General features: G+C 49.7%; 45 protein-coding genes and 1 pseudogene. 37 read left to right on the forward strand and 9 right to left on the reverse strand.

The features are described 5' to 3' along the window. Window positions 1-160: 160 nt before the first annotated feature. Complete coding sequence (locus EV209_RS15225) at window positions 161-625, reverse strand: signal peptidase II (protein WP_130436328.1); 465 nt, start codon at window positions 623-625, stop codon at window positions 161-163. A gap of 197 nt (window positions 626-822) precedes the next feature. On the opposite strand from EV209_RS15225, the gene EV209_RS15230 reads away from it, so the two are divergent. The 9 genes and pseudogenes from EV209_RS15230 (at window position 823) to cas6 (ending at window position 9,495) form a co-directional block, all read left to right on the forward strand. Then, window positions 823-1,506, forward strand: coding sequence for a PspA/IM30 family protein (locus EV209_RS15230; RefSeq protein WP_130436329.1), 684 nt, complete (start codon window positions 823-825; stop codon window positions 1,504-1,506). A 15-nt stretch (window positions 1,507-1,521) separates the two neighbouring features. Further along, on the forward strand, window positions 1,522-2,484 hold the full coding sequence (locus EV209_RS15235) for an SPFH domain-containing protein (RefSeq protein ID WP_130436330.1): 963 nt from the start codon (window positions 1,522-1,524) through the stop codon (window positions 2,482-2,484). A 51-nt stretch (window positions 2,485-2,535) separates the two neighbouring features. Beyond that, window positions 2,536-4,887, forward strand: a complete 2,352-nt coding sequence (gene pcrA / locus EV209_RS15240; protein ID WP_130436331.1) for a DNA helicase PcrA — start codon at window positions 2,536-2,538, stop codon at window positions 4,885-4,887. Between the two features lie 87 nt (window positions 4,888-4,974). Then, entirely contained in the window at window positions 4,975-5,238 is a 264-nt protein-coding gene (locus EV209_RS15245; protein WP_330521467.1) for a hypothetical protein, read from the forward strand. A gap of 222 nt (window positions 5,239-5,460) precedes the next feature. Then, window positions 5,461-6,813: pseudogene (gene rlmD / locus EV209_RS15250) on the forward strand (23S rRNA (uracil(1939)-C(5))-methyltransferase RlmD); the annotation flags it as partial. Next, a complete protein-coding gene (locus EV209_RS17005) occupies window positions 6,793-7,170 on the forward strand; it encodes a nucleotidyltransferase family protein (protein ID WP_243647612.1) in 378 nt (125 codons plus the stop codon). The pseudogene rlmD and the gene EV209_RS17005, both read left to right, overlap by 21 nt. After that, window positions 7,157-7,564: an HI0074 family nucleotidyltransferase substrate-binding subunit gene (locus EV209_RS15255; protein ID WP_130436333.1), complete on the forward strand. Its 408-nt coding sequence runs from the start codon at window positions 7,157-7,159 to the stop codon at window positions 7,562-7,564. Before EV209_RS17005 ends, EV209_RS15255 begins: the two co-directional genes overlap by 14 nt. A gap of 85 nt (window positions 7,565-7,649) precedes the next feature. Continuing rightward, window positions 7,650-8,231: a methyltransferase family protein gene (locus tag EV209_RS15260; protein ID WP_130436334.1), complete on the forward strand. Its 582-nt coding sequence runs from the start codon at window positions 7,650-7,652 to the stop codon at window positions 8,229-8,231. A gap of 367 nt (window positions 8,232-8,598) precedes the next feature. Next, window positions 8,599-9,495 carry a CRISPR system precrRNA processing endoribonuclease RAMP protein Cas6 gene (cas6, locus tag EV209_RS15265; RefSeq protein ID WP_243647609.1) on the forward strand — a complete coding sequence of 299 codons (897 nt, stop codon included), beginning with the start codon at window positions 8,599-8,601 and terminating at the stop codon, window positions 9,493-9,495. Window positions 9,496-9,549: 54 nt separating this feature from the next. Here the strand turns inward: cas6 and EV209_RS15270 are convergent, their stop codons facing one another. Further along, a complete protein-coding gene (locus EV209_RS15270) occupies window positions 9,550-10,263 on the reverse strand; it encodes an SDR family oxidoreductase (RefSeq protein WP_130436336.1) in 714 nt (237 codons plus the stop codon). A 207-nt stretch (window positions 10,264-10,470) separates the two neighbouring features. On the opposite strand from EV209_RS15270, the gene EV209_RS15275 reads away from it, so the two are divergent. The 7 genes from EV209_RS15275 (at window position 10,471) to EV209_RS15305 (ending at window position 17,076) form a co-directional block, all read left to right on the forward strand. Further along, window positions 10,471-11,217, forward strand: coding sequence for an alpha/beta fold hydrolase (locus EV209_RS15275; protein WP_130436337.1), 747 nt, complete (start codon window positions 10,471-10,473; stop codon window positions 11,215-11,217). 14 nt (window positions 11,218-11,231) lie between these two features. Then, window positions 11,232-11,765 (forward strand): methyltransferase family protein, encoded by a 534-nt coding sequence (locus tag EV209_RS15280; RefSeq protein ID WP_130436338.1) that lies wholly within the window; start codon window positions 11,232-11,234, stop codon window positions 11,763-11,765. A gap of 169 nt (window positions 11,766-11,934) precedes the next feature. Beyond that, complete coding sequence (locus EV209_RS15285; RefSeq protein ID WP_130436339.1) at window positions 11,935-13,353, forward strand: arabinose isomerase; 1,419 nt, start codon at window positions 11,935-11,937, stop codon at window positions 13,351-13,353. 429 nt (window positions 13,354-13,782) lie between these two features. Then, complete coding sequence (locus EV209_RS15290) at window positions 13,783-14,604, forward strand: MerR family transcriptional regulator (RefSeq protein WP_130436340.1); 822 nt, start codon at window positions 13,783-13,785, stop codon at window positions 14,602-14,604. A 154-nt stretch (window positions 14,605-14,758) separates the two neighbouring features. Further along, entirely contained in the window at window positions 14,759-15,646 is an 888-nt protein-coding gene (locus tag EV209_RS16900; protein WP_330521477.1) for a GNAT family N-acetyltransferase, read from the forward strand. Further along, window positions 15,618-16,649, forward strand: a complete 1,032-nt coding sequence (locus EV209_RS16905) for a GNAT family N-acetyltransferase (protein WP_330521479.1) — start codon at window positions 15,618-15,620, stop codon at window positions 16,647-16,649. Before EV209_RS16900 ends, EV209_RS16905 begins: the two co-directional genes overlap by 29 nt. 52 nt (window positions 16,650-16,701) lie before the next feature. Next, window positions 16,702-17,076, forward strand: a complete 375-nt coding sequence (locus EV209_RS15305) for a DUF3795 domain-containing protein (protein ID WP_130436341.1) — start codon at window positions 16,702-16,704, stop codon at window positions 17,074-17,076. 51 nt (window positions 17,077-17,127) lie between these two features. On the opposite strand, the gene EV209_RS15310 is transcribed toward EV209_RS15305, so the two are convergent. Together EV209_RS15310 and EV209_RS15315 are read right to left on the reverse strand one after the other, a co-directional pair. Beyond that, window positions 17,128-18,381, reverse strand: a complete 1,254-nt coding sequence (locus EV209_RS15310) for a hypothetical protein (RefSeq protein WP_130436342.1) — start codon at window positions 18,379-18,381, stop codon at window positions 17,128-17,130. Then, window positions 18,378-18,953, reverse strand: coding sequence for a TetR/AcrR family transcriptional regulator (locus EV209_RS15315; protein ID WP_130436343.1), 576 nt, complete (start codon window positions 18,951-18,953; stop codon window positions 18,378-18,380). The genes EV209_RS15310 and EV209_RS15315 overlap by 4 nt, the downstream gene beginning before the upstream one ends. 111 nt (window positions 18,954-19,064) lie before the next feature. On the opposite strand from EV209_RS15315, the gene EV209_RS15320 reads away from it, so the two are divergent. The 12 genes from EV209_RS15320 to phoU all read left to right on the forward strand — a co-directional run bounded on the left by EV209_RS15320 (window position 19,065) and on the right by phoU (window position 32,354). Beyond that, complete coding sequence (locus tag EV209_RS15320; protein WP_130436344.1) at window positions 19,065-19,808, forward strand: MerR family transcriptional regulator; 744 nt, start codon at window positions 19,065-19,067, stop codon at window positions 19,806-19,808. Window positions 19,809-19,882: 74 nt separating this feature from the next. Beyond that, window positions 19,883-20,608 carry an ABC transporter ATP-binding protein gene (locus EV209_RS15325; protein WP_130436345.1) on the forward strand — a complete coding sequence of 242 codons (726 nt, stop codon included), beginning with the start codon at window positions 19,883-19,885 and terminating at the stop codon, window positions 20,606-20,608. Then, on the forward strand, window positions 20,605-21,348 hold the full coding sequence (locus EV209_RS15330) for an ABC transporter permease (protein WP_130436346.1): 744 nt from the start codon (window positions 20,605-20,607) through the stop codon (window positions 21,346-21,348). Before EV209_RS15325 ends, EV209_RS15330 begins: the two co-directional genes overlap by 4 nt. After that, a complete protein-coding gene (locus tag EV209_RS15335; protein WP_330521483.1) occupies window positions 21,339-22,055 on the forward strand; it encodes a dihydrofolate reductase family protein in 717 nt (238 codons plus the stop codon). Before EV209_RS15330 ends, EV209_RS15335 begins: the two co-directional genes overlap by 10 nt. A gap of 208 nt (window positions 22,056-22,263) precedes the next feature. After that, complete coding sequence (locus EV209_RS15340) at window positions 22,264-25,632, forward strand: ATP-binding protein (protein ID WP_243647610.1); 3,369 nt, start codon at window positions 22,264-22,266, stop codon at window positions 25,630-25,632. 388 nt (window positions 25,633-26,020) lie between these two features. Further along, window positions 26,021-27,352 carry a phosphoadenosine phosphosulfate reductase gene (locus EV209_RS15345; RefSeq protein WP_130436347.1) on the forward strand — a complete coding sequence of 444 codons (1,332 nt, stop codon included), beginning with the start codon at window positions 26,021-26,023 and terminating at the stop codon, window positions 27,350-27,352. After that, window positions 27,342-27,872 carry an IbrB-like domain-containing protein gene (locus tag EV209_RS15350; RefSeq protein WP_130436348.1) on the forward strand — a complete coding sequence of 177 codons (531 nt, stop codon included), beginning with the start codon at window positions 27,342-27,344 and terminating at the stop codon, window positions 27,870-27,872. Before EV209_RS15345 ends, EV209_RS15350 begins: the two co-directional genes overlap by 11 nt. Before the next feature lie 214 nt (window positions 27,873-28,086). Next, window positions 28,087-29,016: a phosphate ABC transporter substrate-binding protein gene (locus EV209_RS15355; RefSeq protein ID WP_130436374.1), complete on the forward strand. Its 930-nt coding sequence runs from the start codon at window positions 28,087-28,089 to the stop codon at window positions 29,014-29,016. A gap of 88 nt (window positions 29,017-29,104) precedes the next feature. Further along, window positions 29,105-30,040 carry a phosphate ABC transporter permease subunit PstC gene (gene pstC, locus EV209_RS15360; protein WP_130436349.1) on the forward strand — a complete coding sequence of 312 codons (936 nt, stop codon included), beginning with the start codon at window positions 29,105-29,107 and terminating at the stop codon, window positions 30,038-30,040. Window positions 30,041-30,068: 28 nt separating this feature from the next. Continuing rightward, window positions 30,069-30,899 carry a phosphate ABC transporter permease PstA gene (pstA, locus tag EV209_RS15365; protein WP_408609018.1) on the forward strand — a complete coding sequence of 277 codons (831 nt, stop codon included), beginning with the start codon at window positions 30,069-30,071 and terminating at the stop codon, window positions 30,897-30,899. Window positions 30,900-30,914: 15 nt separating this feature from the next. Further along, complete coding sequence (pstB, locus tag EV209_RS15370; protein ID WP_130436351.1) at window positions 30,915-31,670, forward strand: phosphate ABC transporter ATP-binding protein PstB; 756 nt, start codon at window positions 30,915-30,917, stop codon at window positions 31,668-31,670. A 21-nt stretch (window positions 31,671-31,691) separates the two neighbouring features. Further along, window positions 31,692-32,354 carry a phosphate signaling complex protein PhoU gene (gene phoU / locus EV209_RS15375; protein ID WP_130436352.1) on the forward strand — a complete coding sequence of 221 codons (663 nt, stop codon included), beginning with the start codon at window positions 31,692-31,694 and terminating at the stop codon, window positions 32,352-32,354. Between the two features lie 14 nt (window positions 32,355-32,368). Here phoU and EV209_RS15380 read toward each other — a convergent pair whose 3' ends face one another. From EV209_RS15380 to EV209_RS15400, 5 genes are read right to left on the reverse strand one after another with little or no spacing between them, the layout of a single operon-like run. Beyond that, window positions 32,369-33,145: an SDR family NAD(P)-dependent oxidoreductase gene (locus tag EV209_RS15380; RefSeq protein WP_130436353.1), complete on the reverse strand. Its 777-nt coding sequence runs from the start codon at window positions 33,143-33,145 to the stop codon at window positions 32,369-32,371. Further along, complete coding sequence (locus EV209_RS15385) at window positions 33,132-34,343, reverse strand: UxaA family hydrolase (RefSeq protein WP_330521488.1); 1,212 nt, start codon at window positions 34,341-34,343, stop codon at window positions 33,132-33,134. The genes EV209_RS15380 and EV209_RS15385 overlap by 14 nt, the downstream gene beginning before the upstream one ends. A gap of 14 nt (window positions 34,344-34,357) precedes the next feature. Then, entirely contained in the window at window positions 34,358-34,687 is a 330-nt protein-coding gene (locus EV209_RS15390) for a UxaA family hydrolase (protein WP_130436355.1), read from the reverse strand. A 12-nt stretch (window positions 34,688-34,699) separates the two neighbouring features. Beyond that, entirely contained in the window at window positions 34,700-35,362 is a 663-nt protein-coding gene (locus EV209_RS15395) for an RraA family protein (RefSeq protein WP_130436356.1), read from the reverse strand. Then, a complete protein-coding gene (locus EV209_RS15400) occupies window positions 35,355-37,130 on the reverse strand; it encodes a glycoside hydrolase (RefSeq protein WP_130436357.1) in 1,776 nt (591 codons plus the stop codon). Before EV209_RS15400 ends, EV209_RS15395 begins: the two co-directional genes overlap by 8 nt. 138 nt (window positions 37,131-37,268) lie before the next feature. Between EV209_RS15400 and EV209_RS15405 the strand changes: the two genes are divergently transcribed. The 9 genes from EV209_RS15405 to EV209_RS15445 all read left to right on the forward strand — a co-directional run bounded on the left by EV209_RS15405 (window position 37,269) and on the right by EV209_RS15445 (window position 47,937). Beyond that, window positions 37,269-38,120 carry an AraC family transcriptional regulator gene (locus tag EV209_RS15405; RefSeq protein WP_130436358.1) on the forward strand — a complete coding sequence of 284 codons (852 nt, stop codon included), beginning with the start codon at window positions 37,269-37,271 and terminating at the stop codon, window positions 38,118-38,120. A gap of 275 nt (window positions 38,121-38,395) precedes the next feature. After that, entirely contained in the window at window positions 38,396-39,592 is a 1,197-nt protein-coding gene (locus EV209_RS15410; protein WP_130436359.1) for a Y-family DNA polymerase, read from the forward strand. Between the two features lies 1 nt (window position 39,593). Further along, window positions 39,594-39,908 (forward strand): hypothetical protein, encoded by a 315-nt coding sequence (locus EV209_RS15415; RefSeq protein ID WP_130436360.1) that lies wholly within the window; start codon window positions 39,594-39,596, stop codon window positions 39,906-39,908. Between the two features lie 68 nt (window positions 39,909-39,976). After that, window positions 39,977-40,702, forward strand: a complete 726-nt coding sequence (locus tag EV209_RS15420) for a pseudouridine synthase (protein WP_130436361.1) — start codon at window positions 39,977-39,979, stop codon at window positions 40,700-40,702. A gap of 52 nt (window positions 40,703-40,754) precedes the next feature. After that, window positions 40,755-42,758: an NAD-dependent DNA ligase LigA gene (ligA, locus tag EV209_RS15425; protein WP_243647611.1), complete on the forward strand. Its 2,004-nt coding sequence runs from the start codon at window positions 40,755-40,757 to the stop codon at window positions 42,756-42,758. Continuing rightward, window positions 42,748-43,662 carry a homoserine O-acetyltransferase MetA gene (gene metA, locus EV209_RS15430; RefSeq protein WP_130436362.1) on the forward strand — a complete coding sequence of 305 codons (915 nt, stop codon included), beginning with the start codon at window positions 42,748-42,750 and terminating at the stop codon, window positions 43,660-43,662. The genes ligA and metA overlap by 11 nt, the downstream gene beginning before the upstream one ends. 3 nt (window positions 43,663-43,665) lie before the next feature. Then, entirely contained in the window at window positions 43,666-45,453 is a 1,788-nt protein-coding gene (locus tag EV209_RS15435) for a glycoside hydrolase family 2 protein (protein ID WP_130436363.1), read from the forward strand. A 54-nt stretch (window positions 45,454-45,507) separates the two neighbouring features. Next, window positions 45,508-46,791 carry a 5-bromo-4-chloroindolyl phosphate hydrolysis family protein gene (locus EV209_RS15440; RefSeq protein WP_165388955.1) on the forward strand — a complete coding sequence of 428 codons (1,284 nt, stop codon included), beginning with the start codon at window positions 45,508-45,510 and terminating at the stop codon, window positions 46,789-46,791. 3 nt (window positions 46,792-46,794) lie between these two features. Next, the gene (locus tag EV209_RS15445; protein ID WP_130436365.1) at window positions 46,795-47,937 is read left to right on the forward strand and encodes a toxic anion resistance protein; all 1,143 of its coding nucleotides are present in this window, start codon (window positions 46,795-46,797) and stop codon (window positions 47,935-47,937) included. Window positions 47,938-48,366: the final 429 nt, after the last annotated feature.

Raw genomic sequence — 48,366 nt, forward strand, 5'->3', positions numbered from 1 at the left:
CAAAAAAACAAGAAACTCTCCCAAACAGCCAGGCCAGAAAGCCCCAGGCAGAGAGACGGCAGAAAAAACGGAGGAGGCTATTTGCCGTAAGGCATCGAGCCTCCGGAGTTTTCTCTGCCGTCTCCCCGCGACTCCCTTCAGAGCCAATATGCAGTAAAAATCACTTCCCCTTCTTTCCATTCCGGAATTCCGTAATAAACAACAAAAAAGTACCAGCAAATATGCAGAGGTCAGACAAGTTAAACACGATCTTTTTCAGCTTTTTCCAACAGACAGTCAAATAATCCACCACATAACCCTGGCGCCAGCGGTCATACACATTGCTGGCGGCTCCCCCCAGCAGAAGGGCTGCGCCCAGCCGGCGGGCTTTTCCCACTTTTTTCCTGAAAAGAGTGGGAAAATAAAAAATCAGGGATATCATAAAAATAATTCCGGAGATCCAGGCAGGAAGTTCCGGATTCTCATCTAAATGGTTCATAACAAGTCCATAATTCCTGGCGGTCTGTACCCGCACCCGTCCGTGAAACAATTCCTTCGGCCCGCTTTTTTTCCAGGGCCGGTCCAACGCGCTTTTGATGAAAAGCTCCCCAACAAAAATAGAAACTGCAATAATCAGAAATCCCATATGAAACCTCCTGTTCCGCAACCAAGTATTAAGATTAATTTTATCACAATATTTACGGAATATCCACCATATACAAAAGAAGTTTGGGGAAATGTTTTAAGGCACATTTATTTTAGGTGACAATCCCTGAGAAATATATTATAATAGACGAAACATGAAGTTGACCATCAACCCACAATTAAAGGAGGATATTTCAAATGGGAATAATTCAGAGATTTGCGGACATTATGTCAGCTAATATTAACGCGCTGCTGGACCGTGCGGAGGACCCGGCAAAAATGATCGACCAGTATCTGCGCAACCTGGAATCCGATCTGGGCAAAGTGAAAGCTGAAACTGCTTCCGTGATGGCGGATGCGACCAGAGCCAAGAGAGAGCTGGACGAATGTTCTGCTGAAGTGGCCAAGATGCAGAGCTATGCGGAAAAGGCGATTGTAGCCGGGAATGAAGCTGATGCGAAACAGTTTTTGATGAAGAAGAACCAGCTGGTTCAGAAACAGGCGGCCTTGCAGCAGGCCAGCGATATTGCACAGGCCAATGCTGTGAAGATGCGCCAGATGCACGATAAACTGGTAAACGATATCTCTTCATTGAATGCCCGCAGGGATACCATTAAGGCAAAAGTGGCCGCGGCAAAAGCACAGGAGAAGATCAACCAGATCGGTTCCAGCGTCAGCGGCGCTGCGGACAGTTTGTCAGCTTTCGACAGAATGGAAGCCAAAGCGGAAAAAATGCTGGATCAGGCCAACGCGATGGCAGAGCTGAATAATTCTTCTTCTGCGGACCCGGTGGAGGATCTGGCAGCGAAATATGACGCAGCGCCGGATTCTGATGTGGATGCGGAGCTGGCGGCATTGAAGGCTAAGATGGGCCTGCAGTAATACGGAGGAAGTAAAATGGGATTATTTGGCGGCCAGCTGTCCAATGTAGTGGAATGGCAGGAACAGCGGGATGACGTGATTTTTTGGAAATGGCATAATGACGAGATCAAGCGGGGCAGCAAGCTGATCATCCGCCCCGGCCAGGACGCGATCTTCATGTTCAATGGAAAGATCGAAGGCGTATTTACCGATGAAGGCAGTTTTGATATCGAATCGGAAATCGTGCCGTTTTTATCTACACTGAAAGGGTTTAAATTTGGTTTTAATTCCGGCATGCGGGCAGAGGTCCTGTTTATCAATACAAGAGAGTTTACTGTAAAATGGGGCACGAAAAATGCCATCAGCCTTCAGGCTCCGGGACTTCCCGGAGGCATGCCTGTGCGCGCTTTCGGCAACTTTCAGTTCAAGGTAGCAGACTATCAGGCTCTGATCGACAAGATTGCCGGGATAAAAGATGATTACCGGGTAGCGGATGTGCAGACCCGGGTGCTTTCTGTAGTGGACCAGTTGCTGATGAAGTGGATTTCCCGGGAAGGAAAGGACATTTTCAACCTGCAGGCAAATGCGGCGGAGATTTCCGGCGGTATCTGTACGGATCTGGATATGCAGATGCAGCTGTTGGGCATTGGGATCACCGGATTCCAGATCCAGAGCGTTTCCTATCCGGAAGAAGTTCAGGAAATGCAGAAGAAAGCGGCCGCACAGTCCATGATGGGCGATTTGGGCCGGTATCAGCAGATGGCTATGGCGGATGCGCTGACAAAGCCCGGCGGAAATGCTGCGGGGCAGACTGCGGCGTCCATGGCCGGAATGCAGATGGGCATGATGATGGGGCACCAGATGGCGGAACAGATGGCCGGACAGACAAAACAGGGACAGAGCGCCGCCGCCGGAGCAGGGCCGAAATTCTGTCCCAACTGCGGTACGCCTGTAAACGGAGCGAAATTCTGTTCCAACTGCGGGCAGAAATTGATTTAAGTGTAGCATTGCCGCAGAATGCGGTAAAAGACAGGAAAACAGGAGAGCAGGATGAGCATTTACGATACCCTGAACCCCGTGCAGCAGGAGGCCGTCTTTCATACAGATGGCCCCCTGCTGATTTTAGCGGGCGCAGGTTCTGGCAAAACCAGAGTGCTGACACACAGAATTGCGTATTTAATTGAGGAAAAGGGTGTAAATCCATGGAATATTATGGCCATCACCTTTACGAATAAAGCTGCGGATGAAATGCGGGAGAGAGTGGATAAACTGGTAGGCTTCGGATCAGAGAGTATCTGGGTGGCCACCTTCCATTCCACCTGTGTGCGTATTTTGCGCAGGCACATTGATTTTCTGGGATATGATACCAATTTTACAATCTATGATTCCGACGATCAAAAGACGCTGATGCGCCAGGTCCTGAAAAAGCTGGACCTGGACCCCAAGATGTATAAAGACCGGGCTATGGTTTCGGCGGTAAGCGCGGCGAAAAATGATATGATCTCACCGGAAGAAATGATGCGCAGGGCGCAGCGGACCGAGGAGTACCGCCAGATCACAGTGGCAAAGATCTATGCGGAATACCAAAAGCAGCTGAAGAGCAATAACGCGCTGGATTTTGATGACCTTCTGGTGAAGACGGTGGAGCTGTTCCGGGAAAACGGAGAGGTGCTGGAATATTACCAGAATCGTTTCCGGTATATCATGGTGGATGAGTACCAGGATACCAATACAGTACAGTTTCAGTTCATCCAGCTTCTTGCGCGCAAATATCAGAATCTCTGTGTGGTCGGAGACGACGATCAGTCCATCTATAAATTCCGGGGAGCGAATATCTCCAATATACTGAACTTTGAACAGGAGTTTCCGGACACCCGGGTGATCAAGCTGGAGCAGAATTACCGCTCCACCCAGAATATTCTGGATGCTGCCAATGAGGTGATCCGGCACAATAAAGGGAGAAAAGAGAAAAAGCTGTGGACGGATCACGGCGCGGGGGAATTGGTTAAGTTCCGCCAGTTCGATAATGGGTATGACGAGGCCGAGGCGGTGGTCATGGATGTGCTGAAGCTGGTGAACGCAGGGGAATGCAGCTATAAGGACTGCGCTGTGCTTTACCGCACAAATGCCCAGTCCCGCGCATTTGAAGAAGCCTGCGTATCCCACAACGTTCCCTACCGGCTGATCGGCGGCGTAAATTTCTATCAGAGACAGGAGATCAAGGATATCCTGGCTTATCTGAAAACCATCGATAACGGTGCGGACGACCTTGCAGTGCAGCGGATTCTGAATGTGCCTAAGCGGGGAATCGGACAAACTTCTGTGGGGCGTGTGACGGCCTATGCGGATGAACATGAACTCAGTTTTTTTGATGCTCTGCAGGCAGCGGAGCAGATCGCATCTTTGGGGAAGGCAGCCGGAAAAATCCGTTCTTTTGTTAATACAATCATGGTGTTCCGGGCGCAGGCAGATTATCTGCCGGTGCATGAGTTGATTGAATCTGTGCTGGAAACCAGCGGCTATCTGGAAGAGCTGGAGGCCAACGAAGAGGAAGAAAAGGCATTGCAGCGCAGGGAGAATCTGGAGGAGCTGATCAGTAAAGCGGCTGATTATGAGGACAGCGCGGAGGCCCCCACTCTCAGCGGTTTTCTGGAAGAAGTGGCTCTGGTGGCAGATATTGACAGCCTGGATCAGAACGCGGACAGGATGATTCTGATGACTTTGCACGGCGCAAAAGGGCTGGAATTCCCCAGGGTATATCTGTGCGGCCTGGAGGACGGACTGTTCCCCAGCTATATGTCCATTGAATCAGACGATGCTTCTGATCTGGAAGAAGAACGGAGACTCTGCTATGTGGGCATCACCAGAGCTATGGAACACCTGACGCTGACAGCGGCCCGGCTGCGGACTGTGCGGGGAGAGACCAGATATAATATGGTTTCCAGATTCTTACAGGAAATTCCGCCATTGCTTCTGGACCAGAAAGAAAACCTTACATACCGGCAGTGGAGCGGATATCAGGACGGAAAAGAGGAGAAGCGCAGAAAGCAGGAATCTTCTGTATCGTCCTTTGGAGTTGGAAAGGCTGCCGGAGCTGGATTTGGAGGAAGCCCTTCCGAAAGCTTCGGGACAAAAACCTATGGAAAGCCCTCTCCTACAGCCTTTGACCTTCCGAAGAAATCTCCCGTTACACCTGCTTCTTCCATTGGGAAAACCTTTACGGTGCAGAAAATGGATAAATTGGACTATCAGGTAGGGGACCGCGTAAAGCACATAAAATTCGGCCCGGGAACAGTTGAAAGAATTGAGGACGCTAAAAAAGACTTTGAAGTGACCGTGAATTTTGACCGCTGCGGTGTGCGAAGCATGTTTGCCAGCTTCGCTAAGTTGAAAAAAATTTAATTTTTAGGAAATTAGGATAGTAAAATCGGGCATTCTATGATATACTAACCCTAGTTAGATGCAATTTCAGAAAGGATGGGCGGATTTATGAATAAGATTGAGGAAATCATTCAGGCCAGCAAGCTGAGTGAGCTGCTGAACAAAAAGAATGAGGACGAAAAGAAGAAAAATGTTCTGGTGTGGGTGCTGGCAATTGTCGGCGCTGTGGCAGCAGTAGCAGCGATCGCTTATGCAGTATACCGTTTCCTGACTCCTGATTATCTGGAGGATTTTGAGGATGATTTCGAAGACGACTTTGACGACGACTTCTTTGAAGATGAGGAAGAATCAGAGCAGAAAGCAGAAAAGTAATCCAGCAAATCAGAGAGAAAATGTAAGAGAGTGCCTGTTCATCACAGGCTGTGACCGGAGCGCCTGAATAAGGCGCTCTTGTGCGTCATGGTATTGTACGTGGATGGCCGTGTGTTTCGGAAACGGATTTTAAATTATTGATTGAAGTCTCCTGCGGGAGAAAGTACGTTAATGTGTTTTGTATACATAAATATATCAGGTTAAATATAATAAGGGAGCGTTATGAAAAAAGGACAGATTTCAGAAGGCTATGTAGAAAATATTCAGTTTCCTAATAAGGGGATTGTGACAATAGAAGGACAGAGAATAATTATTAAGAATGCTTTGCCGGGACAGAAAATCCGGTTTATGCTGACCAAAAAGCGCAGCGGAACCTGCGAAGGCAAACTGCTGGAAGTGCTGGAGCAGTCGCCATCGGAGAAGAAGAGCGGCGTCTGTCCGCATTTTGGCAGCTGCGGCGGATGCCTGTACCAGAGCCTGCCTTATGAGGAACAGCTGAGAATTAAGGAAAGTCAGGTGAAGGAACTGCTGGACAGTGCAGTCTGCCAGCCTTATGAGTGGGAGGGGATTCTGGGAAGCCCCCGGCCCGAAGCATACCGGAACAAGATGGAATTTTCATTTGGAGATGAAATTAAAGATGGGCCTCTGGCCCTGGGCATGCACAAACGGGGGAGTTTTCATGATATCGTGACTGTGACAGAGTGCAGGATTGTGGATGAAGATTTCCGGAAAATCCTCAGTACCGTGCTGGGATTTTTTCAGCAGAAACAGGTTCCATTTTACAGAAAACTGCAGCATACCGGTGTGCTGCGCCATCTTTTGGTGCGGAAAGCCGTTAAAACCGGCCAGATTCTGGTGGCTCTTGTGGCGTCTACCCAGCAGGATCTGAGCCGGGAGATGGAAGAGCTATGCCGGATTTTGCAGGAGCTTCCCCTGGATGGGGAGATCGTCGGAATTTTGAAAATAGATAATGATTCTTTGGCGGATGTGGTGCAGAGCGACAGGACGCATATCTGTTTCGGCAGGGGTTATATTGAGGAAGAACTGCTGGGACTCCGGTTCCAGATCTCGCCCTTTTCATTTTTCCAGACCAATTCTCTGGGAGCGGAAGTCCTGTATGAGAAAGCCCGCAGCTATGTGGGGGAAACGAAGGACAAGCTGATTTTTGACCTGTACAGCGGAACCGGGACCATTGCCCAGCTCATGGCCCCGGTGGCCAAGAAAGTGATTGGCGTGGAGATTGTGGAGGAAGCAGTGGAGGCGGCCAGGCGGAATGCGGAAGCAAATGGTCTGGATAATTGTGAATTTATTGCAGGGGATGTGCTGAAGGTTGTGGACGAAATTGACGACAGGCCGGACCTGATCGTGCTGGACCCGCCCAGAGACGGCATCCATCCCAAGGCTTTGGAGAAGATCATCGGATATGGGGTGGAAAATTTAGTTTATATCTCATGTAAGCCTACCAGCCTGGTACGGGATCTGGGCAGGCTGCAGGAATGCGGGTACCGGGTGGTGAAGGGGTGCTGCGTGGATATGTTTCCTGGGACCGGGAATGTGGAAACGGTTGTCCTGCTGACCAAAGAGGCTCCCAAAAAAGGAAATTTTATAGGGGAAGTAAGTGGTGAAAAGAGGGATATAGATACAGCTTTTGGAATTCAGCAAAAGGTTCTGGAGGAAATAAACACCTTAGCAGAGAAATATAAAATCGATAAGGTAATTCTTTTTGGTTCGAGAGCCAGAGGGGACTATAAAGAGGTCAGCGATATTGACTTAGCGGTGTCCGGCGGTGATGTTAATGAATTTACGCTTGCTGTTGATGCGGAAACCAGTACACTTTTGGAATATGACGTAGTTAATTTGGACGGCAGTGTGCAGGAAGAGTTAAGAAAAAGCATTGAAAGGGAAGGAAAGATGTTGTATGAAAAAATTTGATAATTTTTGTCTGGCCTTAAAAAACCTGGAAGACATTTACCGTTATGAAGAGCCTTATGATAATGTGATTTTAACAGGTTTGGTAGCATTATATGGGATATGTTTTGAGCAATCTTGGAAGGCCATGAAAGAAATCTTAGAATACAATGGTTTTGAAGAAGGTGCCACAGGATCTCCAAGGCAGATTCTGAAAACAGCCTATAAATCAGGGCTTATCAAGGAAGAAAAGCTGTGGCTGGATGCGCTTGTATGCAGAAATAATGTGGCACATGCCTATAATAAGGAAGTTGCGTTGGATATTGTGAGGGCCTCAAGGGACAAATATTTTAAGATGTTTGAAGACTTGAGGAGAGAAGCAGAGGAAAACTGGGGAATTGCAGATATGTTGGATTGAGATAAAGAAACTGGAATATAATTAAATTTATAAGTGAAAGGCAACGGAGAAACAATTGCCTTAACTACAATGAGGAGAACATTGTATGGTATTTCAGATAATAGGTATTTCTGTTCTGCTGATTTTTTATGGATGCTATTTCCTAAAAATGCTGCATCAGCATAAACAGGGAATCATGACCGATCAAATCGGTAAGGGGAAAACAGGGGTTGTTAAAAAAATTGAGATAACAATGAAGATGGTTACGTTTGTGGTCCCTGCCGCGGAATTCATAAGCATTGTATTAAACATATTTGTGGCTATCTTCCCTTTGAGAATTCTTGGCGCGGTGATCAGTATTGTTGGGGTGCTTGCATTTATCCTTTCTGTGCTGACAATGAGAGACAGCTGGCGCGCAGGCGTATCCAAAACAGATCAAACAGAGCTGATCACAGGGGGAATATATCAAATCAGCAGGAATCCGGCGTTTTTAGGCTTTGATCTCGTGTATATCGGAATGGTAATGATGTTTTTTAATTTACCATTGCTTATTCTTTCTGTTGTGGCGATGATTATATTCCACCTGCAGATTGTAAATGTAGAAGAAGACTTTTTACTGGAAACCTTTGGGGACGACTATATTGACTATAAGAAAAAAGTTTGCCGGTATCTAGGCAGGAAACAGTAACCTTCGAATTTAACTTGTGTATGATGAAAAGAAATAGGAATATGCCAGAAAATACGCAGCAGGTTTATAGAACCCTTTGGACTTCTACGGGCGGCGCGCATTGGCTGGCATTTTTTGTTGTATCATAAAGAAATGTGTACTTTTTTTATGCGTCATATAGTGAATCTGATATACACCAAGCATAGAAAAAGATTGGATAAAATACACATAAAATTTCTATTGCATTCGACAAAACACAACATTGCAAACAAAATGACGGCGTGATATGATTTCTTTATCCAGCAACTGTCAAAATTTTCTGACGGAGAGAAGGGTTTGAGGGCCGTAATGAAAATTGATGATGAGGGGGAGAAACATGTTTGAATTCATGAAAACGTTAACACTGCATGTGTGGTATGAATGCCAGAAAGGCGGGAGGCTTCCTGCCTATTTGGGCTCAACGATACGGGGGATTTTGGGACATTGTATCCATGATTTTTATTGCCGCCAAGGAGATAAAAAGTGCTTTTTGTGCGCAGAGAGAGAAGAATGCAAATATGTTCAGTGTTTCAGCAATACCGGCGGCGAAGCGGGGGCAGTGAATCCGTACACCATATATGTATACGGACAGGGGAAAGAAAAATGGGAAAAAGGGGATTGCTGCGTTTTTGATATCACCTTATTCGGCAGTGGAACTGAGCATGCGGGAGTTTATTTAGACGCGCTGATTGCAGCGGAGGACAGGGGCTGGGGGGCAGAGAGAATTCCCTTCAGGCTTTTGCAGGTCACGGACCGGGATTCTGGACGACTGGTTTATGCAGGAGGAAAAAGCTGGATTCGCAACCTCATTCCCAGGCCGGTCTCTGTAAAAAAACGGGAAGCTGCATATGCCTGCCTTGTTTTTGACACGCCGTTGAGAGTGGTTTCAGGCGGAGAACTGTTTCAGAAACTGCCTTTTCAGCTGGTCATACAGTTTCTGACCAGGAGAATTTCTCTGATGACAGAGAAATACACGAATTATAATCTGGAATGGGACGCGGAGGAGATGATGCGCCAGGCGGCAGAAATCAGGACAGTGGAAGAATCCTGGAAGGAGCTCCCTTTTTCCAGATATTCTGTCAATCAGAAGGACCATAAATTGGTACTTGCCTCCAAAATCGGCTGGGTTCTGTATCGGGGGAATTTGTCCCCGTTTGTGCCTGTTCTGGAAATGGGGCGGTACCTCCGGCTGGGAAAAGGCGCAACGATTGGGTTTGGGCACTATGATATTTCTTATGATAAATAAGGTTGGGGGGGGAAGGATATGAATTAGCAGCAGCTTTGAAAGCGGAGCAAGAAATCATCCTTCCGCCTCCAGCCTCCATCCGCAGTCCCCATGATAAATCATCTGTTTTGTCATGCCGCCGTCAATGCAGATATTTTCTCCTGTAATAAATCCTGCCTTATCCGAGCAGAGGTACATCACCATATTGGCGATATCAAGAGGGTTTCCCACCCGTCCGGCAGGCTGCTGCGAGGCGTCTGACCCTTCATATTCTTTAAAAGAAGTATCAATCCAGCCGGGCGAAATAGAATTGACCCGCACCTTTCCGGACAGGCTGACAGCAAGAGCGTGGGTTAAAGCGGATACGCCGCCTTTGGCTGCAGTATAGCTTTCCGTCTGTGGCTGGCTCATCCGGTCGCGGGAGGATGAAATATTCACAATAGAGGCTCCCGGAGCGAAGTGGGGCAAAAACAGCTTTGTTAAATAAAAAGGCGCGGTAATCCCCACACGCAGGGCGTACTCAAAATCTTCATAAGTGCAGTCCTCGATCCCCCGCATCAGCGGCAGGGCGTTATTGATCAGAAAATCAACATGCCCATAGCCCCCGATTACCTTGCGGGAAAACGCTTCCAGAACAGACTGCTCCGCCACATCGCCCACAAAATAATCATTCGGCAGCTTGTCGATGATACAGACAACAGCGCCGTTTTTCTGAAACTCCTCAGCGATTGTTTTTCCAATTCCCTTTGCGCCGCCGGTCACGACAGCGACTTTCTTTTCAAATTCCATATACCCGCCTCCTGTTTGAAACAATATAGCACAAAATCATAGAAAATGCTATATATTTATCCCCATCCTATGGTATACTGAAGAAAATTAAAGGGAGGTTGCGAAATATGGGAATTTGGATGAATAAGCACTGACAGCAGGGCGTTGGTGTTTGCGGGCCTTGCTGATCAGAAGTCGAAGAACAGATCAATGATTAGGAGGCAGAAGATGTCATATTTTTATTATCAGTCCCAAAAGATTTATTACTCAGAAGCAGGCAGCGGAAAGCCAGTGCTATTTTTGCACGGCAACACAGCGTCTTCCAGGATGTTTGAATTCCTGCGGCCGTTATATGAAGAACAATTCCATGTAATTCTCATGAATTTTTTAGGACATGGAAAATCAGACCGGCTGGAGAAGTTTCCGCCGGATCTCTGGATGGAAGAGGCCAGACAGGCGACAGCCTTATTGGAGCATTTGAATTTGGGCAGGGTGAGCCTTGCAGGGACCAGCGGCGGCGCTTGGGTTGCGCTTAATACCGCGCTGGAACGGCCGGATCTGGTAGAAAAGGTGGTGGCTGACAGCTTTGACGGCAGGACCCTGGCAGAGAGTTTTGTGCAAAATCTTCTTCAGGAGCGGACAAACGCGAAGCAGGATGAGATGGGAGTAGGGTTTTACCAATGGTGCCAGGGAGCGGACTGGGAACGTGTGGTAGATCTGGACACAGAAGCGTTGATCCGGTGTGCAGCAGAAAAACTCCCATTATTTTCAAAGCCCCTGCGTGGCCTGCGGGTCCCGCTTCTGTTGATGGGAAGCGAAGAAGACGAGATGGTGCGGGAGGATTTCCGGGAGGAGTACCGCGCCATTGCGGCGGAAACAGGAGCAGAAGTTATTTTATTTCCCACGGGAAAGCATCCTGCAATCCTTTCGAATGCGGAACAGGCCGCGGAAATCATCTGCAGGTTCCTGAAATAGAGGAGTAGAGCAAAATGAGTGCGTTTCTTTTATTAATTCCATTTTTCCTGATCAGATTTGGACTGCTGGCATTTCTGAATAAGGATTCTGTAACGCGCGCCGCAATGTTTGCTCCGGTAAAAGGGGGTGAGATTCCGGCATACTGGGTGTACCAGGTATCAAACGGGTTCATTCTTGTTTCCCTGTGCTTTCAGAAAATTGTGATTGATTTTTCCTGGTTTTTTTATGCGGGAATCATCAGTTATGCGGTGGGGCTGGCTCTTTGTACGGGGGCCGTGATTAACTTTGCCGTGCCCCGCAGTAAAAAATTCCACGATAACGGGCTGTACCGGTATTCCAGAAACCCCATGTATTTGGCTTATTTCATCTTTTTTGCAGGCTGCGCCCTGTTGGTCAGGTCAGCTGTATTGGGCGTTTTTGTCCTGTTGTTCATTGTTTCTTCTCATTGGATTATTCTATCAGAGGAGAGATGGTGTATCATGGAATTTGGAGATGAGTACAGAGAATATATGAAAAAGGTGAGGCGTTACATAGGGATGGTTCCGTGAGGGCCCGGCGTGAAGAAGATGTATCAGATTTAATGCGAAAAGGAATTATTTTTTGTAACATATTGACCGGAAGTTGTGTTAGGTATTATAATAAAAAATACCATGGACAGAAAAAGGATTCAGTAAAAATCAAAAATTATGCGTATGGTAACGAAAGGAGTAAGAAATTATGTTAGTTAACACAAAAGCAAGAATTGGAGTATTTTCCATCGCCCTGGGAGCGTATCTTCCCCAGTTCCCGTCGCTGGTGCCTGAATTTGAAGCGCAGTATGACGCGTTTAAGAAATCGCTGCCGGACACTGTGGAAATTATTGACGGCGGAATGGTGACCACGAAGGAACAGTCCCAGGCAGCCGGAGATTTATTCCGCAGCGCGGACGTGGATCTGGTATTCCTGCAGCTGCTGACCTACGCCACCTCCTATAATATGCTTCCCGCAGTGAAAGACCTGGACGTGCCTGTGGTCCTTGTCAACCTCCAGAAACTGAAAGCTCTGGATTATGACCATACGGATATCGCTTCCTGGCTGGGTGAAGGTTATGCCTGCGGCGCTGTAGGCGAAATGGTTGCGGATCTTGAGCGGTATGGAAAACGGCACGCTGTGATTACCGGGGTGGTGGAAGGCGGAGATCCCGGCGTTCAGACAGAGCTGGAACAGTGGTGCCGTGCAGCCCAGACCAGAAGGAGATTCCGCGATACCAACATTGCCCAGATCGGAAGACCATATCCTGGCATGATGGATCTCTATATCGATGAATCCAATCTTTACAGAAGAATGCATTTGTATACCAAGCAGTTTGACTGGGAGAAGATGTGGGCGATTGCCGACGAGATTACGGACGAGGAAGCGATCCGCGCCAAGGCTCAGGATATTCTGGATACCTTCGAGATTGAGGGCGGCGGCAGCATTGAAGAAGTATGGGAAATGGCAAAGTATGTGGTAGCTTTTGAGAAATGGGTGGAAGATGAAAAGCTTGGCCTGATCGCTTCCCACTATGACGGATTTGCCACAGGCAAGGCCGGCGTTCTTGACAGCATGCTGATTCCCGCGTTTTCAATGCTGATCAAGCAGGGAACTGCCTGCGCGGTAGAAGGCGATATGAAAGTGGCTATGGCGATGAGTATTTTAAAGACTATCTCAGGAACCGGGCAGCTTGCGGAGATGTATTCCATCGACTTCAATGACGATATCGCTATCATCGGCCACAGCGGTTCCGGCGACGCGGATATTTCCGATAAAAAGCCTACCATGAAAATCGTTAAAGTATTCCACGGAAAAACAGGCGGCGGCTATCTGACGCAGTTCTATCCCTATACAGGGCCTGTTACATATCTGGCCATTACCCAGGACGGCGACGGCCACTTTAAGTTCATCGTGGCAGAAGGAGTGAATGAGGAAGGAAAAATCCTTTCCTTCGGGGATACCAATATGAGGACCCGCTTTACCTGCGGTGCAAGGGAGTTTGTGAACCGCTGGAGTGAATGCGGCCCCACCCATCACTTCGCAGCGGCGACGGGAAGGCATATTGACACCATTCTGAAGGTCGCGAAGATTTTCAATGTTCCGGTGGACATTGTAACCAGATAAGTAAGATCATAATGAAATAGATGCGGTAAAACAGCAGGTACCGGGAGTGAACAGAGTATTCTACTCACTTCTTCCCGGTACCTGTTGTAATTTTTGTTGTATAGGAAACTGCGTTCCCTATGCAACAAAACCCTCCGGGGGATCGCACTGCGCGCTAAGGAAATATGGCCGCTAAAGCGACCGCGCTCCGGCGGGAGAGTCCGGCGAGCCGGACTCTTTATTATTGTATAGGAAACTGCGTTCCCTATGCAACAAAACCCTCCGGGGGATCGCACTGCGGCGTAAGGAATCACGTCGCTAAAGCGACACGCCGCAGGCGGGGAATCCCGCCAACGGGATTCTTTTTCAAAACAGGGGTTGACTCTCACACTGTGGTATACTCTAAACTATAGTTGAGCTCAGAAATACACATATATGTGAGGTAGAACAATGTTAAAAATAGGAGATTTTTCAAAGCTGTCCAGAATCAGCATCCGCATGCTGCGCCATTACGATGAGATCGGAATCCTCCGCCCCAAATGTGTGGATGATTTTACGGGATACCGCTATTACAGCGAGGCCCAGCTTCCCCTGGCAGGGAGAATACAGGCATTAAAAAGCCTGGGATTCGGGCTTTCGGTGATTAAGGAGATATTGGGCAAGTATGAGGATGCGGAGAAAATGGAAAAGTTTCTGCTGGTGAAGCGGAAGGAACTGGAAGAGGAAGCCTTCGAAACGCGTCAGAGACTGCTGTTTCTGGACAGCACACTGAAATGGCTGAGAAAGGATGGTAATCTTATGGATTACAATGTAGTGCTGAAAACATTGCCGGAGAGATATGTGGCCAGCGTGCGCCAGGTAATTCCTGCGTATGACTGCGAAGGAATGCTGTGGGAGATAATGTGCCGGGAACTGGAGTCCCAGAAGGTGCAGCAGGCAGAGCCGGGTTATGGTTTGGCTGTTTTCCATGATGACGGGCATAAGGAGCATGATCCGGATGTGGAAATTCAGATCAGCGTGGTTGGGAAGTATCAGGATACAGAGCATGTGGTATTTAAAACAGTGCCGCCGGTTGAGATCGCATCCGCCACTTATAAAGGCAGTTATGAGCAGATTTCCAGAGTGAATGCGGCGGTGGCAAATTGGGTGGTGGAAAACGGATATGATTTTGACGGGAAGTCATTCTGCATTTATCATGTGAGCCCCGGCGAAACCTCAGATCCGGAGGAACTGGTTACAGAAGTCTGCTTTCCGGTAAAAAAGAAAGCGTAACAGATGATATAAGGACAGTCAGGAAGCGTCTCGCAGGAGGCGCTTTCTTTTTGGGCACGGATATTATTTTCATTGCTTGACAGTTTGTTTCCTGATATACTGATTTCAGGCAACGAAAAATCAGTCAGGATCCATGTGTCAGAGGGAGAAACAGATGTTGGGAGATATTGTAACAGTTACGGTGGACAGGCCGCTTGGGAGTTTTCATCCTGAATATAAAAATCTGTATTATCCTGTGAATTATGGATATGTGAAAGGGATTGCCGCTCCGGATGGAGAAGAGCAGGACGCTTATATTATCGGAGTGAATAAACCTGTGCAGGAATTTACGGGAAAGCTCATTGCGGTGGTTCACCGCCGGGATGATGTGGAGGAAAAGTGGGTGGTCGCGCCAGAGGGCCTTGTTTTCCATAAAAAAGAGATAGAAGAGCAGATTAAGTTCCAGGAACAATATTTCAGGCCGGAAATCATCGCATTGGGGGATGTGGTATTGGAAACCCGGAGATTGTATCTCAGGGAAATGAATCAGTCGGATTATGGCGCGCTGAGAGGGATGCTTCAGGATGAAGACGTGATGTATGCTTACAATGGGGTGTTTACAGATCAAGAGATCCAGGATTGGCTGGCCAGGCAGATTGACAGATATTATAAGGACGGATTTGGCCTGTGGGCAGTGGTTCTGAAAAAAACAGGGAAAATGATTGGCCAGTGCGGCCTTTCTATACAGCCATGGAAAGACAGAAGGGTTTTGGAGATTGGATATTTGTTTCAAAAAGCCTTTTGGCATAAGGGTTATGCTGCAGAGGCGGCAAAGGTGTGTAAGGAATATGCTTTTACAAAATTAAGCGCTGAAGAAGTATTTTCGATAATCAGGAATACAAACATTGCATCACAAAATGTAGCTTTACGGAATGGTATGACTATGATTGATACCTGGATGAAAAATTACCGGGGAACTGATATGCTTCATATTCTCTATTCTGTAAAACGAACAGGGGAGGGAAAAGACAGAAATGAATCATCAAGGAACGAAAATGATTGAAACAGAGCGCCTGCTGCTCAGGCCGTTTCAAGTGGAGGACACGGTCCCCATGTTACGCAACTGGGCGTCAGATCCGGAAGTGACAAAGTTTCTGACCTGGCAGCCTCACGAAAGCGCTGAGGTGACGGCCCGTGTATTGGAAACCTGGGTTAAGAAATATGATGATCCCAGTTTTTATCTATGGGCTGTTGAATGGAAAGAAATCCGTCAGCCTGTGGGCAGCATCAGCGCGGTGAGGACAGACGACAAGACAGATTCCGCAACCATCGGTTATTGCATCGGACGCGGCTGGTGGGGGAAAGGAATTGTGGCTGAGGCGCTGCAGGCGGTGATGTCATTTTTCTTTGAAGAAGTAGGAGCGAACTGCGTCAATGCCTGCCATGATCCCCAGAACCCGAATTCCGGAAAAGTGATGAGAAAATGTGGAATGACTTATGAGGGAACCTGGAGAGCAGGCGGCGTGAACAATCAGGGCGTCTGCGATGAATCCTGGTATTCCATTTTAAAAAAAGAATACGAAAGCTTCCGAGGACAAAAGGGAGTGGTTCGGCAGGTTACGAATCCAGAGGAGAAGACCGGAATATCCCGGCTGATTCTGGAGGCGCTGCCGGAGTGGTTCGGCATTCCGGAGGCCCGGGAAGAGTACATTCAGGACAGCGCGGATCAGCTATTCTTTGCCGCTTTTCGGGATGACAGTCCGGCGGGCTTTCTCTGCCTGAAGGAAACCGGAAGAGAAACAGTTGAGCTGGCTGTAATGGGCGTTCGGAAGGAATACCACCGCCTGGGGATCGGGAAAGAACTGTTTGCCGCGGCAAAAAACTGCGCTTTCCGGAAGGGATATTCATTTATTCAGGTAAAGACTGTCCAGATGGGACGCTATGAGGAATATGATCAAACAAATATGTTTTACCAAAGCCTGGGATTCAAAGAATTTGAAGTCTTTCCTTCTCTGTGGGGGGAAGAGAACCCGTGCCAGATTTATGTGATGGGGCTGGGGAGATAGGGGGCCAGAGAAAGTGCCTACATTTTAATCAAAAAGAGAGGGAAAATTGCAGATGAAACGAGAAATGGGAATCGCCAGATGCGGGCTGGCATGCTGCCTGTGCTCAGAGAATGACAAATGTGGCGGATGCGCGTCAGACGGATGCCCCGGCACCGCATGGTGTGAAAACCGGAAATGTTCCATAGAAAAGGCTGTGGATGGATGCTATGCCTGTGGGGAATCCTGTTCCAAAGGACTTCTGGGTAAAATTAAGCCCGCAGGTTTCAGGGCTTTTATCCGGCGGTATGGCATGGAAGAGCTGCTGGACTGTCTGGAACGCAATGAGAAAAACGGCGTTGTGTACCACAAAGAAGGAATAATCGGAGACTATGATGGTTTTGAGGATGCAGAAGCACTCATCGCTTTTATCCGGTCGGGAAAAATTTGACAGAAACCTTTTGCCCGGCGCAATGCACATGCGCCGGGCGGGGACGGACGGTTATCCGGGCAAGCCCTGGATATGGCTGCTGGCTGCCCTGGCCGGATTTTTAATGGCGGAACAAATTTTCATGGTTCCGTTTACTGTCAAAACCCCTGAGGTTTTCCTGTTGGCTGGGGAAGCCGGCGGGATGAACACTGCACTTGCGAGTACATCACTCTCGATTTTTCCTAAATTCGTAATGCTGCAACCATTCTGCGTACCGTAACCAAACAGATTTTTTCCTACAAATGCTCCTGCTTTACTCTCCAAATCTCCTAATGTGGAGATCGCAACAGCGCCAATCAGTTCAGGCAGCATATGTATATAACAGGCGAGCACAAGCATTTTTTTCTGAGGACGCCGGCATATATTTGAAACCTTGGATGCCACGGCCTTCGCAAGGGAAAAAATATCCTCTTCCTTCTTTTTGACAACAACGCTGAAAGCGGTAGCATAATTGCCCATGGCTCCCTGCCTGTAACATCCCGCTTCACTGCGGATGTCGGCTGCAATGACTACTTTATCTGTATGATCTTCCAGCATCATTTTCGCAATTAAAAAGTCGTTCACTGAAACCTCATGCTGTTTGCACAATGCCTGTATTTCCTCTAATTCCCGCTTGCCGATGGTATTAATATCTCTTATAATTTTATTATTCCGGAGAAAGGATCTTTCAAATTCTTTATAGGTTTCATATTTAACCCGCTGCTGTTCTTTTTTCCATTTCCTGTTTGCGCTGTCAATAACCAGCTTACTGACCAGGGGCAAATCACTGCCTGCGGGCAGGTCGTTTAATGATTGAATAAGCCTTTCCTCTACAAAATGGGGTGCGCTGCCTTTGACATAATGCCCGGCAAATTCCTCCGCCAATTGTAAAAGGCCCCTTCCGTCACATAATAAGTGATGTGCGATCAAAAGTATTTGAAATTCTTTTTCCGCTGGATAAATTAGTATTTTTAGCAAACATTCTTTTTGGACCTCCCATCCCTGGATTGAGATTTCATCATAATCCTGCTGCCACAGACCAATATCTGCTTTACGAATGACAGGGATTTTTAAATCATCCTGCACTTGATAATAAAATCTTCCTGTATCTGCTTCTTCGGCAATGATACTTTGTAAAAACGGGTGAGACTTTTGAAGAATCTCCACGCTTTGCCTGACCTGTTTTTCATCATAGCGGCTTTTGATCTGCGCCATAATTCCAAAATGCATGTTGGGGCACATGAAATGCGCGCGCTCGGTATACACATAATTTTTGAATGGTTTCATAATAATTCCTCCAATTTAATCTGCCTGCGTCTGGCAATCTCTTTCTCACCTGAATTGTGGTATAATCTAAAACTCGCACATGCTCCTGTAAGCATTTGCTTTATTTCCTCCTGCGTGATACTCGTGGTGTTTGAAGAAACGATTGTGGCTATACCATGTGTAAATATCCATGTCTTTACAAACACGTCCGGATCAATTTCAACAGGCAGATGCTTAGCCAAATCATAAAAGCTTTCCAGCTTTGTTCCGCTGTCAGACATACATAACAGATGAAATAAATTTTTCTCTCTCTCCGCCAATTCCACATATTTCAATCCCATGCTCAGAAAATATGGTGTTTCTGGATCAGAAGGCGGCTGCAGCATGTATTCTTCAAAAAATGTTTGTGTTTTCTTATATACTTCCTTCTTTAGTTCGTTCATATTGCGGAAAGTATGAAATATTGGCTGGGTAGAACAGTTTAGTTCTTTGGCAAGCAGCCGGGCAGTTACTTTTTCAAATCCATATAATCTTGTTAACGCGAAGGCTTTATCAATAAGGGCCTGTTTTTGTATTTTTGCTTTGGGGGGCATGCGGACCTCCTTTTAATATCTAAGTTATATATCAATGTTATTATACAATACCGCTTTGATTTTTGCAAGTAATATGGCAAAATAAGAATGAAATCAGAGGAGGACTGGAATATGAAGGTTTATAAGACTTCAGAGGTTGCGAAAATAATTGGGATTCATCCCAATACAGTACGGCTTTATGAGGAATGGGGGCTGATTCCCAGGCCGGAACGTCTTCCCAATGGTTACCGGGTATTCACTGAACTCCATATTGACCAGCTGCAGCTGGCCCGGACGGCGTTTCAGGTGGAAGTGCTGCAGAACGGCCTGCGCAAAAAAATCTCCTCCATGGTCAGAGCATCAGCATCAGGAGATTTTGACCGGGCCCTCACCATGGTTCGGGAATATCAGCGCCAGCTGCAGGAGGAACAAAGAAATGCAGAAGAAGCGATTAATATTGTAACCCATTTTTTGGAGAAAAATTTGGCGGAGGACGGAGTATCCATGAAGCGCAGGGAAGTATCAGAGTATTTGGATATTTCAATGGATACGCTCCGCAACTGGGAAATGAACGGCTTGCTGAAGGTCAGGCGCAGGCAGAACGGATACCGTATCTATACGGGTGAAGATATTAATCGTCTGAAAGTGATCAGATCACTCCGGTGCGCCAATTATTCTCTGGAAGCGATTCTGCGCATGCTGACTGAGCTTTCATCGGATCCCCGGACGAATCTGGAAAAGGCGCTGAATATTCCGGAAAATGATTCAGAAATTGTTTCCGTTTGCGACAGGCTGATTATTTCTCTTCAACAGGCGGCTGCAAATGCGGATATCATGATCAGACAGATTGAAGAGATGAAATTGAAGCATCAATAACCCTCCATTATAACACCAGACTTCTTCCGGCTGCTAGAATAGGGTAGTGCCAACAGCACAGGAAGGAGAAAAAAATGGAGGATGTAATTAAAGTAACACAGCTGTCAAAGTCGTATGGCAGCCAGAAAGCAGTCAGTGAATTGGAACTGTCTGTAAAAAAGGGAACTGTTTTTGGGCTGCTGGGAGCGAATGGAGCCGGAAAAAGCACTGCGATTGAATGTATTCTGGGTACAAAAAAAGCAGATCAGGGCCAGGTTTTGATTCTTGGCCTCAACCCGGTACGGGACAGGAAAAGCCTGTTCCAGAAGATCGGCGTTCAATTTCAGGAAAACTGCTACCAGACTGAAATTCTGGTCTCAGAACTATGTGAAGAAACAGCCTGTCTTTACCAGTCGCCCGCCGACTGGAAGAGTCTCTGCTCAGAATTCGGCTTGAGCGGCAAATATAAGAGCCCTGTAAAGAACCTCTCCGGAGGAGAGCGCCAGAAACTCTTTATTGTGATGGCATTGATCCCTAACCCTCAGGTGGTATTTTTAGACGAACTGACCACTGGGCTGGACGCCAAAGCGCGGAGGGACGTTTGGAAAATTCTGTCTGAATTAAAAAGAAGAGGGCTGACAATATTTTTGACTTCTCATTTTATGGATGAGGTGGAGGCCCTTTGCGACCAGATCTGTATTCTGAAAGAGGGAAGGGCTGTTTTTTACGGAACAGTCGGCCAGGCAAAACAGTTCAGCGGGTGTGAAGATTTTGAAGAGGCCTATCTGGCACTTTCCGGAGAGGAGGATGAAATCGGATGAGATCTTTTGGGATTTTATTGAAAAATGAGTGGAAGCTCAGCGTCAGAAATATGAATATGGTGATTTTTGCTGTCCTCCTGCCGCTGGTTGTTCTGATTATTTTGGGAATGATTTATGGGGCTGAGCCGGCTTTTTCCGGCGCCGCTTATATGTTTATGGAACAATCATTCGGCGCGCTCTGCACAATTTCCATCTGTGCGGGCGGCTTGATGGGGCTCCCCCTTGTGGTGGCTGAATACAGAGAACAAAAGATATTAAAAAGGTTTCAGGCAACGCCGGTCAGCCCGGCCCGGCTGCTGGCAGTGGAGCTGGCAATCTATGTCATTTACTGCTGCGTATCTCTGCTTACGCTGATTTTGGCGTCCTGGATTTTTTTCAAAGTTTCCATTCGTGGATCGTGGCCTGGATTTTTGGGAAGCTGGCTGCTTACCATGATATCTACTTTAAGTATCGGAATGATGGTTGGCGGAATTGCGAGAAACTCCAAAAGCGCTGGCGTGATCGCCTCTCTTTTATACTTTCCCATGCTGGTTTTTTCAGGAGCGACACTTCCCCTGGAGGTCATGCCGGAGATCATGCGGAAGATTGTAAACGTATTTCCCCTGACCCAGGGAATTCAGCTCATGAAGGCCGCTTTTTTGGGGCTCCCGGCGGAAAATGCCGGATGGTCCGCTGCAGTAATGGTTGTTGTTACAATCGTATGTACGGGAATTTCTGTCAGATTTTTTCGATGGGAATAAGGATAAAAGAGCGGTTTGTGATAAAAAATTGCAGAAAAACAGATTATTTTGGGCAGAATACCTCTGTCAGCATTGGAGCGCCGCATCTGAGCCTGGTGTTGAGGCCGGGTAATATTTCAGGATACAGCATCACCAGAGATACCAGGCGGACAGCGGTTATCAGGAAAAGAGGGAAAATGAGAAAAGCGGTATTATACATCGCAATGAGCCTGGACGGCTATATTGCCGACAGGAACGGAGGCGTAGGCTGGCTGGAGGGGGACGGGAGCGACTGCAGCCATCCGGGGACGTATGAAGCGTTTTATAAAACAGTGGATACAATAATCCTGGGAAACAAAACGTACCGGCAGATTGCTGAAGAATTGTCTCCCGATAAGTGGATCTATGAAGGAAAAAAGAGTTATGTGCTCACCCATCATCCTCCTATGTCTACGGAAGAGGTGACATTTACAGCCCGGCCAATAGAGGACCTGGTCAGAGATTTAAAGAATGAAAAGGGAAAAGATATCTGGATTTGTGGAGGCGCTTCAGTGATTAACCAGCTATTGGAGTCCGATCTGATAGATAGGATCTGTATTACGATCATACCGGTCATTCTTGGCCAGGGAGTCCCTCTTTTTTCGGAACATGAAAAATCAATGAAATTAAAACTGAAATCTGTTAAAAGCTATAACGGCATGACAGATCTTATATACGAAAAAAGATAATGGACAGGCTTGAAACGCAAATTGGGCTCTGCAGTGCTGCAGAAGCCCAATTTTATATGTAGAAAAATCTTTATGCGGGATGTGCATCACGCGGTAGCGTCAAAGTACTCTTACCCACTTTGTGATGGCATAATACAGCCCTGTATGTTATAATAAGTCCAGCTGGTTTCCCAGAGGGAAGCCAAATGAACGAAAGGTGGTCGGCAAAGTGGAGAATCAGTCTGACAGAAAGCGCGCCACGGGGCAGGAAGAGGCAAAGACTCTTGCCAGCCGTCTGATGCATATGCATTACTGTGAAGGAAACGCAGAAGGGGTGGCGGCTTTTTTTGCGCCTGAATTCACCTGGATTGGGGCCGGAGAAGAGCAGCACGCAGCGGACCGGGAGAGTGCGGAAGCAATTTTCCGGCAGTTTGGTGAAGCGATTCCTGCCTGTGATATTTGGGATGAGAAGTACGATGTCACCCAGCCTGCCCGGGGGGTATTTGTGGTTTCAGGAAGGATGTGGATCGCTACAGCGCCAGGAGTGGAGATGTATCTGAAGGTACACCAGCGGGTCACCTTTGTCTTTCAGGAAACTGAGGACGGGTTAAAATGTTCACATATCCACTGCTCCAACCCATACCAGGAAATGGTGGGCGGAGAGCTGTTTCCTGAAAAAATCGGCAGGCAGTCCTACGACTATGTACAGGAAAGACTGCTGGAGCTGGAAGAACAGAATACGCAGCAAAACCGGCAGATGGAAGTGGTGATGGCCTCCATTGCCGGAGGACTGAAAATCAGCAACGATGACGAAACTTATTCTTATGCTTATGTCAGCAGGGAAGCAGCGGCGCTGTTCGGATATACTGTAGAGGAATTTATGGAAGTTACCGGCGGCACAGCGGTGGGGGCGGTCTATCCGCCGGATCTGGAACAGGCCCTGGCGGATTGTGCTGAGGCCTTTCGGGACGGAGGCCTGTCCTATTCCACACGCTACCGGGTGCGCTGCAGGGACGGCAGCCTGAAATGGGTGATTGACAGTGGAAAAAAGGCCCTGGACGGAGAGGGCAGCTGGATGGTGAACAGCTTATATCTGGACGTTACCAGGGCAGAGGAAGATGCCCAGCGCCTGCGGGAGCAGACGCAGCTGCTCACCAGCATATATGATACAGTTCCCTGTGGGATTATCCGGTTCGTGTGCAGGAAAAGCGGAAAATATGAATTGATTTCCCTGAACCGCGCCGCGCTGTCCCTGCTGGGTTATAAAAATATGGAAGACGGATTAAAGGACTGGGGAGAAGGAGTGTTGGGAGCGGTTCTGGATGAGGATAAACAGGCGATGGTCCGCTCATATGCAGAGCTGCGGGAAGTGGGGGAACGCCAGGTCATTGAATACCGGGCCCGCTGGAAGGACGGATCGCTGCGCTGGCTGGACGGGATGAACATGGTGGTGGACATGACCCCGGAAGGAGAGCCGGTGATTCAGCGTACAGTGGTGGATATCACCCAGCGGCAGCAGCTGCAGCGCCAGCTGGAGCAGGAGCAGGAAATGTACCGGGTGGCTATGGAATCCAGCACGGATACGATGTTTGAATATCTCATGGCCTCTGATACCTTTATCAGCTATGAGCCCCGCAGCGGAGGCGGGGTGGTGCGCCGTGAGCTGGCTCATTATTCAGAGCTGATGGAAGATGAAAAATTTGTCCATCCGGAGGACGCGCAGGCAGTGATAGATAATATCTGCAATGGTCAGGCAGAGGTATTTGAAGCGCGGGTAGTCACACCTGAGACAGCGCCGGGGGATTACCGGTGGCACCGGATCAGCAGCCGTTTGATTCTGCAAAACGGCAGGCCCGGCCGTGTGGTGGGTACCATCAGGAATATACATACCATGAAGGAGACGATTTCCGAAAATAACGAACGCCTGCATATGAATCAATCCGCCCTGCAGGCTATCAGCGGAGTATATAACGGAATATTCTATGTTAACCTGACTGAGGATCAGTATTATGCGGTGCGCCTTCCTCAGTTGAATAAGGCTATGAATTTTCCGCGTACCGGAGCTTTTTCTTCAGACTTATGCAGGGAACTGCTGTTTTATGCAGAAGAGGAGGACCGCCCCCGGCTGGCCGATGTGTGCTGCAGAGAGCGGCTGCTGCAGGAATTTTCCCGGATTAATGATCATGCAGAGGCGGAGTTTCGCCAGAATTCCCTTTTCTCAGGAGAAGAAAATTCTTCCTGGCTGCGTCTGGAGATCCATCCGGTGTCTGTAGAGACGGCAGACGTTAAAACAGCGATTGTAACGCTGCGCAATGTCAGCGGAGAGAAGAAGCGGGAGCTGGAACGGCTTGGGGAAGAAAAGGCGGCAAAGAAGGCTTTGGAAGAAGCGTACGAGGGGGCCAGAAAAGCCAATCATGCAAAATCTGAGTTTCTTTCCAGAATGAGCCATGATATCAGAACGCCGATGAACGCAATTCTGGGGATGACATCTATTGCGGAAAGGCAGCTTGACGACAGGAAGAAGATCTCAGATTGCCTGAAAAAAATACGTGTGTCAGGAGATCATCTTCTGGGGCTGATTAATGAGGTTTTGGATATGTCTAAAATAGAGTCCGGCAGCACCGGGCTCAGTGAGAGAACATTCAGCCTCACCGGGATGCTGGACTCTGTACAGCAGATCATTCGTCCGGATTCGGACCAGAAGCGCCAGAAGTTCATTGTCCGCCATGAAATACACAGTGACGCTGTGTGCGGAGATTCTATGCGGGTTCAGCAGATTCTGCTGAATCTTCTGTCCAACGCAGTGAAGTATACTCCGGAAGGAGGAACGGTGAGCCTGACTGCAGAGGAGAAGCATTCCGGCCGGAGCGGCGTAGGCTGTTTTGAATTTGCCGTAGAGGATAATGGAATCGGAATTTCCCCGGAATTCATGAAAAAGCTGTTTGAGCCTTTTGAGAGAGCGGAAGATTCCAGGGTGAGCTGTGTGCAGGGAACGGGCCTGGGACTGGCAATCGCCCATAATCTGGTGGAAATGATGAACGGAACGATCCGGGTGGAGAGCAGAACTGACCAGGGTTCCAAGTTTATCGTAACCATATTTCTGAAGTTGGCGGAACAGAGGGAGGAACTGTCTTCCCACAGAATAACAGCCGGTAAGAAACAGGAGGGTTTCGCTCCGGGAGCCAGAATTCTTCTGGTAGAAGATAATGATATTAATCGAGAGATCGCCCGGGAATTGCTGAGGATGTCGGGGCTGGATACAGTCTGCGCCTCAGACGGGAGGCAGGCAGTGGAACGGTTCCGGTCTGACCCGCCCGGGACATATGATCTGATTCTGATGGATATACAAATGCCTGTGATGGACGGGTATGAGGCAACCAGGGAAATCCGCAGGCTCGGGGATACAGGAGAAAGGCCTGACGCGGCAGAAATCCCAATCATCGCTCTTACGGCGAATGCTTTTGCGGACGACGCATACCGCGCGCGGGAAGCAGGAATGAACGAGCATGTGGCGAAACCGCTGGAAATGGACCGGCTGCTGGCAGTGCTGCATCAATGGCTGCCGAATCCACCGCTGACCGGAGGAAATGATAAATAAAAGAAAAGCTGATTTGGTCAAAAGCCGGCAGAAATGAAATATTTTCTGCCGGCTTTTTTTATTACATAGGAAACTGCGTTCCCTATGTAACAAAACCCTCCGGGGGGATGCGCACTACGCGCTAAGGAAATATGGCCGCTGAAGCGGCCGCGCTCCGGCGCGAGAGTCCGGCGGGCCGGACTCTTTGTTCTTGTGTAGGAAACTGCGTTCCCTATGTAACAAAACCCTCCGGGGATGCGCATTGCGCGCTAAGGAAATAAAAGAAATTGGAAAAAAATTCCAGCAAAGCATTGATATTATTCAAGAGGATAAATATAATAGTTATAACGCCGCGTTCTCCTGCCGCATAGAGGGAGGCGATATACGAAAGAAAAGGATGTGGAGCAATTTGAAGAAAAAATATCTGGAAATGAATGTCTGTGAGGCGCTGGAAGAACGTTTGGATTTTATTTTTAAGGAATTCGATAATATCCTGGTATCCTTCAGCGGAGGAAAAGACAGCGGCTTGCTGCTTCATCTGCTGATGGATTTTAAACGCCGCCATGGAATCCAGAAAAAGGTGGGGGTATTTCACCAGGATTTTGAAGCGCAGTACCAGGTGACTACAGAATATGTGGAACAGACCTTTGAACAGTATCTGCCGGAAATTGAACCTTACTGGGTCTGCCTGCCTATGGCAGTGCGGACTGCTATGAGCAGCTATCAGATGTACTGGTATCCATGGGACGACAGGAAAAAGGATATATGGGTAAGGCCGATGCCGGACAAACCTTATGTCATTCATCAGGATCACAATCCTTTTCTCCTTTACCGGTACAGAATGCGCCAGGAAGACCTGGCAAAGCAGTTTGCCCGCTGGTATAAGATATCTCACGGCGACGGAAAAACAGTCTGCCTGTTGGGAATAAGAGCGTCTGAATCGCTCCAGCGCTACAGCGGCTTTGTGAATAAAAGATATGGATATCAGGGCCAATGCTGGATTTCCCGCCAGTTTAAGGACGTATGGTCGGCCTCCCCTCTTTACGACTGGAGTACCTCGGATATCTGGGCAGCTTATTACAGATTTGGATATCCATATAATAAATTATATGATCTGTATTATAAAGCAGGGCTGAAACCGGGGCAGATGCGTGTGGCCTCCCCCTTTAATGATTATGCCAAGGATTCTCTGAACCTGTACCGGGTACTGGAGCCGGAAACCTGGTCCAGGCTGGTGGGGAGAGTTCAGGGGGCGAACTTCACGGCAATCTATGGCAGGACAAAGGCCATGGGGTACCGGAATGTATCTCTGCCTGCGGGGCATTCCTGGAAATCATATACGCTGTTTTTGCTGGATACGCTGCCCGCCCGCCTGCGCGACAATTATATTAAAAAATTCAGAACTTCAATGGATTTTTGGCACAGAACCGGCGGAGGGCTTTCGGAGGAATGTATTAATGAATTGATTGAGAAAGGGTATAAAATCAAAAAAAACGGCGTGTCTAATTATACCCTGGATAAGAAATCCCGGGTAATTTTTCTTCAGAAAATTCCGGATGATACGGACGATATCCAGAGCACAAAGGATATCCCATCCTGGAAGAGGATGTGCTACTGCATTTTGAAAAATGATCATTTGTGCCGCTTTATGGGCTTTGGCCTGAACGCGGGAGAACAGAGGCGGGTGAATATCATACGCAGGAAATACAAGGGATTGGAGGAAGTAGGAAATGAAATTTGAAAGCCCTGTATATCATGTCAGGCCTGTGCCTGTAGAAAAAATCGTTGCGAATACATACAATCCCAATGCGGTGGCGCCTCCGGAAATGCGGCTGCTCTATGACAGCATCCGGGAAGATGGTTATACGATGCCTATCGTATGCTACTATGACCAGACGGAGGACCAGTATGTAATTGTGGACGGGTTTCACCGGTATCGGGTAATGCTGGAACACCGGGATATTTATGACCGGGAGGGAGGAATGCTGCCGGTATCTGTCATTGATAAGCCTATCGACCAGCGGATGGCAAGTACCATCCGGCATAACCGGGCCAGAGGCTCTCATGATGTGGAACTGATGAGCAATATTGTCCAGGAGCTGCATGAGATCGGCCGCAGCGACGCCTGGATTTCCAAACATCTGGGCATGGACCGGGACGAGATCCTGCGGCTGAAGCAGATTACCGGGCTGACCGCGCTGTTCAGAGACGTAAAATTTGGAAAAGCCTGGATTCCGGAGGAAGAGACGGAAGAGTCCTGAAGGTGTTACAATGAAATAAATAATCTGGGAAACTGCCGGGGAAAGGGAATCTTTGATATCCCTCCGGCAGTTTTTATGATTTTATGATATAACACAGATTTTACAAAACCTTAACTGAAATCGGATAGTATGGAAAACTGTATTTTTTTATAATGGGTACGTAATCAAGAAAAGAGATCAATCATCCGAATACAGGAGGAGGAAAAGTATCATGATGAAGAAAAAAATTTTTGCGCTGGCAGCGGCAGGGGCGATGGCGCTGGGTATGATAGCCTGTGGTTCCGAACCGTCGTCTGTTACCACGGCTGCTCCCGAAACAAAGGGAACGACAGAAGCAGGCACTACAGAGGCCGGAAAATCATCCGCGGGCGCTGAAGAGACTACAGCGGAGGAAAAGACAGAATTAAAGGGGTCTGTGATTATGGCCGGCTCTACTTCAATGGAGAAATTCGCAAACGCTCTGGCAGAAGCGTTCATGGAAGATCATCCTGATGTTACGGTTCAGGCGGAATTTACCGGTTCCTCCGCAGGCGTGGAGTCTGTGCTGGCAGGGCAGTGCGATATCGGCAATTCATCCAGAAATCTGAAGGATGAAGAGAAAGGCAAGGGCGCGGTGGAAAACATTGTGGCCATTGATGGAATCGCGGTGGTGACGGATCCTTCCAATACGGTAGATAATCTGACAAAAGAACAGCTGATCAGCATCTATACCGGCGAGGTGACCAACTGGAGCGATTTGGGCGGTTCCAATATGCCCATTGTAGTAGTGGGACGTGAAGCTGGGTCAGGCACAAGAGGTGCATTTGAAGAGATCCTGGGTATCGAAGATGCCTGCAAGTATGCCAATGAGCTGGATTCCACAGGCGCAGTGATGGCGAAAGCGGCATCCATTCCCGGAGCTATCGGTTATGTATCTCTGGATGTAATTGATGAAAGTGTAAATGTTCTGAAGCTGGAAGGCATAGAAGCCAATGAAGCGAATATTAAAGATGGAAGCTATTTCCTGAGCCGTCCTTTTGTGATGGCGACGAAGGGAGAAATTTCCGAACAGAACGAGCTGGTACAGGCTTTGTTCGACTATGTGCATTCTGACAAGGGTACAGAGCTGATTTCTTCTGTGGGACTGATTCCGGTTACAGAATGATTGAGCTTACGGAGGCCGCGGATGCGGCCTTTTTCCTGCTGCTGCCGCCGGGCAGACTGCAGTCCCTGATCGAGGAGGAAAACGACTGATGAATAAAAATACCCCTTCCATTTTCGCCAACAGAAAAAGGAAGTCCGCAGTGGAAAAAACAGCCCAGTATATTTTTACCGGCTGTGGTTTTCTTGCGATACTGGCTGTTCTGTCCATCACAGCTTATATGATAATCAGCGGAACGCCGGCGCTGTTTAAAGTGGGTATCCTGGAAATTCTGTTTGGAAATATATGGACGCCGACTGCGGATCCGGCGTCTTTTGGTATCCTGTATGTAATTCTTACATCTATTGCAGGAACATTCCTGGCAATATTGATCGGTGTGCCTATTGGTTTGTTTACAGCCATTTTTCTGGCGGAAACAGCGCCGCCGAAACTGGCGGCTGCCGTGCGTCCCGCGATAGAACTGCTGGCAGGCATCCCCTCTGTGATTTACGGGCTGCTGGGTGTGATGATTTTAAACCCACTGATGTATAAACTGGAGCTGAAAATTTTTGAAGGCTCCACTACCCATCAATTTTCCGGCGGGGCCAATCTGATTTCAGCCGTGCTGGTGCTGGCTGTGATGATCCTGCCCACTGTAATCAATATCAGCGAATCTGCGCTGCGGGCGGTTCCGAAACATTTAAAGAGTGCTTCGCTGGCTTTAGGGGCTACTCAGATCCAGACCATATTTAAAGTAATCCTTCCCGCCGCCAAATCAGGCGTGATGACAGCTATTGTACTGGGCTGCGGAAGGGCGATCGGTGAGGCGATGGCCATTACGCTGGTTTCCGGCAGCTCGGTAAACATTCCTCTTCCCTTTAATTCTGTGCGGTTCCTGACCACAGCCATTGTGGCTGAAATGTCCTACGCAGAGGGGCTTCACCGGGAAGTGCTGTTTACTGTCGGCCTGGTATTGTTCGCTTTTATCATGATCATCAATATAGTCCTGAACAGGATATTTAAGAAAGGAGCGGCAGGCCATGAATAAAAACAGCATTTATCAGAAAAAGATCCGTATGTCAGACCAGGTTTTAAAGATGCTGATTAATTTGTGCGCTGCACTGGCTCTGGCGCTTCTGGCAGGAATTATGGGCTATGTATTTTACAGGGGAATCCCGCAGATCAACTGGCAGTTTCTATCCACAGTCCAGAGCTCCGCAAAGGGGACTTTTGGGATTCTGGGGAATATCATTAATACGCTGTACATGATTGTGATCACGCTGCTGATCGCAGCTCCGGTAGGAATCGGTTCCGCGATTTATCTGAATGAATACGCCCGCCCGGGAAAACTGGTAAGGGCCATTGAGTTTACCACAGAGGTGCTGTCCGGTATTCCGTCCATCATTTTTGGCCTGTTCGGCATGGTGGTGTTCGGAAGGCTGTTTGGCCTGAGCTATTCTGTGCTTACCGGGTCTTTCACATTGACACTGATGATCCTTCCGCTGATCACCAGAAGCACGCAGGAAGCGCTGAAAACCGTTCCTGACAGCTATCGTTCAGGCGCTCTGGGGATCGGCGCTACAAAATGGTACATGATCCGAACCATCCTGCTGCCCAGCGCGATGCCTGGAATTCTTACCGGAATTATCCTGGCGGTGGGCCGTATTGTTGGGGAATCGGCCGCCCTGCTGTTTACCGCCGGCAGCGGTTTCCAACTGCCCGGAGGCCTGTTTTCCAAACTATTTGAATCCAGCGGGACAATGACCATTCAGCTGTATCTTTCCATGACCAAGGGAAAATACAATCAGGCGTTCGGGATTGCAGTGGTGCTTCTGATTATTGTACTGGGAATCAACCTGCTGGCCCGGTATCTGACCAGCCGTTTTGATGTGACAAGACAGAAATAGCAGAGGAGAAAACACATGAACATAAAAATAGCTACATCGGACCTGAACCTGTACTACGGGACAAATCACGCGCTGAAAAATATAAATCTGGATTTGTATGAGAATCAGATTACAGCTTTGATCGGCCCCTCAGGCTGCGGGAAATCTACGTATTTAAAAACCTTGAACCGGATGAACGATCTGGTGCCCGGCGTAAAAATTGACGGAAAAATCCTGCTGGACGGCGAAGATATATACAGCCCTAAGGTGGACGCCACCCTTCTGCGGAAAAAAGTAGGCATGGTATTTCAGCAGCCCAATCCGTTCCCCATGAGCATTTATGATAATATTGCTTATGGGCCCAGGATTCATGGAATTAAGAATAAAGCCAGGCTGGATGAAATTGTGGAAAACAGCCTGCGGGGCGCGGCATTGTGGGACGAGGTGCATGACAGGATGAAAAAATCCGCCCTGGGGCTTTCCGGCGGACAGCAGCAGCGCCTCTGCATTGCCAGAGCGCTGGCAGTGGAACCTGAAGTGCTGCTGATGGATGAACCCACCTCTGCGCTGGACCCGATTTCCACACTGAAAATTGAAGATCTGATGGGGGAGCTGAAGAAAAAATATACAGTGGTGATCGTCACCCATAATATGCAGCAGGCTACCAGAATCGCGGATTATACGGCCTTTTTCCTGGTAGGGGAGATTATTGAATATGCCCCTACTACAGAACTGTTTTCCAGGCCGAAAGAGAAAAAGACCGAGGACTATATTACCGGCCGTTTCGGATGACGGCCGCATGGAGGAGCGGGCATGAAAACAAGAATTTCTTTTGAACAGGAACTGCAGGAGATGAACGAGGAACTGGCCGGCATGGGCGAAATGGTGGTGGGATCGATTCAAAAAACCTTCCGGGCGTTTGCCGAAAATGACCGGGAATTGGCGGCCGGCGTAATTGAGCGCGACCGGGCAGTCAACGAGGCGGAGCGTTCTATAGAATCCCGCTGCCTGATGCTGATGCTGCGGCAGCAGCCGGTAGCCGGAGATTTGCGCCATATTTCCATGGCGCTGAAAGTGGTCACGGATCTGGAACGGATCGGAGACCATGCGGCGGATATTGCGGAGCTGGTGCTCAGGCTGAACAGCGGCGGATCACAGAAGAGAATGGAAGTGCTGGCTGAAATGGTGAACAGCGTCCAGGCTATGCTGCAGGACGCTGTCGACGCATTTATCCGGAAAGATCAGCTCTTGGCCGAACAGGTGGAAAGACAGGATGATGTAATTGATGATTTCTTTAACCAGGTAAAGGAAGAGGTTATAAAATTACTGAAAGAGGACAGGGAGAGCCCGGATCGGGCGGTGGACCTGCTGATGTTTGCCAAATACCTGGAGCGGATCGGGGATCATGCTGTAAATGTCTGTGAATGGACAGAATTTTATGATACCGGCGAGTTGAAGCATCATAGGATTCTTTAAGCAGGCGTTCTGTTTTAAAATCCGATCAGAGCGCCGCCGTCCACGGGGATACAGGCTCCGTTGATATAACCGGCCGCCCGGCTGCAGAGAAAAGCGGCGCAGTGCCCCACATCCATGGGCGAACCGATTTGCCCGGCGGGAATGCGCCCAAGGATTTTTTGAAGCCTGGCCGGATCCTGGCTGGTAGCCTGGCGGAACATGGGGGTATCGATCCAGCCTGGCGCGATAGCGTTGACCGTGACGCCGAAAGAGGCGGTTTCCGCGGCCAGAGTATGCACGAGTCCCAGGATTCCTGCTTTGGCAGTGGCATAGCCGCAGACCTGCGGCTGTCCGATATAGCTGGTCATGCTGGCCAGGAACAGGATGCGTCCGAAGGAATTTTCTCTCATCTGCGGGAGGAACGCTTTTGTCAGGGCGAAGGCTCCGGTCAGATGGACATCCAGGACCTTTCTGTATTCTTCCGCGGACATGTCCCAGATATATTTTTTGCAGTGGTTTCCGGCATTGTTGACTAAAATGGAGCAGGGCCCCAGATCAGCGCGGATGATATCTGCAATCTCCTGGGATTTTTGGGTTTCTGTAATATCAAAGGGATAAAAGGACACTTTCCCATCTAATTCAGCCAATATTTCTGAAGCATTTCCTGACAGATCCCGGCTGATGACCGCTACCCGGGCTCCGGCGGCGGCCAGACATTTCGTAATAGCCAGGCCAAGGCCGGTAGCGCCGCCGGTGACGGCCGCGGTGAGCCCTTCCAAAGAATAAAGTTTCTGCATATCAGTAAGTTTCATTCGATCTGCACCTCATTTCCTGATATTTGTATGGAATAAAATATTCCGCATGGCCCAGGCATTCTGCCCTGGATTTTTTTCCGGATGCAATTTCCAGAACCAGGCCGGCCAGTCCCTCAGCCAGCTTTCCCAGAGTACAGTCTCCAAACAGCACAGGGCTTGCGTCAAAATCCATATCTTCCTTCATATGGCGGTAAGTATCTGCATTTCCGGTGATTTTAAGGCAGGGAGATACGGCGCTTCCAATTACATTGCCCCGGCCCGTCACCAGAAAGACCAGGTGGGCTCCGCAGGAAATTAAATCCAGGAGTCCTTCGCTGTCATTGGGATTCGTAATGCCAAACTGCATGAAGTAAGGATCCGGCGTGGAATCCAGAAGAAAAAGGCCGGGAGAGGGGGGATTTTCAGATACCTTTAAAACTCCGTTTATGGGGCGCGCGCCGCTTTTGGCCACGGCGCCCATGCTTTTTTCCTCGATGGTGGAGAGGCCGCCCGCAAAGTTGCCCGGGCTGACCGAATACTGGCGGACCTGTCTGCAGTATTCCAGGGCTTTTTGATAGGTTCGGCGGATTTCTTCTTTGACGGAAGGACCGGCGCCCCGCCCGGACAGATAGTCCTCCAGGCCGACGGCTTCCACGATTTCTTCGAACAGGGCCGTGCCGCCGGCATCCACCAGCATATCAAAAAAGCGCCCCACTGTCACATTGCCTGCCAGCCCGCTGGTATAATCGCTGCCGCCGCATTCCGCTCCGATGACGAGGTCGGAAATCTGCATCTCTCGTTGAGGAACGGAAGAGAGGGCGGGGAGCATTTCACGGATCAGGGACAGCCCCTTCCGGACGGAGGGAAGTGTTCCTCCTTCTGTCTGAATGAGGAGCCAGGCGTGGGCTTTTCCGGCATTGCGGGCAATTTCATCCAGCCAGGAAGGCTGCGTATATTCACAGCCCAGTCCCACAGTCAGAACGCCGCCGACATTTGGATGGCGGATCAGGGAGATGAGAAGGCGGACAGCATACTGATTGTCTGTACAGCCGGAGAATCCCACGCATTCTGTTTCCGGATAGGGGCTCTGTCTGGAAATTTCTTTCGCGACAAAGGCGGCGCATTCTACGGTATAGATCACCAGAAGCCGGTTGCGTATGCCTTTTCGCCCGTCTTTTCTCAAATAGCCTTTAAAACTTTTGGAAAAAATGTTCAAAATATTTCCTCCTTTTATTCATATCGAGTATCCAGAGGAGCGCCGGTGGCCGGGTCCAGATGGGAAGAGCGTTCGTCATAGAGGCTGCGGATACAGTGCAGATGTACAAAAGTGCCTGGAGGAATATCCCGGATGGCGCAGCCGATGGGAACGCCGTATTTCAGGATCAGCTCTCCTTGCCTGATTTTTTTCAGGGCTATCTTGTGGCCTTTTGGGATCGGTTCTGTACAGAGCACAGAATCCATCGGGCCTTCTCCGGTGAGCCTGACGTTTCCTGGGGAAAGGGGGGAGAGGGCGGTGGCCACATTGTCTTTGGAGTGAATCTGGAAAGCAGTCTGTTCCATAGGGCTCCTCCTTTACAGAATGCCGAAACGGGCGAAAGCTTCGGTAGCGGACATGCCGCTTTCGATTGCTTTGCGCACTAATTTTTCTCCGGAGGCCTTTTCCATAGATTTTTCCAGAACTTCTGAAAAAATATCCCGGGGAATGACAACCACCCCGTCGATGTCGCCGAAAATAATATCTCCGTCCAGGACTGTGACCTGGCCGATCTCGATGGGACAGCGGAAAGAGAGGACGCTGGTACGGATGCTGGAATCCTGAGCCCAGCATCCCTGACTGAAGACGGGAAAATTCTGTTCCAGTACCTGAGGCGTATCCCGGTGCCAGCCGTCCAGCACAGCGCCGGATGCGCCCCGCATTCTGGCGGCCGCTGTCAGAAGCTCTCCCCACAGAGCGCTGCGGTGAGCCCCTGTGGCAATATAGATTTCATTTTCCCGAAGCTGATCCAGAGCTTCGGTGAGCAGCCCGAAAGGTTTGGGCTGCTCGCCGAATACATCGCATTCCAGCACGGTGCAGGCGATGCCGGCCAGTTTCATATCAGGTGAAAGCGGACGGATGGCAGGAGGCAGAAACTGATGGGAAAATCCCAGACTGTCCAGAATATCCCCGACTACAGGGGTATAAAGGCATTCTTTCATTTTGGAAAAAACAACATGATCCGGCAATGACTTATTCATAGAAACTCTCCTTTCTGGTGTAAAGTGTCAGAAGGGCGCCTGCCGGGAGCTGGATTTCGGCAGAACAGGGAACCGCGTCATTTTCATGGTAAGGGTCGCAGAGCTCGGCCTGAAAGCCTTTGCCGCTTCCCTCCAGCTTGTCTGTCTGAATGACGCAGTTTCTGGTGTTTTGATTCAGAAACAGATAAACATATCCGTCCGTTCCGTCTGAATAGCCGGAACAGAGGATGCCGGGGACAGAACAGGATACCTGGATGCGGCGCATATTTTTTTGAATATGCCGGGAAAAGGCTCCGAAGGTGCGCAGGATGTATCCGGAAGGAACCGGCAGAAAACCATGGGCAGCATCCACAGTGAACAGGGTTCTGGTAAAGCCGTAGGAAGGTTCCGTCACATCCATCAGCGTCCAGCAGTAGCAGAGTGCGCAGGCATTCAGAACAGTCAGGTTATAATGATAGAAAACCCCCAAATTGAATGCCAGGTGATAGGAATCCTCCTGGAACGGACAATGATTCACGGCAATTTCAGTGGAGAGGAAGGGGAGGCCCTTTGACTTCTCATGAAACTGCCTCATCACAGGAAGAAATTCTTCCAGGTCTGCGAAACAGATCTGGTAATCGTACATGTTAGAAGCCGTATAGTCCATAGATTCCCACACCTGCCTGGAATGCTGAAAACGCTCCAGATAAGTGAGACCTTCCTTCAGAAAGCTGGCGTTACAGGTGGATAACTTTACCTGCTCAAAACCATTCTCATCCAGGCTTCTGCGCAGGAGAGGCACCAGCTTTTCCAGCGTTTCGGCGGATTCACAGCGCTCATTCTGGATGCCTACCACAGAGGGCGGCTGTCCGGCTTTTTCTGACTGTCTGCAATAGTCCAGAATCTGACTGACCAGCGTCTGAACATTCAGTTCCCTTTCTTCATAGGAAGAATCGGGATACAGCCAGAATTCAAACCAGACGCATCCGCCCAGTTCCAGAATTTTCCGGTTATAATTGAAGTCGCTGGTTTCACCTACAGGGAAATTATTGCCGTAGTAATGGGGAACCGCGCGGGAGGGATCGTCCCAGGGAATTGTTTTGGAATCAGCGCTGCCCCGGTTGGGATATTCTCTCTGGATGAGCAGCCGGTATTCCTCCACATATTTCCACCAGAGCGATTTCCCTTTTTCACTGAGCATATGATAGGAGGGAGTGCTGGCGATGCCTCCGAAGCCTTCTATTTTCTGAAAAAGGCAGGAGGAATCTGATGCGGGGGATGCGAAGTCCATATCCGGAAGGATCAGATCACCTTCTACAAAGCAGTTTTGCCCCGACACAGACAGCTGGTGACGGTTCAGGTCCAGAGTGCAGTGCTGGGACAGCAGAAGCGCTTCGCCTGAAAAGACAGTAAGGCGCAGGTGGGAATCATAAGTCAGGGTCAGGGAAGGAAGCGATTGTACCGATACAGAGTCCTCCTTCCAGCATTTTTCCGGATGGCGGCTGACCTGTCCGGCCTGTTTCTCCGGGTCAAAAGGGTAAAGCGCAAAAGAATCTGTATAGTACTGAGCAAGGGCCAGCGTTTTGTTTTCATACCGGATTTCCACCCGGCCCCGCTCCCCCGTGAAAATCCAGGAAAAAGAAGATTCCGGAGGCAGGGCGGAGAATGTAAGGGTGCGGGAGAAAAAGGCGGGGAGCCATTCCGAAAAATAGAAGCGCTCATCCTGGCCCAGTCCCCAGATCACATAGCGGGGATGGGCGGTGTCCAGAGAAAAATGTGTGTGTTCCATGAAAAACCTCCTGTGAAATTGATCTGAAGACCATCATACTGCCTGGGCGAGATGGACGCCATAGCAGAAATGGGTAAATATTTATAAAATCTTGCTGTTTTATAAAATTTGGGATATGATGGGGGAAAGGAGGCGGGAATGGGCGCAGAATATATTACAAATACGGTAAGCAGGAAAAATTGGGAACCTTATGCGAGAAACCACGGAGCGTATTACAGCTGCGCTGGATTTTATAAATGCGCGGCAGATCACAGAATACACAGAAGGCACCAGGATTTTTATCTGATGATGCTGTGCGTGGGAGGAGAGGGAGAACTGTGCTGTCAGGGCAGACGATATGCCATCCGGTCGGGAAATCTGATGTTTTGTCATGCGGGCCGGGAGATTTCTTACAGATCTTCCATAAAAAATCCATGGAGCCTGTACTGGGTTCATTTTGACCTGAAAAAAGAATCGGGGATACAAGAGATGCTGTATGGACCGCACCTGTCGCCGGAACATCCGGTGACAGCCTGTGAAAACAGGGCGGAGCTGGAAGAGTGGTACGAAAAACTGCTGGGATTCAGCGATGCGCTGGCAGATGAAGTGCAGACCGGCCTGTGGCAGAGTTATTTCCTGTGCCTGCTGTATAAGGGGATCGGGCAGTTCGGGCACCTTAAAGAGAAAAGGAATCCCCATGTGGAACAGACGTTGGAATTTCTGGAACAGCATTTTACAGAAAAGACAGAACTGGAGACAGTAGGGCGGGCGGTGGGGATATCGAAGTACCATTTGTCCAGGCTGTTCAGGCAGGAGATGGGAATTCCTCTTGGACATTATATCGAACAGCGCCGGATAGAATACGCCAAGGTGCTGCTGGCCTCTTCCTCTTTGTCAGTAGGAGAGATTGGAGAACGGGTAGGATTTGGCAGCGGAATGTACTTTTCCAACGTTTTCCGGAAAGCAGAAGGCATCAGCCCCAGCGCGTACCGGAAACGAAAAAACAGATGAATGCAGAGGAGACAGAAGAGGGCATCAATGGGCTGCCGCTTGAACGGTGAAAAACCGTAAAGCGGCAGCTCTTTTATTTTTACATAGGAAACTGCGTTCCCTATGCAACAAAACCCTCCGGGGATCACACTGCGGCGTAAGGAATTACGTCGCTAAAGCGACACGCCGCAGGCGGAGAATCCCGCCAGCGGGATTCTTTTTCAATTCCCATAAATTCCCTGTTGTGAAACGAATATATGTTCTATACAATATAGGGGAAAGGAGGGAACGTACGTTTGAAAAATATATTTTTTCATGTGGATGTAAATTCCGCATATTTGAGCTGGGAAGCGGCTTACCGCAGATATTATCTGGGAGACAGAAAAGATCTGCGTTTTCAGAAAGCGGCGGTAGGCGGAGATATTGCAAAACGGCATGGCATCATTCTTGCCAAATCTATGGCGGCCGGAGCCTGCGGTGTCCGGACAGGGGACAGCATTCTGGAAGCCAGGAGAAAGTGCCCGGAATTAATGATCGTTCCTCCGGATTATGAATTGTATGAACGCAGCTCTGCCATGCTGGTGAAGCTGCTGAAGCAGTATTCCCCCCGGGTGGAACAATACAGCATTGACGAAGCATTTATGGAAATGACAGGTACGGAAAATTTGTGGGGGCCTCCTGAAAAGGCGGCTGCGGCGTTGAAGGACAGGATTCGGGAAGAACTGGGATTTACCGTGAATATCGGGATTTCTGAAAACCGGCTGCTGGCCAAAATGGCCGGGGATTTTAAAAAGCCGGATCTGGTTCATACCCTTTTTTTCAGAGAGGTGCCGCAAAAAATGTGGCCTCTGCCTGTGGAAAAATTGTTTTTTGTGGGGAGGGCCGCCGGAGGAAAACTGCGCAGTCTGGGGATCCATACCATTGGGGAACTGGCAGCGGCGGACCCGGAGCTTTTGAGATCACATTTGAAAAAACAGGGAGAATGGATTCAGGATTTTGCCAATGGAAAAGACTGCTCCCCGGTTCTGGAGCCGCCGGTGAAACAGGCTGGCTATGGAAACAGCACCACCACGGCGGAAGATGTGACAGACCCGGAAGCAGCCGGGCGGGTGCTTCTGTATCTGTCAGAGAAAGTAGGAGCCAGGCTGCGGGCGGACGGAGCGAAGGCGGCGGTAGTGTCAGTCAGCATCAGGGATCAGAACTTCAGAAACATCAGCCGTCAGCGGACCCTGAAGCGGGAAACAGATATTACCGGAGAAATTTATCAAATTTCCCGCGGGATTTTTGAACAGATGTGGGATGGCCGGCCGCTGCGGCATTTGGGAATCCACACTGCCGCGGGCAGTGAGGAAGGCGGATGGCAGTTGGAGCTGTTTCCGGGAGAGGAGGAAAAGAAACGGCGGATGGATCAGACAGTGGACTGCATCCGGCGCAGGTTTGGGCCTGACGCTTTGGTGAGGGCGTCTTTGATGAGCAGGGCAGGAGGAAGATAGAATGGCTTTTTTGACAGGAACAGAGCTGAGACACCGGGAAGAAAGAGCGGTTTCCGGCAGCCGGAGGCGCGTGGCGGTGGGGTGCTGGTATACGGCAGCCGGGCGGTCGCTTCCTTATATCATGAAGTATCAGGATGACAATGGCATGATCCATACTTTGAAACCGCTTCACGTCCTGTCTTCTGAGCAGAAATATTACGGCGGGGTGCTGTCCAGGAAATACCGCTGCAGCGTAGCTGGGGAAGGGCGGCTCCGGGAATTTGAACTGCTGCACTGCCCCGAAGAGGGAACCTGGGACCTGATATTGAACCCATGAAAACTGCTGGAAAATCTGCATGAACTGTTGTATACTGGTAAAGATAACAGACAGGAAGGAAGCAGGGAATGGAACAGATCCGTCTGAATAAATATTTAAGCGATACGGGAGTGTGTTCCCGAAGAGAAGCGGACCGCCTGACAGAATCAGGCAGGATTACCATAAACGGCAGGAAAGCGGAGCTGGGGGAGAAAATTTCCGGGAAAGAACGGATCTGCCTGGACGGCAGGCCGGTGCGGCCGGCGCCTGCGGACCGGGAACGGGTGGTACTGGCGGTCCACAAGCCCAGAGGCATTGTGTGCACTACAGTGGAAAACTGTCATGAGAAACACAGCATTGTGGGGATGGTGGGCTATCCGTCCCGGATTTATCCCATCGGGCGGCTGGATAAGGATTCGGAGGGGCTGATCTTGATGACGGATGACGGAGCCCTGGTCAACCGTATCCTGCGGGGACGCTATGGCCATGAAAAGGAATACGAGGTCCGTGTGAACCGGCCGGTGACAGCGGAGTTTCTCAGAGCCATGGAAAAAGGCGTTCCGATCCTGAATACGGTGACGCGGCCCTGCCGGTGCGGCAAAATCGGGGAAAAGGAATTCAGGATTGTGCTGACCCAGGGTTTGAACCGGCAGATCCGCCGGATGTGCCAGGCTTTGGGTTATGAAGTATGCCGGTTAAAACGTGTGCGGGTGATGAACGTGCTGCTGGGAGGCCTGGGGCCTGGAGAATACCGGGAATTGACAGAGGAAGAGAGGCAGGAGCTCTACAGGATCTGCGGAGAACCTAAAGAGTAATGTTTATTATAAAGCGGATATCGCACAAAATGAGGATAACAGGGAGCAGAATATGTCAGAAAATAAAAATCAGACAGCAGCCGGAGCGCGGATGGAAGAGCTGGTAAAGCAGCTGAACGCAGCAGCCAGAGCTTATTATCAGGAGAGCAGGGAGATCATGAGCAATTTGGAATATGACAGGCTTTATGACGAGCTGCGGCTGCTGGAAAAAGAGACGGGGACTGTCCTGGCCGGCAGCCCGACAGCACAGGTAGGCTATGAAGTGCTCAGCGAATTGCCAAAGGAACATCACCCTTCTCCCATGCTGTCCCTGGATAAGACCAAGAGCGTGGAAGACCTGCAGGAGTTTCTGGGTGAACAGCAGGGAATCCTGTCCTGGAAAATGGACGGACTGACGGTGGTGCTGACTTATGACGGCGGAGAGCTGGCCAAGGCAGTGACCCGGGGAAACGGCGAGGTGGGAGAAGTGGTGACCAGCAACGCCAGGGCCTTTGAGAACCTGCCCGTGCGCATTCCTCATACCGGAAGGCTGGTGCTGCGCGGAGAGGCACTGATCGGTTACCAGGATTTCCGGAAGATGAACGAAGAAATCCAGGAACTGGACGCGAAATATAAAAATCCCAGAAATCTCTGCGCAGGCTCCGTGCGGCAGCTGAACAGCCAGGTGACGGCCAGCCGGCATGTGCGCTTCATGGCCTTTGCTTTGGTGGAAGCGGAAGAAGTGGATTTTGAAAATTCCAGGGCAAAACAGTTTGAATGGCTGAAGGGCCAGGGCTTCGGCGTAGTGGAATATGAGAAGGTGAACAGGGATACCGTGGCGGAAGCAGTGGAACGCTTTGCCGGAAAAATCCGGGACAATGACCTGCCCAGCGACGGGCTGGTGCTTCTCCTGGAAGATATCGCCTATGGAGAGTCCCTGGGGCGGACCGCCAAATTTCCCAGGAACGCCATCGCCTTTAAATGGGCGGACGAACAGGCGCAGACCAGCCTTTCTTATATAGAATGGAGCCCTTCGCGGACAGGGTTGATCAATCCGGTGGCAGTGTTTGAACCAGTGCAGTTGGAGGGGACCACAGTCAGCCGTGCCAGCGTGCATAACCTGTCCGTGATGGAGGCCCTGGAGCTGGGAGAAGGGGACAGGATCACCGTATATAAAGCCAACATGATCATCCCGCAAATCGGGGAAAATCTGACCCGCAGCGGGAAAATTACCATTCCGCGGCATTGCCCTGTCTGCGGAGGGGATACAGAGGTCCGGGATACAGGAGAGGTTCGGACGCTTTATTGCACCAACCCTGAATGCCAGGCCAAAAAGATCAAAAGCTTCGCCCTGTTTGTGAGCAGAGACGCCATGAATGTGGACGGCATGTCCGAGGCTACCCTGGAAAAATTTATCGCCAGAGGCTTTATTCACGAATTTGCGGACTTATTCCGGCTGGAACGGTACAGGGATGAGATTGTGGAGCTGGAAGGTTTCGGAGAAAAGTCTTACGAAAACCTCATTGCTTCCGCGAAAAAAGCTTCTCATACTACTCTGCCCCGGCTGATTTACAGCCTGGGCATTCCGGGGATCGGTCTGGCAAATGCCAGGATGCTGTGCAGGGCTTTCGGAGGGGATTTGGACCGTCTGATGCGGGCAAATCAGGAAGAGCTGACAGAAGTGGACGGAATCGGAGGCGTGCTGGCAGAAGCCTGGACGGGTTATTTCGCCTCTGAAAAGAACCGGGAATCGCTGGAAAATCTGTTGAAAGAACTGATAATCGAGCAGGAGCAGGCTCCTGCAGAAGAGCAGATTTTTGCCGGAAAGACTTTTGTAATCACCGGGGCGGTGGAGCATTTTGCCAACCGGAATGAAATGAAAGCATATCTGGAGGCCAGGGGCGGAAAAGTGACCGGGACAGTAAGCGCGAAGACCAGCTATCTGGTAAATAACGATATCGCGTCCCAGTCTTCTAAGAACAAAAAGGCAAAAGATTTGGGGATACCCATCATCACAGAAGAGACGGTGCTGTCCGGAAAGCTTCCGGACGGAGAGGAGGAAACAGATGCCCATTAAAGTACAGAATGACCTTCCGGCGAGAGCAGTGCTGGAATCGGAAAATATATTCATGATGGATGAGAGCCGGGCCGCGACCCAGGATATCCGTCCCCTGGAGATTGTGATTCTGAATCTGATGCCGCTGAAACAGTCTTATGAAACACAGCTGCTGCGGGCGCTGTCCAACACGCCCCTGCAGGTGGAGGTGACTTACCTGACGCTGGAAACCCATGAATCCAGACATACCTCCGCCAGCCATCTGAATAAATTTTATACCACATTCAGCCAGATCCGGAAAAACCACTATGACGGCATGATCATCACAGGCGCGCCTGTGGAGACCATGGCCTATGAAGAGGTGAATTACTGGGGAGAGCTGTCGGATATTATGGAATGGACGAAAACCCATGTCACGTCCACCTTCCATGTGTGCTGGGGAGCGATGGCCGGCATGTACTACCATTTTGGGATTCCCAAAATAGAGATGCCCAAAAAACTTTCCGGCGTGTACCGCCACCGCGTGCTGGATAAGACCAATCCTCTGGTACGCAGCTTTGACGATGAATTTATGGCGCCCCATTCCCGCTACAGCGGGGTATCCAGAGAAGCCGTGCTGTCAGATCCGGAGCTTCTTTTACTGGCGGAATCGGAAGAAGCCGGCGTCTATCTCGCCAGCAGCAGGGACGGCAGGCAGATTTTCGTTTTCGGCCACCCGGAATATGACAGGATGACGCTGGACTTTGAGTATAACAGAGATAAAAAGAAGGGGCTAAATCCTGATATTCCCGAACATTATTATGAAGAAGACGACCCTGCCAACACTCCGCTGCTGACCTGGCGGGGGCACGCCAATACGCTGTACAGCAACTGGCTGAATTTCTTTGTGTACCAGGAGACGCCGTACAGGCTGGAAAGGGATTGAATTATGAGAGTAAAGGATGCGGTTCTGACCGCGCTGCACAGGCCGGAAGATAGAGATGTGAAACAGCTGTGGACCAGGTGGGGAGAACAGGTCCAAAAGGACGCGCACACAGATACATATGTACCGTTTCCCGAATATCCCAGGCCTCAGATGAAGCGGGAGCAGTATGAAATCCTCAACGGATGGTGGCAGTACGCCATAAAAGATACATGGGAAAAACCTGAAACCTGGGACGGCAGAATTCTGGTGCCCTTTTCACCGGAAACGGCGCTCTCCGGCGTGGAAAGACAGCTGCGGCCGGAAGAATACCTGTGGTACCGCAGAGAGATTTTTGTGACGGAACGGCCGGAAAAGAAGAGGCTGCTGCTTCATTTCGGAGCTGTGGATCAGTGCTGTGCCCTTTGGGTCAATGGAAAGGCCGTGCTGCGCCATGTGGGAGGCTATCTGCCGTTTACGGCGGATATCACCGACGCGGTCAGAGAAGGAAACAACGAGATCTGCCTGCGGGTACAGGACTACAGCGATACTTCTTACCACAGCCGGGGGAAGCAGACCTTAAACCGCGGAGGAATGTTTTATACGGCCCAGAGCGGCATATGGCAGACGGTATGGAGCGAATGGGTGCCGGAAACATATATCAGCAGCCTGCGTCTGACGCCTCTGTATGATGGGGGTAAGCTGGAAATCGCTGCGGAGACGGAGAGCGCCGGGGCGGAGAGCCTTGCTGTGCGGGCCAGGGTTTATGACAGGGGAAGGCTGATCTCAGAAATAGAAGGCGCGGCGGGCAGCGCATTGCAGGCAGAAATTCCGGATGTGAAAAGCTGGTCTCCGGAAGATCCTTTTTTGTATGATCTTGAGATAGAATACGGGGAAGACCGGGTGCGCAGCTATTTTGCCATGCGCTGTATCACGGTGGAAAAGGATTGTAAAGGAGTACCCAGACTGTGCCTCAACCATCAGCCATATTTTCAGAAAGGGCTTCTGGACCAGGGCTACTGGCCGGAAGGCCTGTATACTCCGCCCTGCGAGCAGGCGTTTGTATGGGAACTGGAGCAGGTAAAGGCCCTGGGTTTTAACATGCTGCGGAAGCATCTGAAAATTGAACCGCTCCGATGGTATTACCACTGCGACAGGCTGGGCATCCTGGTATGGCAGGACATGGTTAACGGCGGCGGAAAATACAGCAGGCTGGCAACCTGTTATCTGGTGACGGTGCTTCCGCCCCTTGCCCGTCTGCTTCCCGACCGGCTTTACGGCCTGCTGGCCAGAAAGGATGCGGCCGGGCGCAGGGAGTGGATGCGGGAGTGCAGGGAGACGGTAAAATATCTCTGCAGCAGTCCTTGTATCGCTGCCTGGGTACCGTTTAATGAAGGCTGGGGCCAGTTTGACGCCGGCCGTGCGGTGCGGGAGATCAGGAAGCTGGACAGAACCAGGCTGATCGACGAGGCCAGCGGCTGGTACGACCAGGGCCACGGGGATCTGCGGAGCATACATAATTATTTTTATAGATTAAAAGTGCCGAAAGACCGTCGGCCGGTGGCGCTGACTGAGTATGGCGGCTATGCCTGTTTCCTGGAAGAACACGCTTTTGCGCCAAAAGCGTATGGCTACCGGACCTGCAGAGGGACAGAAGAATTCAGAGAGGCCTATGAAAAGCTGGAGGAGACTGTGGAAGCCCTGAAGCCCCATGGTCTGTGCGCTTCCGTGTATACACAGCTTTCCGATGTGGAAGAAGAGGTGAACGGGCTTTTTACCTATGACAGGAAAGTGTGTAAAATTTCACAGGGATAACTTGCGTGCGGGCCGGAAAGATGATATGATAAAGGCACTATGCGGAGGTTTGCCATGAATCAGAACAGAGATCAATTTGACCATATATCAGAAGAAATTCAAAAAGCAGTCCGTAATGCGCGGGAATCCATGAATTTTGACCAGCTCAATCAGACTGTGCGCCGGTCCGTTAATGAAGCTATGCGGGAGGTGCGCAAATCTGCGGATACTGTGCGCCGCTCTGTGAAAAATGAGTTCCGATCCGAAGAGGGCTGGCAGCCATTTCCGGATGGAAAGGCACAAAAAACAAAGCCTGATGAAAGAGAACAGGAAGCCTTCAGAAGACAGCAGTTCAGACCGATGAATGGCCAATGCAATGCCGCTCCTGAAATGCAGACCCTGCTTTCCCCTTCCCTGGTGACCAGAAGGCCTCCCGGAAAAGTGTCCGGCGTATTATTTACGGTATTCGGCTCCATTATGTTCGGTATATTTTCCCTGTTTTCCCTGATCTTCGGAAGTTTATGGGGGACGAGTGTGCTGACGCAGGTTGAGGGGGCTGCCACCTTGGGTGTTTTTCTTCCTCTGGCGCTGATTGGCGCTGTGATGCTCTGCCGGGGACTGTCCCTGCGGAAGCGCCTGAACAGGTTCCGTAAATATGTGACAGCCTTGGACGACCGGAAATTTGCGGATATAAAACAGATTGCCGAGAGTATTGGGAAGTCCCGGAACTATGTGGTAAAAGACTTAAAGCGGATGATGGCGCTGAATATGTTTCCTGATGCCAGGCTGTCTGCAGACGGGCAGTATTTTCTGCTGGATCAGGAAACTTATCAGCAGTATGAAGCCCTGATGCTCCGGCAGAAAGAGCAGCAGCAGGCCGTGGAAAAACAGCAGGAAGATATGAAGGATCCGGAGAGGCGAGAGCTGCATGAGGCAGTGGCAGAAGGAAAGTCTTATATCCGGCAGATCCGCGAGGCCAACGATGCGATCCCCGGAGAACTGATTTCGCGGAAACTGGACAGATTGGAAGCCATAACTGGAAAGATTTTTACTTATGTGGAGAGAAAACCGGAACAGCTCCCGGAGCTGCGCAGGTTTATGGAATATTATCTTCCCACCACCATGAAGCTGGTGCGAACTTATCAGGAATTTGACGCGCAGCCCGTGCAGGGGGAGAATATTACAAAGGCTAAAGTAGAGATAGAGAAGACGATGGATACCATCAACGATGCGTTTGAAAAATTGTTTGACAGCCTGTTCGCGGACATAGCGATGGATGTATCGGCGGATATTTCCGTTCTGCAGGCCCTGCTGGCGCAGGAAGGTCTGACAAAAGATGATTTTGCGGAGGTGAAATAAGCCATGGAAAATATGGAAAAACAGCTGCAGGCTCCCACGCTGACCTTTGATCCTTTTGAATCGGCAGAAACGGCTGCGCCCGCGGTACAGCAGGCGGAAATACCCGCGCCTGCCCCCGAGGAAGCGGTGCTTTCAGAAGAAGAAAAGGCTCAGGTGGCAGCTTTTGCGGAAAAAATCGAACTGAACAATTCGCAGATGGTGCTGCAGTACGGCGCAGGCGCACAGAAGAAAATTGCGGATTTCAGCCAGACGGCGCTGGACAGCGTAAAGACCAAAGATCTGGGTGAAATCGGCGAGATGCTGGGCGGGCTGGTGACGGAACTGAAGAGCTTTGATGTGGAGGAAGAAGAGAAGGGCCTGTTCGGTTTCTTTAAAAAGAGCGCCAACAAGCTGACTTCCATGAAGGCCAAATATGAAAAAGCTGACGCGAATGTGACAAAGGTCTGCCAAGTCCTGGAGGGACACCAGATTCAGCTCATGAAAGACGTGGCCATGATGGATAAAATGTATGAGCTGAATAAGAACTATTATAAGGAACTGACCATGTATCTGCTGGCAGGGAGAAAACGCCTGGAAAAAGCGCAGCAGGTGGAACTGCCGGCTATGATGGATCAGGCGGCCAGAAGCGGCCTGCCGGAGGATGCCCAGGCGGTCAATGACATGCAGGCCATGTGCACCCGCTTTGAAAAGAAGCTCCACGACCTGGAGCTGACCAGGATGATTTCCATTCAAATGGCTCCCCAGATCCGTCTGGTACAGAGCAATGACACCATGATGTCGGAAAAAATCCAGTCCACTATTGTGAATACCATCCCTCTGTGGAAAAGCCAGATGGTGCTGGCTTTAGGCGTTGCCCATTCTCAGCAGGCGGCAAAAGCCCAGCGGGAAGTGACAGACATGACCAACGAGCTGCTGCGCAGAAATGCGGATACGCTGAAGATGGCCACGATTGAGACTGCGAAGGAATCTGAACGGGGCATCGTGGATATGGAGACCCTGAAGCATACCAATGAATCTTTGATTTCCACCCTGGATGAAGTGATGCGGATTCAGGATGAGGGAAGGCAGAAGCGCCAGACCGCGGAGATCGAGCTGCAGAAGATGGAAAACGAGCTGAAACAGAAGCTGCTGGAGATTCATAGATAATATTAGAATAACCTGCCTGTTTATAAGGAGCCGGGCTGTGCCGCAATGCTGCGGAAACCGGCTCCTTTGTGATATATAAAATTTCAGTTCAAACTTGCCTGCGTTGTTTTAAAATAATGGCAAAAAAGACAAAAAAACCGTAGTTCTACCTATTTTATAAAGACTGCATGTATAAAAAACAAAAAAAGTGGAAAAAGTTCAAAAAGATGGTTGACACCATGGGAACGATGTGCTATTATATAACCCGTCGCTGTGAAAAAGACAGTTTGGGATGAAAAAAATCTTGAAAAGTAGTTGACAAGTTTGGAAAAACATGGTAAGCTATTATGGCTGTCAAAGCGCAGGAGCAAAAGAGGTCGAAAAACCTCAAAAAAACTTTCAAAAAGTAGTTGACAAACCCGAGAGGGTATGATAGACTAAGAGAGTTGC

The sequence above is a fragment of the Cuneatibacter caecimuris genome, from assembly GCF_004216775.1.
Taxonomy (GTDB): Bacteria; Bacillota; Clostridia; order Lachnospirales; family Lachnospiraceae; genus Cuneatibacter; species Cuneatibacter caecimuris.

What these genes read in the sequence shown, in the direction of transcription:
- EV209_RS15445 (WP_130436365.1), top strand. Translation starts at nt 46,795, where the DNA reads ATGGAAAATATGGAAAAACAGCTGCAGGCTCCCACGCTGACCTTTGAT.
- EV209_RS15335 (WP_330521483.1), top strand. Translation starts at nt 21,339, where the DNA reads ATGGGAATAAGGATAAAAGAGCGGTTTGTGATAAAAAATTGCAGAAAA.
- EV209_RS15275 (WP_130436337.1), top strand. Translation starts at nt 10,471, where the DNA reads ATGTCATATTTTTATTATCAGTCCCAAAAGATTTATTACTCAGAAGCA.
- EV209_RS15255 (WP_130436333.1), top strand. Translation starts at nt 7,157, where the DNA reads ATGAAAAAATTTGATAATTTTTGTCTGGCCTTAAAAAACCTGGAAGAC.
- EV209_RS15395 (WP_130436356.1), bottom strand. Translation starts at nt 35,362, where the DNA reads ATGAATAAGTCATTGCCGGATCATGTTGTTTTTTCCAAAATGAAAGAA.
- EV209_RS15245 (WP_330521467.1), top strand. Translation starts at nt 4,975, where the DNA reads ATGAATAAGATTGAGGAAATCATTCAGGCCAGCAAGCTGAGTGAGCTG.
- pcrA (WP_130436331.1), top strand. Translation starts at nt 2,536, where the DNA reads ATGAGCATTTACGATACCCTGAACCCCGTGCAGCAGGAGGCCGTCTTT.
- pstA (WP_408609018.1), top strand. Translation starts at nt 30,069, where the DNA reads ATGTCAGACCAGGTTTTAAAGATGCTGATTAATTTGTGCGCTGCACTG.
- EV209_RS15315 (WP_130436343.1), bottom strand. Translation starts at nt 18,953, where the DNA reads ATGCCCCCCAAAGCAAAAATACAAAAACAGGCCCTTATTGATAAAGCC.
- EV209_RS15380 (WP_130436353.1), bottom strand. Translation starts at nt 33,145, where the DNA reads ATGAAACTTACTGATATGCAGAAACTTTATTCTTTGGAAGGGCTCACC.
- metA (WP_130436362.1), top strand. Translation starts at nt 42,748, where the DNA reads ATGCCCATTAAAGTACAGAATGACCTTCCGGCGAGAGCAGTGCTGGAA.
- EV209_RS15390 (WP_130436355.1), bottom strand. Translation starts at nt 34,687, where the DNA reads ATGGAACAGACTGCTTTCCAGATTCACTCCAAAGACAATGTGGCCACC.
- EV209_RS15325 (WP_130436345.1), top strand. Translation starts at nt 19,883, where the DNA reads ATGGAGGATGTAATTAAAGTAACACAGCTGTCAAAGTCGTATGGCAGC.
- EV209_RS15440 (WP_165388955.1), top strand. Translation starts at nt 45,508, where the DNA reads ATGAATCAGAACAGAGATCAATTTGACCATATATCAGAAGAAATTCAA.
- pstC (WP_130436349.1), top strand. Translation starts at nt 29,105, where the DNA reads ATGAATAAAAATACCCCTTCCATTTTCGCCAACAGAAAAAGGAAGTCC.
- EV209_RS15405 (WP_130436358.1), top strand. Translation starts at nt 37,269, where the DNA reads ATGGGCGCAGAATATATTACAAATACGGTAAGCAGGAAAAATTGGGAA.
- ligA (WP_243647611.1), top strand. Translation starts at nt 40,755, where the DNA reads ATGTCAGAAAATAAAAATCAGACAGCAGCCGGAGCGCGGATGGAAGAG.
- EV209_RS15420 (WP_130436361.1), top strand. Translation starts at nt 39,977, where the DNA reads ATGGAACAGATCCGTCTGAATAAATATTTAAGCGATACGGGAGTGTGT.
- EV209_RS15355 (WP_130436374.1), top strand. Translation starts at nt 28,087, where the DNA reads ATGAAGAAAAAAATTTTTGCGCTGGCAGCGGCAGGGGCGATGGCGCTG.
- EV209_RS15260 (WP_130436334.1), top strand. Translation starts at nt 7,650, where the DNA reads ATGGTATTTCAGATAATAGGTATTTCTGTTCTGCTGATTTTTTATGGA.
- EV209_RS15305 (WP_130436341.1), top strand. Translation starts at nt 16,702, where the DNA reads ATGAAACGAGAAATGGGAATCGCCAGATGCGGGCTGGCATGCTGCCTG.
- cas6 (WP_243647609.1), top strand. Translation starts at nt 8,599, where the DNA reads ATGAAAACGTTAACACTGCATGTGTGGTATGAATGCCAGAAAGGCGGG.
- EV209_RS15435 (WP_130436363.1), top strand. Translation starts at nt 43,666, where the DNA reads ATGAGAGTAAAGGATGCGGTTCTGACCGCGCTGCACAGGCCGGAAGAT.
- EV209_RS15235 (WP_130436330.1), top strand. Translation starts at nt 1,522, where the DNA reads ATGGGATTATTTGGCGGCCAGCTGTCCAATGTAGTGGAATGGCAGGAA.
- EV209_RS15310 (WP_130436342.1), bottom strand. Translation starts at nt 18,381, where the DNA reads ATGAAACCATTCAAAAATTATGTGTATACCGAGCGCGCGCATTTCATG.
- EV209_RS15225 (WP_130436328.1), bottom strand. Translation starts at nt 625, where the DNA reads ATGGGATTTCTGATTATTGCAGTTTCTATTTTTGTTGGGGAGCTTTTC.
- EV209_RS15320 (WP_130436344.1), top strand. Translation starts at nt 19,065, where the DNA reads ATGAAGGTTTATAAGACTTCAGAGGTTGCGAAAATAATTGGGATTCAT.
- EV209_RS15230 (WP_130436329.1), top strand. Translation starts at nt 823, where the DNA reads ATGGGAATAATTCAGAGATTTGCGGACATTATGTCAGCTAATATTAAC.
- EV209_RS15290 (WP_130436340.1), top strand. Translation starts at nt 13,783, where the DNA reads ATGTTAAAAATAGGAGATTTTTCAAAGCTGTCCAGAATCAGCATCCGC.
- EV209_RS15285 (WP_130436339.1), top strand. Translation starts at nt 11,935, where the DNA reads ATGTTAGTTAACACAAAAGCAAGAATTGGAGTATTTTCCATCGCCCTG.
- EV209_RS15415 (WP_130436360.1), top strand. Translation starts at nt 39,594, where the DNA reads ATGGCTTTTTTGACAGGAACAGAGCTGAGACACCGGGAAGAAAGAGCG.
- EV209_RS15330 (WP_130436346.1), top strand. Translation starts at nt 20,605, where the DNA reads ATGAGATCTTTTGGGATTTTATTGAAAAATGAGTGGAAGCTCAGCGTC.
- phoU (WP_130436352.1), top strand. Translation starts at nt 31,692, where the DNA reads ATGAAAACAAGAATTTCTTTTGAACAGGAACTGCAGGAGATGAACGAG.
- EV209_RS16900 (WP_330521477.1), top strand. Translation starts at nt 14,759, where the DNA reads ATGTTGGGAGATATTGTAACAGTTACGGTGGACAGGCCGCTTGGGAGT.
- EV209_RS15350 (WP_130436348.1), top strand. Translation starts at nt 27,342, where the DNA reads ATGAAATTTGAAAGCCCTGTATATCATGTCAGGCCTGTGCCTGTAGAA.
- pstB (WP_130436351.1), top strand. Translation starts at nt 30,915, where the DNA reads ATGAACATAAAAATAGCTACATCGGACCTGAACCTGTACTACGGGACA.
- EV209_RS15280 (WP_130436338.1), top strand. Translation starts at nt 11,232, where the DNA reads ATGAGTGCGTTTCTTTTATTAATTCCATTTTTCCTGATCAGATTTGGA.
- EV209_RS15270 (WP_130436336.1), bottom strand. Translation starts at nt 10,263, where the DNA reads ATGGAATTTGAAAAGAAAGTCGCTGTCGTGACCGGCGGCGCAAAGGGA.
- EV209_RS15400 (WP_130436357.1), bottom strand. Translation starts at nt 37,130, where the DNA reads ATGGAACACACACATTTTTCTCTGGACACCGCCCATCCCCGCTATGTG.
- EV209_RS16905 (WP_330521479.1), top strand. Translation starts at nt 15,618, where the DNA reads ATGAATCATCAAGGAACGAAAATGATTGAAACAGAGCGCCTGCTGCTC.